Here is a 56,271-nt window from a genome sequence, read left to right as displayed (position 1 = left end):
AGCCTCGGCGCAATACCGAAGCGTGGCGCGATTTTCTTGCCGGGCGGCCGCTGCCGAAAACCACGAGGGCGCTTCTTGCCTTGGTAAAGGCCGAACGCCGGGCCATCGAGGCCGCCGGGCTGGACTGGCAAGGGCTGCCTTTGACGATCCGGCCGTGGATCCTGGCTCTGTGGCAAGGCGCCACCGACAAGGAGCGCCTGAAGTTCGCACGCCATCTGCGCGCTTTCTGGGACGTCACCGCGCATCGAGCGGCGCCGCCGAGCTTTGAGCGCGTCGCACTGGCGCAAAGCCAAGGCCGTTGGGCGGGCGGCGCCGGACGGGTGCTGGCACTGCATCCGCGAGCCGGCGGCATTGTCGCCGAGATCCGCTGGCGCGATAGCGGCGCGGTCGAACGGCTGCGTTTCGACGGTGTCGTCAACTGCCGGGGCCATCAGGAGCATGACTGGCGGCGGATCGCCGATCCGTTTGTCCAGAGCCTGCTGGAGAACGGCATCGTCAGGCCGCATGCGACCGGCTTCGGCATCGACGCCACGCATGACGGCCAGGTGATTTCCGGCAACGGCAGGACCCACGGCAATCTGTTTGCCATCGGCCATCCGCTGCGCGGCGTCGCCTGGGAATCGAGTTCCATCGGCGAACAGCTGGCGCAAGCCATGGCCCTTGCCGGCCTTCTGGTCGGCGCCAGCCCAAGGCTGCGTGCTCTGGCCTGACCGTTCTGCACCTCAGGACAATAGAAACGAAAAGGGCCGCGTCGAGACGCGGCCCCTTTTCTTGCTGATGTCCGCCGGGTTCAGGCGTTCGGATCGATATATGCGTCTGCGAAACTGGCCGACAGGCCTTCAGCACCCGGCGCGTAATTCTTGACGGTCTTGCGGGCAATGATGATGGTCGGCGGTGCGATCAGATTGATGATCGGCAACTCGTCGGCGATGATCTCCTGGAACCTGAAGAACAGCTGCTTGCGCTTGGCCTCGTCAAGCTCCACCGATGCGGCCTCCAGCAGCTGGTCGACCTCAGGGTTCTCGTAGTGCGCGCCGTTGGAGAATGGCAGTCCGATCTTGATGTTCTTCGACCAGTAGAGCCGTTGCGCGCCGGCGCTGGGGTCAAAGATGTTGCCGCAGGATTCCGTCGACAGGTCCCAGGTGCGATCGGTGTAGATGGTTTTGACATAGGTGCCGAAGTCGAACTTCTGGATCTCGGCGTCGATGCCGATCTTGGCTAGCGCCTGTTTGAGGAAGTCAGCATAGCCCCATGGGTTGTAGGGGTTGTTGGTGAGCCTGAGCTTGAAGCGGATACCGTCCGCGTCGCGCTTGAAACCGGCCTCGTCGAGCAGTTTTTCCGACAGCGCCGTATCGACGGTCGCCGCCTTCACATCGGGATCGAAATACTTCTTGTTGACGACGCTGATCGGTGTCGGCGACACTTGGCCATAGCCGTAGAACACGATGGCATTGATCGCATCAAGATCGATGGCATGCGCGATTGCCTGACGGACCTTCTTCTCCTTCAGGATCGGGTTTTCCAGGTTGATGATCAGCTGGTGCAGCGGGCCGCTATAGGCAAAGACGGTGCTATCGACGACGAATTGCGGCAGCGCCTTGAACCGCTCCAGATCGGCAAACGCCACCGGGTTCGGGCCGATGTCGACTTCACCCGTCTCGAGTGCCGCGGCGCGCGCGCCGGGATCGGTGATGAAGCGGAAGATGATCCGGTCGAGATAGGGTTTTGGCGCATCCCAATAGGTCGGGTTCTTCTCGACGATGATGTGGCTGCCCTTGACCCATTCCTTGAGCACGAACGGTCCGCTGCCGATGATCTGCTCAAAGGACGGATCGTCCGCCGGCTTCAGCTTCTCGTAGATGTGCTTGGGCACGACAGGCGACTCCGTCGCGGCCAGCCCCGAGATCAGCGCGGCGGACGGCTTAGACAGTTTGATCTTCACCACATGCGGATCCGACGTGTCGATGTCGGTGACGTTCTGGAAGGTGATGCGTCCACGCGGATGCGCTTCACGCAGTCGCGAGATCGAAAAGGCCACGTCTTGCGATGTCAAATCATGGCCGTCGCTGAATTTCACCCCCGGCCGCAGCTTGAAGACATATTCGAGCCCGTCATCGCTGATCGACCATTCGGTGGCCAGTTGCGGCCTTGGATTGAGGTCGTAGTCGTAGGCGAGCAGGCCGTCGAAAATCTTCGGCCCGATGGTGGCCGGTCCACCGGCGCTGGTGTTGATGGAAACGATCTGGTTGGGCTCGGGATAGTAGACGAAATTGAGCGTGCCGCCCGCCACCGGCTTGGCGTCTTCGGCAAAGGCCCCGGCAGGAAGGGCGGTACTCGCGCCGGCCAGCAGCAGGAACTGATTGAACAGGCGTCGGTTGATGGTCATGGTCGGTACTCCGCGTTTGCGCGATTTGTCTTTATGGGGAAAAGTCGGGATCGGTGGTTTCACGCACCGATCCAAGGCAAGGCAATCCGAGCGCCTATGCGTTTGGCGCGAGCCAGATCTGCGCGAAGCTGTTGTTGATGCCTTGCGCTCCGGGTGCGAAATCCCTGACCTTCTTGTTGGCAACAATCTGGGCACCGGCCGCAACGAGGTCGACCGACACCACGTCGTCATGGATGATGTGCTGGAACTTGTACCAGAGCTCGCGCCGTTTCGTTTCGTCGGGCTCGATTGCGGCGGCTTCGAGGATCTGGTCGACCTCGGGGTTCGCATAGTGGCTGGCGTTGGAGAAGACGAGGCCGATCTTGAAATTCTTCGACCAGTAGGCGCGCTGGACGCCGAGCGTCGGATCAAAGGTGTTCGACAGCGACTCAACCACCAGGTCCCAGGCGCGGTCGGTGTAGACGGTCTTCAGGAACGTCGACAGATCGAGCTTCAGGATCTCGGCGTCGATGCCGACCACTGCCAGCGACTGCCTGATGAAATCGGCATAGGACGCCGGCAGGAACGCGTTGTAGGCGAGCCGGAGCTTAAAGCGCGTGCCGTCGGCGCCGCGCGGATGGCCGGCATCGTCGAGCAGTTTCTCCGCCAGTTTGGGGTCGGGTTCGCGCGCCTTGATGCTGGGGTCATACCATTTGGGCAGTGCCGTGCTGATGGGACTTGGCGATACCTGCGCATAGCCATAGAGCGCAATGTCGACCAGCTTCTGCAGGTCGATCGCGTGGGCGATGGCCAGACGCACGTCGCGCTTGGTCAGGATTTCGTTCTCGTAGTTGAAGAACAATTGCTGCTGCGGGCCGGAATAGGCATAGGTGTTGGTGTCGACGACCAAAGCGGGGTTGGCCTTCAGCCGCTCGATATCGGCCAGCGGCACGGGATTGGCGCCGATATCGATCTCGCCGGTTTCAAGAGCCGCCGAGCGTGCCGCCGGGTCGAGAATGACATGCAGCACGACGCGGTCGAGGTAAGGCCTTGGCGCATCCCAATAGTTCGGATTGCGATCGAAGATCAGATGGCTGCCGGGCACCCATTCCTTGAGAACGAAGGGGCCGGTGCCGATCGTCTGTTCCAGCTTGGGCTGTTCTGCCGGCTTGAACGTTTCGTAGACATGCTTCGGCACGATCGGTGATTCCGAACTGCTCAGCGCCGTGATCAGATAGGGCGCCGGCTTCGAAAGCACGACAATGGCGGTGTGCGGATCGGGCGTCTCGACCGCTGTCACGTTCTGGTAGGTGATGCGGCCGCGCGGATGCGCCTCCTTCAGCCGGAAGATGGTGAAGGCAACATCTTCCGAGGTGAAGTCCTTGCTGTCATGCCACTTGACACCCTGGCGCAGCTTGAAGGTGTAGCGCAGGCCGTCATCGCTGATCGACCACTCCGTGGCCAGCAGCGGTTTCGGGGTGAGGTCGTAGGCGAAATCAAGCAGGCCTTCATTCACCTTGGGGCCGATCGCCTGGCCGGTGCCCGACGAGGTGTTGATGGCGATCAGCGACGTCGGATCGGGATAGTAGGCCCAGTTGAGCGTGCCGCCCTGAACGGGCGTGCCTTCGGCTGCAAAGGAAAGGCCGGGCAATGCGAAACTCGCACCCCCAAGCAGCAAGAGCTGGTTGAAATGACGACGATTGACAGACATGGTCTTGGGCTCCGGAAAACGGATTGCATCCGGCGGCCGAACGCACTCCGGCGCCTCGACGCAATGATCCCTGCCGTCGCGCAAAACCGGAAGAATGATTTTCTATCGTCGGCCGAAAGCGCCGCTTTGCACGACTGGTTCATTCCAGGCCTGCGAAGCAGACCGACACCCAAATCGGTGCTGCCCGTCTTATTTCTACAAGAATAGTAGACATTACAATTTTTTAGATTTCCGTTCCCGCTGGCGCGACGCTGCGGCAAACGAAATTTTCCGCCGCGCGCTTTGGCGCAAAGCCCGCCCTCGTCGCGCCGGGTCCGAACGTGTTGAATGCGCCTCATGGTTGATCTCATTCGCGCCAAACCGAGGAAGCTACGACCGACGCTGGCGAGACTTCCGCCGCTGACCTCGCTTCGCGCCTTTGTCGCAACCGCCCGCCACCTGAGCTTTACGCGAGCGGCGGAAGAACTCCATGTCACGCCCGCCGCCATCGGCCAGCAGATCCGCCTGCTGGAGGATCACCTGGGGCAACCGCTGTTCCAGCGCAACCGGGGCGAGCTTTTGCTGACCTCGGCCGGTCAGGCGCTGATGCCCGGGCTCACCGAGGCTTTCGACGTCGTTGTCGAATCGGTCGCGCGTATTTCCGGCGACGAGGAGGATGCGCCGATCAAGGTGTCGGTCGCGCCCTCCTTCGCCAGCAAATGGCTGATCCCGCGCCTCGACGCGCTGCGTGAGGCGGTGCCCGGACTCGAAGTACTGGTCGATGCATCGACAAGGCTTGCCGACTTTGCCAGCGAAGATATCGACTGTGTCATCCGCTACGGCTCGGGCGCCTATAGCGGCCTCATCACGGAACGGCTGTTCTCGGAAGCGGTGCTGCCTGTCTGCAGCCCCGAATTTGCCCGCACGCACGGCCTCTTCCGTGGACCGGAAGGGCTGCGTAACGCGCCGATCCTGCATGAGGACGGGCCGGAGCGCGATCCAAGTTGCCCCGACTGGAAGGGCTGGCTGCGATCCAACGGCCTGTCCGGCCGCCTTGTCGACGGCGGCATACGGCTTAGCCAGTCCTCGCTGGTACTCGACGCCGCGGTTGCCGGCAAGGGCATCGGTCTCGGCAAATTCCGACTGGCCGAGCCTGACCTTGCGGCAGGGCGGCTGGTCAGCCCTTTCGGCTCGCCGCAGCCGGTCGAGTTTTCCTATTACTTCGCGACGACGCCACACAAGGCGAAGCTCGCGACCGTCGAGCGCTTCCATGGCTGGCTGAAGGCTGAGGCGCGAAGGGTTGGCGCACTCGACTTCACACCGCCGGCAGCACTGCCGGCGCGCATCGCCATCGTTGCCGCCGAAAAGCCTTGGCTATTTAAGCTTGAAGCCCAGCGCCTTGAGCGCATCACCCAGGCGATCACGGCCTTTCAGCGCCGCAGTGCTGCCGATGCGGTTCGACATCAGTTCGGTCCAGTCGACAACGGGCATCGACTGCTCTTGCTGAAAGGTGCGAAGCGTCAGGTTGTACGCTGCGAGATCGTCCTGATCGAAGCCTGACTGATAGCGCTCGCGATGCAGCACAACACGCTGCGGCAGTCTGGGCTTGATGTCGGTCGCAGCCAGGAGATCGGGACAGCCAACGGTCAGGCCGAACACCGCCACGGCTTCCGGCGGCAGGCCGAGCTCTTGCGCCACGGCCTCAGGATGATTGCGCATGGCGCCGATGTAGCAGGAGCCGAGCCCGAGCGCATCGATTGCCACCACGGCATTCTGCGCGGCAAGTGCTGCGTCGATCACGGCCAGCAGAAAACTCTCCTGATAATCGAGCCCCTCGCCCGCCCGGCTGTTTGCCTCGGCAATGGCGCGCAGCCGTGACAGGTCGGCCAGCCAAACCAGCAGCAACGGCGCCTGCTCGATATGGCGATTGACCGCCGCCAGTCCGGCAAGCCGCGCCTTGCGCGCCGGATCCTCGACGGCGATGACGCTCCACGCCTGCAGATTGGACGAGGTCGGCGCCGACTGGGCGGCAGCGATGATCAGTTCGAGCGTCCCTTCGGGCAGAGGCCTGGCGAGATAGTTGCGGACCGAGCGATGTGAAAGGATCGCCTCGAGGGCTTCGTTCCAGTTTGCAGTGTTCGCCTCTTGCGGCGCCCGGTAACGCCGCCTTAGTGCTGCTTCACCGCGCAGGTCGGCGTCGGAAGGGCGGATGCTGAAAGCGGCCGGCTGTGGCATTGTCGTCCCTATTTGGCGATCTGGCTCGTTCGGTGTTCTGACAACCCCACGTCATTCAACAAACGCGGCTTGGACCCTATTGCGCAATAGCGGGAGCAACTGGTCGCCTTGCCGCTTGATCTCGGAAAGATACGGCGTGTCCGAGAGCACGAAATGCGTGATGCCCAGATCCCGGTACTTGCCGAGCGAACTGGCCACGTCGGCGGCCGAGCCGACCAGCCAGGTGGTGCCGGCGCCGCCGCCGCCATATTTGCCCGGCGCAGTGTAGAGATTGTCGTCCAGCACCTCGCCGCGCGTGTGCAGATCGAGCAGACGCTGCTGGCCTACCGCTACCGCCCGACCATGATCATTCCAGCCGGCGCCCTGGCCCTTTGCCATTTCGGCGACCTTCGCCTCGGCGTCCGTCCAGGCCTGCCCGGTGGTGTCGCGGACCAGCGTGGTGACCCGAAACCCGAATTGTAGAGGTGGGAGGTCCCGGTCAAGTTCCCGGCTCAAGGCCTTGAGCCGCTCGATCCGCTCCCGGACGCCGTCGAGCGGCTCGCCCCACAACAGCTGGACATCGGCCTCGCTGGCCGAGACGCGCTCGGCCGCCTCCGACGCGCCGCCGAAATAGAGCCTGGGATGGCGACGGTTTCCACGGACAGGGATGCGGGGCATGACGGTAGACCCGGTGACCTTGAAGTGCTCGCCGGCAAAGGTGACGTTCTCTTCGGTCCAAAGTCTGCGAACCAGCCGCATGAACTCTCTGGTGCGGGCATAGCGATGGTTCTGCTCGCCTTCGCTGTCGCCATAGGCAGCGAGGTTGTCCTTGCCCGACACTATGTTGATACGCACGCGACCGCGGGTCAGCTGGTCGAGCGTGGCGACCGCGGATGCGAAGTGCGCTGGCCGCCAGTAACCCGGGCGGATCGCGATGAGCGGCTCGAAGGAGGTGGTCCGCGCGGCGAGCGCGGCGGCGACGGTAAACGTGTCGGGCCGGCCCCAGCCGGTACCGATCAGCGCGCCCTTCCAGCCGTGTTCCTCAAGCGCCTTTGCGTGGCTGGTCAGCGTGTCCAGGCTGTTGTGGTCCTCGACGGCCGGCTCGCCGCGGTGACCGGGATCGACCTGGTTCGGGATGTACCAGAGAAATTCGGGATCAGCGCTCATTGTCGGGCCTGTATTTTTGTCGGGCGTGGAGGTCAATGGCGGTACCTTCCGCGCCGTTATCGTTTGATGATCGTTCAATGGGTGGCCCCGAGCAACCCTGACGCCTTGTGCGGCTGCGGCGCGAAACGGCTTTCAGGCCTGATAAGGCCGAGATGGTCGCGCAGCGTGCGCCCTTCATAGTCGCTGCGAAACAGGCCGCGCCGGCGCAGGATCGGCACGACCGTATCGACAAAGACTTCCAGCCCGGTCGGCAGCACGTCAGGCATCAGGTTGAAGCCATCGGCGGCGCCGGCGACAAACCATCTTTCGATATCGTCGGCGATCTGCTCCGGCGTGCCGACAACGGTGCGGTGGCCGGTACTGCCGTTGAGCGCCCGGATCAGTTGGCGAACGGTGAAATCGTTGTTGCGGGCAAGTGCCAGCGTGGCCTTGAAGAAGGTGTGGCCGCCGTTGGGCGGCAGCGGGATGACGTCAGGCAGCTTCTCGTCGAGCCTCAGCCGCTCGCGGTCGATGCCGAGCACGCCCGACAGCCGCGTCAGGCTGTAGTCGAGCGGGATGCGGTCCCACAGTTCTTCCTGCCGCCGCTCCGCTTCCGCCTCGGTGCTGCCGATGATGGTGGCCAGACCGGCGAGGTTGAGCGGCACGCCGCCGCTTCTGCCATAGGCGACAGCCCGGGCCTTCAGCTCCTTTGCGTAGGCGAGCGCCTCCTCGAACGATTGCGACGCGGAAAACACCGCTTCGGCGTGGCGCGCGGCGAGCTCCTTGCCGTCATCGGAACCGCCGGCCTGGATGACCACCGGATGCCCTTGCGGCGAGCGCGGCACATTGTGCGGCCCATGCACCGAAAAATGCGCGCCCTCGTGCTCGATGGCGTGAACCTTGGCGGCATCGACGAAGCGCCCACTGGCGACGTCGCCGATGAAGGCATCGTCCTCCCAGCTGTCCCACAGCGCCTTGACGATTTCGGTGAATTCGGCGGCCCGCTCGTAGCGCCGGCCATGATCTATCGCGCCGGTCAGGCCGAAATTGCGGGCCGAGGCGGGATCGGCCGTGGTCACGATGTTCCAGCCGATGCGCCCGCCGCTGACATGGTCGAGCGTCGCGAAACGACGGGCGATGTTGTAGGGCTCGTTGAAGCTGGTCGATGCCGTCGCAATCAGGCCGATGCGCTCGGTCGCGGCGGCTATCGTCGCCAGCACGATGGTCGGTTCCAGCGATGTAATCGGCCGATAGTCGATGCGATCCGAAATTGCCGCCTGATCGGCAAGGAATATAGCGTCGAGCTTGGCGCGCTCGGCGATCTTCGCCACCTGCACATAGTGGTCGACGGTGAAGGCGGCATAGGGGTCGACCCCGTCCATCCGCCATGCCGCCGGCGAGAAGCCGGCGTGCAGGATGTTGACATTGAGGTGGAGCTGCCGGCCGCTCATCGAAAGACGCCGGGCTCGGGATAGGCGCCGGTCAGATACCAGGTGCCGACGGTGCGGGCCTTGTATTCGGCGGGGTTGTGCAAGGTGTGGATGCGCGCATTGCGCCAGAAACGGTCGAAGCCGTATTTGCGCACCGCCGAGCGCGCGCCCATCACCTCGAAGATCTCGGTGGTGACTTCGAGCGCGACATTGCCGGCCAGCACGTTGGCCGCGGCAACTGCAACCGCCGCTTCCCCGCGCTCTTGCTCGGTCAATGCCTTGCCGCGCGCGATCGCATGATCGATCGCCGCCGCAGCGCGATCAGCCAGCACTGTTGCCGCGCGCGTTTTGACCAAAAGCTCGCCATACTGCCGCTTGATCCATGGATCGTCGATGTGGCGCTCGACGCCGGAATACATCCACGGTCGCGAGCTGTTGAGCGTGTAGTCGCGTGCCGCTAGCAGTGCGCCCTGGGCGGTGCCGATGAAGACATTGAGCAGCACGCTTTGCTGCTGCAGCGGGCCGATGGTGCGGATCGGCAGCGACGCGTCCACCCAGCCGCGCACCAGTTCGTTGTCATGGACCCTAACATCCTTGTAGGCGACCTTGCCACTGCCGGTCTGCGTCTGGCCGATGCCATCCCAGTCGTCGAGAATGGTGATGCCCTCACGATCCGCGGGGATGGCCGCGAACTTCCGCTCGCCGCTGACCTCGTCTTCCCAGGAGGTCGAAAGATAGTCGGCGACATGCGAGCCGGAGGCGAAGGGCTTGAAGCCGCTGACGATCGTCCACTCGCCATCCTTGCGGCCGAACAGCGTCTTGGAAAAGCTGTTGCCGGTGTTGCCCCAGAACCAGTCGCCCGCAGCCGAACGCCGCAGCAGATCGGCTGAGCGCGGTTCGTCCGAATTGAGCCTTGCGGCGATCAGCGCGCTGAAATGGTAGCCGTAGATGTGGCCGATCGAGCCGTCGACCTTGGCGAACTCGCGGCCGATCTTCAGCGCCGTCGAATAGGGTTCGCCGGCGCCGCCGAATTCCTTGGGAATGACGATACTGAGCAGGCCGCTCTCCTTGAGCAGGCGGATCTGTTCAACGGGCCTGCCGCCAAGCTGGTCGCGCTCGACCGCGTCGCGGGCAAAGATGTCGCGCAGCTCGACCGCCTTGGCGACCCATGGATTGGAGGTATCGGGATCGAAGCTCATCAGGTCACTCATGCAGATGCGGGAAGCCGTGGCGCTCGGCAAGCAGCGCAAGAATGCGCCTTGTGTCGTCGGCAAAGACCTTGCCCTTCGCGGTCGGTAGGTCGGCTGGCGGATCACCGCCGACGACCAGCACCGGCAGCGACTGGTGGCGTTCGCCGAGCGTATCGATCACCTTACCCCTCGGCCTTGCGAACGGCACGCGCTCGACGTCCAGCCTGGCGGCAAGATCGGGAAAGGCTGCGAGCAGCCCTTCGACCTTGTTGGAATAGGGGCAGACGAAGGTCTGGCCCGGATGCTTTGGGTCGGCGAAACCCGGCTGGATGAGAAAGAGCGTGTCTCGCGCCATCGGCTCATTCCTATTCCGCCGCCGCAGCGGCATGCCGCGAAAAACGGTTTGCCGGCCGCTTCAGGCCGAGATTGTCGCGCAAGGTCCTGCCCTCATACTCCCGACGGAACAGGCCACGGCGGCGCAGTTCCGGCACCACCAACTCGATGAAATCCTTCAAGCCGCCGGGCATGATCGGCGCCATGATGTTGAAGCCGTCGGCGCCGTAATTCTCAAAGCGCTCTTCGATCGTGTCGGCGATCTGTTGTGGCGTGCCGACCACCTGCCAGTGGCCGCGAGCGCCGGCGATGCGCAAATAGAGCTGCCGGATCGTCAGCTTCTCGCGCCGCGCCAGATCGATGACCAGCGCCTGCCGGCTCTTGCCCGCATTGGTCTCCGGCAGTTCCGGCACCGGCCCGTCGAGCGGATAGGCGGTCAGATCGAAGCCGCCGGCCAGCGCCGAGACCAGACCGAGGCCCACTTCCGGCTGGATGAGATCCTGCAGCTGTTCGAACTTTTCCTGCGCCTCGGCTTCGCTGCGGCCGACGACCGGAAAGATGCCTGGCAGGATTTTCAGATCATCCTCTGAACGGCCGTACTTACCGAGCCTGCCCTTGACGTCGGCATAGAAGGCGGTGGCTTCATCGAGCGTGATCTGCGCGGCGAAAATCGCTTCCGCGGTGCGCGCCGCCAGCTCCTTACCGGGGCCGGACGCGCCCGCCTGGACGACGACCGGATGGCCTTGCGGCGTGCGCGGCGTGTTCAGCGGACCGCGCACCCTGAAGTGCTGGCCCTTGTGGTTCAGCACATGCAGCTTGTCCCTGTCGAAATAGCGCCCGCTCACTTTGTCGCGCGGGAAGGCATCATCCTCCCAGCTGTCCCACAGGCCAAGCACGACATCGGCGAATTCCTCGGCGCGATCGTAGCGGTCGCCGTGCTGGATATGCGTATCGTGGCCGAAATTGAATGCCGCATCCGGATCGGACGAGGTGACGAGGTTCCAGCCGGCGCGCCCGCCGCTCAGATGGTCGAGCGACGCGAACTGGCGGGCCAGATTGTAGGGATCGGAATAGCTGGTCGAAGCCGTGGCGATCAGGCCGATGTTGGTGGTCACCGCCGACAGCGCCGACAGCAGCGTAATGGGCTCGAACGGATAGACGCCGCTATGCGCCTTGCGGCTGGCAGCCTCGAGATTGCTCAGCCGCGCCGCGACGCCATCGGCAAAGAAGATCGCATCGAATTTGGCCGCTTCCGCGAGCCTGGCCAGTTCGACATAGTCGCCGAGGCTGGTCCCCTCGGCCGCCTGTGGATGGCGCCATGCCGCCACATGGTGGCCGGTGAAGAGAAGAAACGCTCCAAGCTTGAGCTTGTCCTTGCGCCTGGCCATTTTCCGCGCCTCCTCAGCGATACAACCCGCCGACCGGGAATTCCCCGGTCAGCAACCAGGTGCCGATGGTGCGCTTCTTGTATTCGGCCGGGTTGTGCAGCGTGTGCGTGCGCACATTTCGCCAGAACCTGTCATAGCCATTGGCCTTGGTGGCCGAGCGGGCGCCCATCACCTCGAAGACCTCGCTCGATGCGTCGAGACCGATTTGCCCGGCATAGACATTGGCGGTGGCAAGGTCGATCGCCGTCTGTCCGCGCTGCTCCAGGGTCAAGGCCTCGCCCTTGCCATAGGCGGCATCGAGGCTGCGCGCCGCCACATCGGCGAGTTCGGCGGCAGCCAGCGTGCGGATATAGAGATCGCCATATTTGCGCTGAACGAACGGATCGTCGGTGTGGTTCTCATAGCCGGAATAGACCCAGGGTCGCGATTGCGAGACCGTATAGTCGCGGCCTTCGCTCAGCGCTCCTTGCGCGCTGCCGACGAAGAGGTTGAGCAGGACCGCCTGCTGGAAGAGTGAAATCAGCGTCTGGAACGGCGTCAGCGGCACGGCGGGCGAGCCGATCAGTTCGTCATCACCGATATGCACATCCTTGAACGTGACTTTACCGGAACCCGTCTGCCGCTGGCCGACGCCATCCCAGTCATCCTCGATGACGATACCTTCACGATCGGCCGGGATCGCAGCTGCCAGGCGGTCCTGGCCGTCTTCCCATGCCACCTGGATATAGTCGGCGATGTGCGAGCCGGAAGAGAACGGCCGGAAGCCGTTCAGGATCCAGCCCGAGCCGTTGCGCCTGGCCGTAGAGGTCTTCGACATGGCGTTGCCGGAATTGCCCCAGACCCAGTTCTCGCGGGCCGAGCGTGTCAGCAGTTGGTCCTTCTGCGCGTCCGTACCGCGAAACAACACGCCGTTGAGCGGCAGATGATGGTAGCCGTAGAGATGGGCTAGCGAACCATCGGTGCGGGCAAATTCGCGCACGACGCGCAGCACCGACAGCCAGGGCGCGCCCTTGCCGCCATAGTTTTTGGGAATCTGCGCCGACGGCAGTCCACTTTCCTTGAGCAGGCGGATCTGCTCGACCGGTCGTCCACCGGCCTTGTCGCGCGCCACCGCATCGCGATCGAAGATGGTGCGCAGCTCGACCGCCGTGGCGACGAACGGGTCGGAAAGGTCAGGGCTGAAGGTCATGCGTTTGTCCATGGAATGCGTCTATTCCGCCGCAATGGTCTGTGCCGGCCGCCAGACGGCAGAGGCGTAGGCCTCCTCCCCGAACTCGGCCGGATGGCTGCCGGTGATGCGGCTCTCATGGCTGTCGAGATCGGCAAGGAAGAGATCGCGGCTGATGCGGGCGACGACAGCCGGCACGTCGCGCCTGATCGACGGAACATCGCCTATCGGCAGGCCGAAACTGACGAAGCCGCCTGGATTGAAGACGTGGATGTTCCTCAGGAACGGCGCCTCCCCCAGCGCTTTCTCGAGGAATTCATGGCCGAGGCCGAGATAGGGATGGGCGCCGAAAAATTCATCCAGTTCGCCTTCCGCCGGCGCGTATTGGTCACGCCACAGCCGGATCGAGGCGGCGAAATCGCTAAATTCCGGCTTGCGCGTCGGGTCGGCGAAATAGCCGGTGCCGGCGATGACGAAGTCGAAAGCGAACGTCTCGGCGCCGATGTCGGTGACGACCTTGCCGCCGTCGATATCCGCATTCGTCCAGGGGGCACCGAGATGCAGGTGGAAATTCTTGTGCCGCACCACCCGCTCCACGGCATGGGGCGGTGGCGTCGAACCGGCCTCGCGGAAGCGCAGTGCCTGGCGCCAGCGCACCGGATCGGGCAAGCGCGGATAGTTGTCATAGGCGCCGGGATAACCCCGCACGCGGTTGATCGGCACGCTGGCGATACTGGTGCGCCGCGCGAACAGGCGCACCGATTGCGCGCCGGCCTCAAGGGCTGTTCCCGCCGCATCGAATGCCGAAGCCGCCGACCCGACGACAGCGACCGCTTTGCCCTTGAGCGAGGCAAAATCGATTGCCGCAGAACTGTGTGCGACAAAGACCTGGGGCAGAGCAGCGAGCACCGCCGGTATCATTGGACCGCCGCTGCCGCCAAAGCCATTGGCCAGAATGATCTTCCGCGCCGTTTCGATCAATGGCGTGCCGCCGGCATCGAGGTGGAGGCGAAGATACCCGTCAGCCGGCTCGATGCGAAGGAGACGCGTGCCGTAGCGAATGCCAATGCCGAGAAAGTCGCGATACCATTTCAGGTAATTCGCCCAATCCGTCCGCGCGATGCGGTCGAAGCCGGCATAGGCTTCGGCACCATGGCGCGCTTCGTACCAGGACTGAAAGCTCAGGCCCGGCAGGCCGAGTTCCGGTCCCGGCAGGCCCTTTGGTGTTCGCAGCCGGTTCATCCGCGCATGCGTGAGCCAGATGCCGGCCTTGCCCTCATCCGGCGCCGCATCGATGACCGTGACCTTGCCGATGCCGGCCCGCCTCAACGCGAAGGCGAAGGTCGCGCCCGTCTGCCCGCCGCCAACGACAAAGACATTGTGGTCGATGCCCTCCCGATCCGGCACCCAATTTTGCGGATCGGGACCGATCAGTCGAAGTGTTTCGCGGGCGTCGTGATCTGGATCGGACGGTAAGGCCATTTCGGTCCTGGCTGAAGTTCAAGCGTTACACCAAACTCCGCCCCGGTCGGCAAACAGTCCAGAAATGTCTGCTTTGATTGCCCGGTAGTTTTTTTCACTTGCATCCAACGGCACAATCGGAGCGTCACCGGGCTGCTGCCGGATATTCGGCACCACCTGCAATCCGTGATGACAAGCGAACAATTGGCGCGCAGGGCTGACATAATCTGAACGCTCGGTTGCCCGCGTCGATTCCGCTGCAATTCTTGCCCGTTGAAAGGAGTACGCTGCGTTTCCGACACTTCACCCAAGTAGGGGTCGAGCCCACGTGTGTAAAAACGCGTCATGCACCCGAAAGGAGACCTCGAGGACTTCGATTGGTGGCGGCTCTCACCACGCCTTGAGCTGCACCGGCGTCAAGTACACGGCGCCGTCGCGGTCGCGATTGAGATCTATTTCAAAGCACGACCGATGGAAAACGATGCGGTTGGGGACATTACCGATTACCATTCTCATGATTTCCTCAGCCTTTACCTGTCCGGGCTGGGTAAGAGAATTCTGTCGGAATTGGCTGCCAGATCCGCACAGATCAACCGAACTGGCAAGCGCATTTTGAGACTGCGGCCGAGTTCAGAACCCGCCTAATTGCACGTCGTTGCCGCCGATTGCCGCAGGCATCCTTGCAGGGTATTTCGAACCCAGGGGGCTTGAGCTAGGTGTGACAGTGCCATCAACGAGATGGAGAAAATTGACGAACGGGCCCCAAAACCATTTTGCCCAGAAGCCATAGATTTACCCGATAACGCTCAACTCAAACTCAAATAATTAGGCGTAAGGTATTGATATATAATAAACTGGTGGGCCCGGAGGGACTCGAACCCCCAACCAAGCGGTTATGAGCCGCCGGCTCTAACCATTGAGCTACAGGCCCCACGCGCGCTGGATTAGTGTTTTTCCTTGCGCGGCACAAGGCTTTCCGGACGGGCTGGCCGAGATCGCCCAAATCAGCCCATATTCGCGCCCTAGTCGACAGGCGCGACTGGATCGCACACCGAGGAGATTTTCATGACCAGACATATTTTGCCGCTCGCACTTGCCGCCGCGATCGCTTTTCCGGCGATGGCAAGCGCTGCCGATTCGCTGCCCCCGCCCCGCATCATCGTGTCGGGTGAAGGCCAGTCGACCGTGGCGCCTGACCTGGCGCTGCTGACGCTCAGCGTCATGCGCGAGGCCAAGACCGCACGCGCGGCACTCGACGCCAACAACGACGCCATGGCCGCCGTGATCGCGGCAATGAAGTCGGCAGGGATCAAGGACCGCGACCTGCAGACCGCCGGCATCCAGATCAACCCGCGTTACAACTACACCAACAAACCGGACGGCAGCCAGGAAGCCGAGCTTGTCGCCTACCAGGTGACCAACACACTCTCGGTGCGCATCCGCGACATCGACAAAACAGGTGAGATTCTCGACAAGGCTGTGTCGCTCGGCGTCAATCAGGGCGGAGGCATTTCGTTCTCCAACGAGGATCCGAAAGCTGCCGTCACCGAAGCCCGCAAGAAGGCGGTCGCCGATGCCATGGCCAAGGCCAAGACGCTGGCCGAAGCCGCCGGCGTCAGCATAGGCCGGGTGCTGGAAATCACCGACCAGAACGTTGCGCCGGCGCCGATGCCGATCAATGCAAAGGCCTTCGATGCGGCAGGCGCCGCGGTTCCCGTGCAGGCCGGCGAGAATGCCTACGCCGTGCAGGTAACAGTGACATTCGAGCTTAAGTAGCAGGCCGCCGGGCTGGGCGCGGTTCTGCTGAACCCGTCGGCCGGAACCGCAGATTTCCGACATGAAAAACCCCGGAGGACTGGCCTCCGGGGTTTTTTCGAGCCGCACCTTTCCGCGGAGGGAAAGGGGCTCCTGGCTGACCCTAGAAGGGTCATGCCGCTACTCCAGGTACTCCAGGCTGATCCTGGCAGAGGAACATGCCTCCGGATCGACCTTCGCAGAAGGTCGTATCCCAGACTGATCTTCGCAGAAGATCAGTCTGGTTCTCTTAGCGATAGATAACCGGGCAGCCGCGCTCATTGGCGAACACGACCACTACGCGATCGCCATACTGGCGGCCGGCGACCTTCACCACGCGGCGATTGACATCGACGATGCGGACGCGGTGCAGGCCCATGCGCTCGGCCTTGTCGAGGGCGCGGTCCGGCGAGCAGCGGCGCCAATTGCGGTCACGGCGAAAGCCGTCCTCATCGTCGCCGGTGTAGACGCCGACGCGGCGGTCATGGTTGTTGCCGAAGCCGAGATAGATCGAGTCCGCCTGGGCGGGCACTGCGGCAAGGGTGCCGAGAGCTACGAGACCCGAAAGGGCTGCCGTCTTGAATGAGTTGAACATTGTCTTCTCTCCTTGTTGAGGGCTTGCGCCCGTCTTGGTCGAACCGATGGGGGGAGAATGCTCCTTGCAATCTGAACTCTTCGCGAACCGGCCGTTCATTTTCGGTTAATCTGCCCGACAGGTCAAAAGCAACCGCCCCTTCCACCGCTGCAAACGATCCTGACCGTCAAAAACGTCCAATGGCGCGGAACGCCCTATGGCAACGTCCGTTCCAGAATGCTCAGGGCTCGTCGTCGAGCATATAGTCGAAATAATCGTCCGGCTCGGCCAGATCGGTCTCACTGGCGCGGACGCGGCCGCGCATGGAGATGCCGGCATCATGAACGGTCTCGGCACTTCCCGACACCAGCCTGTGCCACCAATAGAGGTCGTGCCCCTCGGCAACCAGCCGGTAGGCACAGGTTTTCGGCAGCCACGTGATGGTGCGCACATTCTGCGGCGTCAGCCCGACACAGTCCGGCACGCGCGCCAGCCGGTTGGCATAGTCCGAACAGCGGCAGCTTTGCCCATCGAACAGCCGGCAGCCGACTGATGTCCAGTAGATCTCGCCGGTATCCTCGTCCTCGAGTTTAGACAGGCAGCATTTTCCGCAGCCGTCGCACAGCGATTCCCACTCGGTGGGCGTCATCGCTTCCAGCGTCTTGGTCTTCCAGAACGGCGTTTCCATTATGGGTCGAGATGTGGCCTCCGCATGCGGCAAGGTCAAGCTGTTGTGTGACTTCAAGTTCCGGCCGCACCATAGGAAAAACATGAAGTTGCCTTCAAAACGCCGGTCAATCGTCCTTGGGTGCGGGTAATGCCTGCAAACCGGAACCAATCCGGTCAAGGACAGTTTGGGCAGGGATGGGACCCCACAAGGAGAATTTAAGATGAAACGCCAACCACGGGTACTGGCAGGTACGGCACTTGGCCTGCTTATGGCATCCGCGCCGTTGGGCGCATCCCCGTTGCAGGGCAACGCCGTTTTCGGCCCCTTGCAGCACACGGCCGCGCCACTGATCCTGGTCCAGGACGACCCTGCTGCAGATGGTCAGCAGACCGACCAGGAACTGCCGCGCAAAAAGAAACGCCAGCAGGCCGAACAGGCAGCGCCGGCCGCCGAGCAGCCTGCACCGGCTGCAGAGCAACCCGCCCCTGCCGCCGAGGAACAACAGCCGCGCAGGAAGAAGCGGGATCAGCAGCAGACCGAGCAGGCCCCGGCCGAACAGGCCGCACCTGCCGCCGAGGAACAGCAGCCGCGCAAAAAGAAGCGCAATCAACAGCAGCAGATCGAGGCGGCGCCTGCGGATGAGGGCGGCGCCCAGGCAGCGCCGGCGACCGATGAGCAGCCGCTCAAGCCACGCAAGAAGAAGCGTGACCAGCAGCAGATCGAGGCAGCACCGGCTGAACAACCGGCCGAACAGGTAGCTCCGGCAAATGAAGAACAGCCGCTAAAGCCACGCAAGAAGAAGCGCGACCAACAGCAGATCGAAGCGGCGCCCGCTGAACAGCCGGCCCAGCAGCCTGCCGAGCAGGCAGCGCCCACCGAACAGGTGGCGCCGGCAAACGACAACAAGTCGGGCAAGAAAAAGCGCAAGCAGGATCAGCAGATTGAGGCCGCGCCTGCCGACAAAGCGCCAGACGTCAAAGTTGCGCCTGCCGGAGAGCCCGCGCCGCAGGCCGAGCCGATTCAGCCCCCGGCCGATCAGCAAGCGGCTCCCGCCGAAGGTGAACAGCCGAAGGATCAGGCGAAAAAGCACGGCAAAAAAACTGTCGGCGAACAGCCGGTGACGGGCGAACAGCAGCCTGCGACCGGTGAACCACAGCCTGCGGAGCAACCGGCCAATGCCGAGCAGCCCGCGCAACGTGAGACGCCGGCGCAAGGCGAAGCCACGGCCAACCCCGACGAAGCACCCATCCTGGACAGCCAGAAGGATGCCAGGCGCAAGCACCGCAAGGACCAGGGCGGCAACAGCCAGAATGGCGACGGCCAAAATGGGAACGGCCAGAATGCTGGCGGCCAGACGGGCGAGCAGCCCGCGCAGGGCGGCACCGAGGCGCAAGCCCCGAAGCCGGCTCCGGTCGACCAGGGACCGCCGCCCACCGACGACAAGTCAGCTCAGCAGGCAATTCAGCCAGAAAAGATCGCCCCGGTGACGGAGGAAAAAGGCAAACGCGTCGAGCGTGCACCCGATGAGAACGTCCGCGACCGCCGGCGTCCGAAAGGCGTCGACGTCGTCAAGGAACTCGGCGACCGCGTCATCCTGCAGTTCAACAACCAGACGATCGTGGAAAGCAATGACGCTCCGCGCATGCACCGCGGCGCCAGGAATGTTTACTATGAGGAACTGTCGGGCGATCGCTCTCGGGAAATCGTCGAGCGCGACAATGGCATCCAGATCGTCACCATCCGCAACCGCAATGGCGACGTCATCAGGCGATCGCGCATCACGCCGGATGGGCACGAATATGTGCTGAGCTATGTCGACGAGCGCAGCTATGACGACGACAATGACTGGCGCGATCCCGGTGACGACCTGCCGCCGATGCGGCTCACCATCCCGCGCCGCGAGTACATCCTCGATTCGGAAGATGTCGAAAGCCCGGACGATTATTACGAGTTCCTCGAACAACCGCCGGTGGAGAAGGTCCAGCGCCTCTATTCCATCGACGAAGTGAAGCGTTCGGCGCGCGTGCGCGACATTGCCCGTCGCGTCGACCTCGATACATTGAACTTCGAGTTCGGCTCGGCCTCGATATCCGACACCGAAGTGCAGAAACTGGAAGGCGTCGCCACGGCCATGGAGAAACTGTTGAAGAAGAACCCGGCCGAAACCTTCCTGATCGAAGGCCACACCGATGCGGTTGGCACGCCGGAAGCAAACCTTGCTCTGTCCGACCGGCGCGCTGAGTCTGTCGCCGAAGCGCTGACCAATGCCTTCGGGATCCCGCCGGAAAACCTGACCACTCAGGGCTATGGCGAGGAATACCTGAAGGTCAACACCACGGCGCCCAACCGCGAGAACCGCCGTGTCGGCATCCGTCGCATCACCTCGCTGGTGGCACCGGTGGCGAGTAACAATTGATCTGCTTTCCAATAGCTTGAGCAGCTTTCTGGAATCAGATCGACAACAAGGACCCATCCCGGCAGATCGGGATGGGTCGAGCTGCGGACAGCAATCCCGGTTCAGCAAGAATTGTACTGGTATTAGAACCGGCTCATTGAATAGAGCGGCCGCCCTCCCCAGATTCAAGCCTGGGCGTTCCCTGCCCCGTCCCGACTCCAGCGGGATGCATTGAACCCCGCCGGCCCTCCCGGCGGGGTTTTTTTGCGTCGCAATTTGCCTTGCAAACTGCGGCAAGCTGATCGAAATACCCCAGTCGACCTCAGAAAGCTGACCGGAACCGCTGCATGAAACGTCTCGAACTCGCCATCGAATCGATCATCCTCGCCTCACGCTGGCTGCTGGTGGTTTTCTACATCGGGCTGGCCCTGGCGCTCGCCGTCTATGCGCTGTCCTTCGGCAAAAAACTCTACGAGTTCGTCATGGTCGCCTTCACACTCGACGACACCGACACCATCCTGAAGATGCTCGGCCTCATCGACGCCGCACTTGTCGCCTCGCTGGTGGTGATGGTGATCATCTCCGGCTACGAGAATTTCGTCAGCCGCTTCGACGACCAGGATGGCGGTGTGCACTGGCTGGGTACGATCGATGTCGGTTCGCTGAAGGTCAAGGTCGCCTCGACCATCGTCGCTATTTCCTCGATCCACCTGTTGCAGGTGTTCCTGAATTCGTCTTCCTATACGATCGACCAGCTGATGTGGCTGACCATCATCCACCTCGCCTTCGTCGTTTCGGCGCTGATGCTGGCCTATATCGACCGGCTGATGGGACTGAGCAAAGGCAAGAAGGGCGAGGAGTGATGAGCCCCTTTCTCCCCGTTCATGGGGAGGTGAGGCTGGTCCGCACAGCGGGCGAAAAGCCAATTGCTTGGTTTTTCGAACAACGCCGGCAGGTGGATGAGGAAGCAGCGCCGTCGGCCCGTGATTTCCGTCAGTAGATGCTTTTGACGTTCGTCGGCGAATTGGCAAATACCGCGTCCGGCACGAAAAAGTCTCCGGCCAGCGGCCCGGTCGCGCCTGGCGCGTAGGCCGCGAAATCGGTCACGCCCTCGGCCCGCAGCACCTCTTCATCGATGTAGAAATTGCCTGATGTCTCGCGCGATGGCCGCAGGAAGATGGCGTGTGCGGCATCGGCCATGATGTCGGGCAAGCGGCTCATCGCCGCGACCGTCGCGCCACCGAGCAGATTGCGCACCGCCGCCGTGTCGATGGTCGAGATCGGCCACAGCGAATTGACCGCGATGCCGTCCTTGGCAAACTCGGCGCTCATCCCCAGCGTGCACATCGACATGCCGAACTTGGCCATGGTGTAGGCGACGTGGTTCTTGAACCATTTGGCCTTCATATCGAGCGGCGGTGCCAGATTCAGAATGTGAGGATTCTCAGCCAACTTCAGGTGCGGAATGCACATTTTCGACACCAGGAAAGTGCCGCGCGTGTTGATCTGGTGCATCAGATCGTAGCGCTTCATGTCGGTCTCCAGCGTGCTGGCGAGCTGGATGGCGCTGGCATTGTTGACGCAAATATCGATGCCGCCGAACTTTTCGACGGTCTTGGCAACCGCCTCGGCCACCTGCGCCTCCTCGCGGATGTCGCACAAAACAGGCAGCGCCTTGCCGCCGGCCTGCTCGATCTCCTCAGCTGCCGAGTAGATCGTGCCCGGCAGCTTCGGGTGCGGCTCGGCGGTCTTGGCCGCGATCGTCACATTGGCGCCGTCGCGCGCAGCGCGCAGCGCGATCGAAAGACCGATGCCGCGCGACCCGCCGGAGATGAACAGCGTCTTTCCCTTGAGCGACATGTCTTGGCACCTCCCTTGCTACATCACTGACGCGAACCATTGCGCGGCGGCAATGCACTGCGCAAGGCCTCGGCAGCCTGCAACGGGTTACGCAACGTAGGCTCAAACGGAAAAGGGGGTTAGACCAGCACCAGGCCCTGCCGCATCGCGATCGCGATGGCATCCGTGCGGTTCGCAGCACCCAGCTTGATCAGGATCGCGGCGACGTGGAACTTTGCCGTATGCACGGAGATGTTCAGCCGCCGCGCGATCACCTTGTTGGGCGCGCCTTCGGCGAGCAGCGCCAGCACTTCCGTCTCGCGCGGTGACAGCGCTGGTCGGAGGGCGGCGCCGTCGTCAAAAGATTCCTCGCCAAACAGCCCGCTATCGGTTTCAGTTCCGCTCGCTATGTGATCGAAACCGCCATGACGATCCGGCGTCGAACGCCCATCCCTTGACACCCGGTAGCCGGCCGCCGCCAGTCTGACGGCAGCCGCGATCAGATTCGCATCCGACGCCAAAGGCAGCACGGCAAGCACCCGGTTTTCCGGCCGGCCAGCGCTCGCGGATAGCAGCACCCGTGGGATTGCGCTGTTGCCACCATCGGCCCGATCGAGCCAGGCCGCACTGTTCGCAACAGCGTCATCGACGACAGCGACGTCGACAATCCCGCTGCCGGCCACGACCGGAAGCAGATCGTCCGCCATCGCAAGCGAAGCCGACAGGCGCTCGGCACGCGCGGCATCGTGCAGCGCGATCAGCACCACGAGCTGGCGTCCGCCGCCCGCCACCTCCGGCCCACCCGCCTCCGATCCACTCGCCTCCGGCCTTGTCAGCGTCTCGCTTTCCATCGGCCCTCTCAGCTCAGCGGCTTTTCACCGACGGTCAGCGCGACATCGCGCTGCTCGCCGCCGCGCACCACGCCGAGCGTCACCGCGGCACCCGCGCTATCCGGCCCGAGCTTTCGGATCAGTTCGCGCGGGCCGTGCACGGCCTCGCCATTCCACGCCACGATGATGTCGCCCAGCGCAAGGCCGGCGGCCTTGGCCGGACCATTGTCGTCGAGGCTCATGACCATGGCGCCGCGCGCCGCGCCGTCACGGATCGGGTGCAGGCCGGCGCCGAGATAGCCGCGCGCGACATGGCCCTTTTCACGCAGCGTCGCCACGGCCCGCTCGACCGTCTCATAAGGCATGACCAGCGCACGACCACGCGGCCCGAACAGCAGCATGCCGATCAGCGCGCCCTTGGCGTCAAGCACCGGCCCGCCCTCGAAACGGCCGCCGGCATTGACGGCGAGATTGATGCGCCGATCGATGGTGCCGCCGCGCATCGAGCGCCAGGCGGGGCCGACCTCGCCGACCGAACCCGAGACGGCCAGCGCCGAACCCTGACTGCTGCCGATGGCGATGGCAAGATTGCCGGGCCGTACCGCGTCAGCCTTGGCGAGCGCAGGCGCCGCGACCGCGCCGGCCGGCTTCAGAAGCGCTACGCCGGTCGACGGATCGCGACCGACCAGTTCGGCCTTCACCGCTTCGCCCGAAGCCAATGTCAATTCGATCTCCTCACCGGCCTCGACAGCTTCCTCGGCGGTGACGAAATAGCCGTCACGCCAGTGGAAGGCGCTGGCGGTGCGATGGTGATGGGTGGTGAAACTTGCCGTTGCCGGCGCAGCCTTGGCGGCGAGATCGGCGATGGCCTCGGAAAATGCATTAAGGTTGAAGTCACTCATGATGATCTCCTGGGTTTTCTCATGCCCCAGATATCGCTCGGCAGTGCGCCCGGAGGTACTCGTCTGACGGCTAGTTACTGGTTTGACTGGCCATCTGGTCAGGTCGCGGCAGTTCGAGCCGCTCCGCACATATAGTCATCATCGCGCCTGAAAACACGGAGCCCCGCCAATGGCCCTCGCCGCCCACAAATTCGAGACCGACGACACACTGCTCGACGCCTATTCGACGACAGTCGCCGACGCCGTCGACCGCATCGGCCCAGCCGTCTGCCGCATCGAGCGCGTCGGTGGCCAAGGTGGCCATGGCTCCGGCTTCGTCATCACCCCGGACGGGCTGGTCGTTACGAATTTCCATGTCGTTGGCGATGCCAAAACGGTGCGCGTCTCTATGCCCGACGGCGCCTCCAGCGAAGGCCGCGTGCTAGGCCGCGACCCTGACACCGACATCGCGCTGGTGCGCGCCGATGGCAGCTTCACCGAAGTCGCGCCGCTCGGCGATTCCAAGCGGCTGCGGCGCGGCCAGATCGCCATTGCCATCGGCAATCCGCTCGGCTTCGAATGGACCGTAACGTCAGGCGTGGTCTCCGCACTTGGCCGTTCGATGCGCGCCTCGACCGGGCGGCTGATCGACGATGTCGTCCAGACCGATGCCGCGCTCAATCCCGGCAATTCCGGCGGACCGCTGGTGTCGTCGGCAGGCGAAGTCATCGGCGTCAACACCGCCATGATCCACGGCGCGCAAGGCATCGCCTTCGCGGTCGCTTCCAACACCGCCAACTTCGTCATTTCGGAGATCATCCGCTTCGGCCGCGTGCGGCGCGCCTTCATCGGCATCTCGGCCGACACCACCAGTTTGCCGCGCCGCGCAGCGCTCCTGTCGCAGGTGACCACCAGTACTGCGGTGCGGCTGCGCAGCGTCGAGAAAGACGGACCCGCGGCGAAGGCCGGCCTCAGGGAAGGCGACATCATCGCGGCGATAGACGGTCGCCCGGTCACCGGCGTCGACGACCTCGTGCGCATGCTCGACGCCGAACGCATCGGCCGCGAGACGCTATGCACAGTGGTGCGCCGCACCGGCGTCAGCCAGGTGACGGTGACGCCGGTAGCAAGGGCGAGCTGAGCCTTTATCGAGGCTTGAGCACCCGCCCGAGCAGCGACACCAGCAGTCGCGCAAGGTCACCGGTCGGGTCGAGGTCGGGATCGTAGATCGTCATGTCCAAGCCGGTGCAGCGCTGGTCCGCTGCCAGCGCCGACAGAATGGCAACGAGTTCATCGGGGTCGATGCCGGGGCTGCCGGGCGAATCCACCGCCGGCATCACCGTCTGGTCGAGCACATCGACATCGAGATGCAGCCAGTAGGGACAGCCGGCGCGCGCCAGCGTCGCTCTTGTCTTTTGCAACACTCCAGCCGCGCCGAGTTCCTGCGCGGCAAAGACGTCGATGCGCGTCACGGCGGTCGCATTGATGTCGGGCCAGGCAAAATCGGCATCGCGGCTCTCGCGTTCGCCGATCTGAACCACCGCATCGTCGGTGACGAGCGGACCGACAACACCTGGCCATTGCGCCAGCAAAGCCTCGCCGCGTCCGGTGGCAAGTGCCAGATCCATGCCGGCAACCGAGCCGAGTGAGGCATTGACATCGTAGTTGCCGGGATGGCGGAAATCGCTGTGGCCATCGAAATGGATCAGGGCGACTGCGCCCGAGCGCCGCGCGGCGACCAGTGCGCCAAGCAGGATCGAGCAGTCGCCGCCGATGATCAGCGGGAACTCGCCTTGCCCAAGCGCACCGGTGACGATCTCGGCAAGATCGAGGTTGAAGCAGCGGATCGCCGGACCATTACGCAGCCTAGTGCCCGGTTGCGGTTCGGTACTGTAGGCGGGTCTGTCGAGATCGACCACCCGCCCCGGCGCCAGCGACTCGATCAAACCAGCTTCGCTCAGCGCCTGCGGCGCACGCCAGGTGCCGGGCACATGGCCCGGCTCCAAGGGCCGAAGGCCGAGATTGGATGGCGCACGAACAAGGCAGATGTCACGCATGCGGCAGGCCCAGCTTCAACGTCACCAACATAGACCGCATGGTGCGGGTCCGGCCACAGCGGCCGGAGCCGCTGCCGACATTTGCTGCCATTGTTCAGGCGCCCGCCGCGCCCGCCGCGAATTGCGCCTGAAATTCCGGGCTGAGCGGGATCGGCTTGATGACGTCGATCAGCACGCCATTGGGATCCCTGGTGATGAAATGGCGCTGGCCGAAGGGTTCGTCGCGCAGCGGGCACAGGATCGGCAGGCCGGCCGCAACGATCCGTTCATAGACAGCATCAGGATCCCTCACCTCGAAATTGATCAGCAGCCCCGATGTGCGGCCGCGCCCCCCCTCGGGGATCGTCTCGTGGTCGCCCTGGACGATACCGAGATTGACCCGGCGATCCTCGGCAGACTGCAGATGCACATACCAGTCGCTCGCAAACAGCGGCTTGAAGCGGAAGTGATTGATATAGAAGGCTTTCGTGCCGGCTACGTCGCCCGTCATCAGCACCGGATAATAGCTCGTCGTCTTCATCTTTCTTTCTCCCGTCAGCCAACATACAGTTTGCATGTAATTCGAAATAACATACAGGCTGCATGTATGCAACGAGAAACCCCGCGCCGCTCCAACCGCGACCGCACCGAAGCGACGCGCGCCGACCTGATCGCTGCGGCGCGCAAACTGTTCATCGAAAAGTCCTATGCCGAGACCGGCACGCCGGAGATCGTTGCGGCCGCCGGCGTCACCCGCGGCGCGCTCTATCACCACTTTGCCGACAAGCAGGCGCTGTTTGCCGCCGTGGTCGAGCAGGAGGCGGCGGCGGTGGCGCAAGAGATCGAGCGCGCCTCGCCGCCTTCTTTGTTTGCCCGCAATGCGCTGATTGCCGGCTCGGACGCCTATCTCGCCGCCATGCGCGCGCCCGGCCGCACGCGGCTTTTGCTGCTCGACGGGCCGGCCGTGCTTGGCCGCGCCGCCATGGATGCGATCGACAATCACCACGGCAACCGGTCGCTGCGCGAAGGCCTGGTTGCGGCGATGCGCGAACAGTCGATGACCAGACTGCCTGCCGATGCGCTGACCGCTTTGCTCGCCGCCGCCTTCGACCGCGCAGCACTTGCCGTCGAGGCCGGCGCCTCGGCCGAAGACTATCGCGCCGTGCTCATGGCTCTGATCGATGGGCTGTCTCCGGCTCGCCCTCAGGCAGGTCGTCCGGGTCGAACTCGTTGAAGCAGCCGAGCTGGCGTTTGAACTGGTCGATCAGCCAGGCCGCCGCCGGTTTCGGGCTGCGGTCGGCGCGGTGCATGGCGTAGAGCGATGAGCGCACCTCGCTAAAAGGTTCAAGGTCGAGTTCGACCAGCCTGCCGCTGGCCAAATCGTCCGCGATCAGCCAGCGCGGCAACCCGCCCCAGCCCAGCCCCTCGCGCATCAACGTATGCTTGATACGCACATCTGTCAGCCGCCATGTACGATAGGCAAAGACGCCGAAGTCGCGTCCCTTGGTGCGTTCCGACTGGTCGCTGACAACCAGCTGGGTGTGCTCTCGCGCATCCTCGAGCGCCACCGGTTTCGGCAGCAGTGCCAGAGGGTGGGTGGGGGCGGCAGCCAGCACGATCGACATGAAGCCGATGCGCACGAGATGCACGTCGACCTCGCCCAGCAAGCCACCGATGCCAAGATCCGACTGTCCGCTGACGACATGGTCGGGGATCAGACCGAGCGTGCCGATATGCAGTCGCATCATCACGGTCGGGAACTGCGCCTCGAACGCCTTCAGCACCCGCACCAGCACCGGCGAGGGCAGCGCCGCGTCAACCGATAGCGCAACTTCAGCCTCCAGCCCCTGATGGTGACCGTCGGCACGCGAACGGATGCGCTGCAGCACGCCGACCATGCGCCGGGCGTCCTCCAGCATCGCCCGGCCGATTTCGGTCAGCTGCGGCTCGCGCGTGCCCTCGCGCTCGAACAGTTTCAGGCCAAGCTGCGCTTCAAGATTGGCGATGCCGTAGCTGATGACGGACTGCGCGCGGTTAAGCTTGCGGCCGGCGGCTGAGAAGCTGCCGGTGTCGGCGACCGCAACCAGGATCTGCAATTGGTCGAGCGTCGGATTGGGCTGCACGGCATACCTACTTTATGGATGGATCGTATAGAAAATATACCAGTTTTTTGAATGGGTCGGTAGGCCCATATCAGGCGGGAGAAATCAATTCCCACTGGAGAGAACCGCTATGTCTATCCTGCTTGTAACCTCGAGCCCGCGCGGCGCTGCCTCGCACTCGACCCGTATCGCTACCGAATTCGCTGAAAAGCTCGTCGCCGCCGACCCGTCGAATACGCTCGTCGTACGCGACCTCGTGGCCAACCCGCTGCCGCATATCGACACCGATTATGCGACCGGCATCTACACCCCCGTTGAAGCCCGCACGCCGCGCCAGGCCGAAGTCGTCGGCGTCTCCGACATCGTGCTTGACGAACTGTTCGCAGCCGACACCGTGATCCTGGCCACCGGCTTCATCAACTTCAACATCTCCTCGACCCTGAAGTCCTGGGTCGATCACATCTCCCGCTCCGGCAAGAGCTTCTCTTATGGCGAGGGTGGTCCCAAGGGCCTCGTCACCGGCAAGAAGGTCTATATCGTACTCGCCTCGGGCGGCATCTATTCCGAAGGTGCGGCCGTGCAGTTCGATCACGCCATCCCCTATCTGCGCGGCGTGCTCGGCTTTCTCGGCATGACCGATGTCGACGTCATCCGCATCGAAGGCGTCGGCATGGGCCCTGATGCCGTCACCGCCGCGCTCGCCAATGCGACGGCCAAGGTCGATGCCGTGGTGGCCAAGACCGCGAGCGCGCAAATCGCCGCGTAAGCACACCCCGTCATTCGCATTGAAAAGGCAGGCGCTTCGGCGCCTGCCTTTTTCCTTGTCAGGCGGCGCGATAGGTTGCGTGTCGAAAACGGATCTATCGCGTTACTAGATTGCCGCGCAACGCCATTGGTTATTCGGCCTGTCTGCGTTATCGGTCGCTGATGTTCCTTTCCGTCGCGACAACCCATCATCCAGCCACAGATCTCGGCTTCTTGCTGCACAAGCATCCCGAACGTCTGCACGAGACTGACCTATCCTTCGGCAAGGCCTGGCTGTTCTATCCGGAGGCGACCGATGAGCGTTGTGAGGCTGTGCTTCTGCTCGATGTCGATCCGATAGGGCTCGTTCGGGGCAAAGGCCAGGCAGAGGGCTTGCTGGATCAATATGTAAACGACCGACCTTATACGGCATCGTCATTTCTGTCTGTGGCTTTGAACAAGGTACTGCGGACAGCGATGACCGGCATCTCGAAGGAGCGCCAGCAACTGGCCGATAGCGACCTCCCGCTCGAAGCTGTGGTGACCCCGCTGCCGATGCGTGGCGGCGAGGCCCTGGTTCGAGATCTATTCGAACCGCTGGGATGGACCGTCAACCTGGCGCCGGTCGAAACTGTCGGATCTGGCGCGGGTGGACCACGATACGGTCATCTGAGGCTGACTGGCACCGGCCGCCTAAGCAGCCTGCTCAACCACCTTTATGTCCTGATCCCGGTGATGGACGACACCAAGCACTACTGGGTGGGCGAGGCCGAGATTGACAAGCTGCTGTCCAAGGGCGAGGGCTGGCTGGAAAACCACCCAGCCAAAGACCTGATCGTGCGCCGTTATCTGCGCAACCGAGGTGCGTTGGCCCGCATCGCCCTGGAGCGGCTGGCTCCGGAGACGGCCAATGAGGTCCTACCCCCCGAGGCCTGGGCTGCACCTGAGCAAGCGCTGGAGGCGCCCATCCGGCTGAACGACCTGCGCATGGACGCCGTGGTGCAAGCCATTCGGGCGACCGGAGGGACCAGTGTTGCAGATTTGGGGTGTGGCGAAGGCAAGCTGCTCTATCGGCTCGTGCGCGAAAAATGGGTCCACAAGCTGTTCGGGCTCGACCCCGCTATTCGTGAACTGGAATGGGCCGCCAAGCGTCTCAAACTGAACGAGTTCGGGGGACCGCCTGAAGACCGGGTCACGCTGCTGCACGGATCGCTGACATATCGCGACAGCCGATGGGCGGAAGCCGACGTCGCGGTGCTGGTCGAGGTCATCGAACATCTCGACGAAGACCGGCTGCCAATGATCGAGCGTATTATCTTCGGCGAGACAGCGCCAAAATTCGTGATCGTGACTACGCCGAACGCTGACTACAACCCCTTGTTCCCCAGTCTGGCCGCCGGCGCTTTTCGCCATCCGGATCACCGTTTCGAATGGGGCCGGGTTCGGTTTGAAGCCTGGGCGGCCAGGATCGGCGAGATCTATGGCTATAGCGCCGCCTTAAGTGGCATCGGAGCCGTGGACCCCGTGCTCGGCGCGCCGACGCAGATGGCGGTGTTCACCCGATGAGAGAGCCAGACAAGACCGACCTCACCATCCCTGACTTCGCCCTCGTCGTGCTGATCGGCTCGACGGGATCGGGCAAGTCGACCTTCGCCGCCAGGCACTTCCTGCCGACCGAAATCATCTCGTCGGATCGCTGCCGCGCGTTCGTCAGCGACAACGAGACTGATCAGGATGTCTCGGCCGACGCTTTTGATTTGGTGCGCGAAATCGCCGGCAAACGGCTCAAGCATCGAAAGCTGGCCGTCATCGACGCGACCAATGTGCGACCCGCTGATCGCAAGGCGTGGGTCGAGCTGGCGCGCAAATGGCACGCTTTGCCGGTCGCCGTGGTCATCGATCCGGGTGTTGATGTTTGCGTCGCCCGCAACGCGCTACGAGCCGATCGTCCCTTCGGCGCCGGCGTTGCCCAGCGCATGACGAACGAAATTCGCAAGGGCCTCGGCGGCCTGCAACGCGAAGGTTTCCGTCAGGTCTGGAAGCTCACCGGCGAGGCCAGTATCGACGCGGCCAAGGTCTCGCGTCAGCCATTATGGACCGACAAGCGCGACGATTGCGGTCCTTTCGACGTCATAGGTGATGTCCATGGTTGCGCCGACGAACTTCAGACCTTGTTCTGTCAGCTCGGTTACAGCATCGCCTGGTCCGACGGCCATGGTGATCGGACCGTCACTGTAACGCCGCCAGAAGGCCGCAAGATCGTCTTTGTCGGCGACCTCGTCGATCGTGGTCCCAACGTGCCCGACGTCTTGCGCATCGCCATGAGCATGGTCGCGGCGGGAACCGCCTACTGTGTCCAGGGCAATCACGAACGCAAACTCAGCCGCTGGCTGGAAGGCCGCAAGGTCACGATCGCCCACGGCCTGCAGCAAACCATCGACCAGTTGGACGCTCAGGATCGCGGCCTGCGAGAGGCTTTGCCGGCCTTCCTCGACAGCCTGCGCAGCCACGTCTGGCTGGACGGCGGACGCCTCGCCGTGGCACATGCCGGACTCAAGGAAGAGATGATCGGGCGCGGTTCCGGCGCGGTGCGCGAGTTCGCCCTCTATGGCGAAACCACGGGCGAAATCGACGAATTTGGCCTGCCCGTCCGTGCCGACTGGGCAGCCGCCTATCGGGGCAAAACCAGCGTAGTATACGGGCACACGCCGGTGCTGTTGGCGGAGTGGGTCAACAACACGCTTTGCATCGACACCGGCTGCGTGTTCGGCGGCAAGCTGACTGCCTTGCGCTGGCCGGAACGCGAACTGGTCGACGTGCCGGCAGTCGAGACCTGGTCCGAACCCGTGCGTCCCCTCGGCGGACCGGGCCTTGGCAAATCGGCACAGGCCGATGCCGACGGCGTGCTCGACTATCAGGATGTCTCTGGGCGACGCTGGATCGAGACCGAACTGAAAGGCAGGGTTGTCGTGGCCGAGGAGAACGCGTCGGCGGCACTTGAGGTGATGAGCCGCTTCGCGCTGTCGCCGCAGTGGCTGGTATATCTGCCGCCGACAATGTCGCCATCCGAGACCAGCAGCCAAGCCGGCTGGCTGGAACGCCCCGAGGAAGCTCTCAGTCATTTCCGCGAGCGTGGCGTCACCCAAATCCTGTGCGAAGAGAAGCACATGGGTTCGCGGGCAGTCATCGCTCTGTGCCGAAACGCGCAGACGGCGCGCGACCGGTTCGGGGTATCTGGCGACGAGACAGGCGCGATCTGGACCCGGACCGGACGCTCCTTTTTCAGCGACAGCGGCATGACGGAGCGCCTGCTCAATCGCCTGCGCGCCAGCGTCGACGCTGCGGATCTATGGCAGGAATTGAACAGCGACTGGTTGCTGCTGGACACCGAGATCATGCCATGGTCGGCCAAGGCAAGCAGCCTGATTGAAAGCCAGTACGCCCCAGTGGCAACGTCTGCGGCCGCTGGGCTCCAGGCCAGCCGCGAAGCGCTGGCCCGTGCGATGGCACGCGGCGTGGATACGGCCGCGCTCAAGGCTCGCATTGAGGACCGCGCCGCGCGTGCCGCCAGATACGCCACTGCCTGGGCGCCTTACGTGTGGCCGGTCTCGGGCGTCGACGACCTGAAGGTCGCGCCGTTCCACCTGCTGGCAAGTGAGGGATGCGTCTGGTACGACCAGAACCACGTTTGGCACATGACGCTTGCGGACCGTCTGGCTGCCGGGGGCGGCGTGGTAACGCGAACGCAATGGCGGATGGTTGACCTGGCCGATGCCGGTTCTTGTGCGGAGGCCGTCGCCTGGTGGGAGACGCTGACCGACTCAGGCGGCGAAGGGATGGTAGTGAAGCCGCACGACTTCGTCAGCCGAAACAAGAAGGGGCTCATGCAACCGGCGCTGAAAGTGCGCGGCCAGGAGTATCTTCGCATTATCTATGGCCCCGAATACGATGCGCCGGACAATCTCGTGCGCCTGCGCGAACGAGGCTTGGGTGGCAAGCGCAGCCTGGCGCTCAGAGAGTTCGCGCTCGGTCACGAGGCACTGAAGCGGTTTGTCGCCAAGGAACCGCTGCGACGTGTTCACGAGTGTGTTTTCGGCGTCCTGGCGCTGGAGAGCGAGCCAATCGATCCGAGGCTGTAGGCTACCCGAACATCCTCTCGCCTTGCTCGTCGACCAGTTGCATGCCCTTCTTGATCGAGATGTCGACGGCGTCGCCCAGTCCGGCAAAGCGATCGGCGCGGATGAATTTGTGTTCCTTCATCACGCCGTCGACTTCCTTCGAAACCACGCCGCAGGTCTGGTATTGGCCCCCCTCCGCCTTGTAGGGCGTGGCACTGATCAAAAATCCCTTGTGCTCAACCTGCTTTGCCGGTGCTGCGCTCTTGGGCTCGCCCCCCTCACCGCCACCACCGAAAAGACGCTTCAGAAAAGACATGGGGCTTCCTCCAACGGCAATCATCCTGCACCACGTCTCGCGGTGCAGGATGATTTTCAGTACCGTTCCTCAGTCGAACGGGCAAGCGTTCTCGCCAGGGGTCAACCGCGCGATAGCGCTTCCAGGGCTTCAGCGGCGGCTTCCAGGACTGCAATCGCCTCGGCCTGCTTTTCAGCCGACGCGTCGACGAGATCGCCGAGCGCGGCACGCAGCCGGTGACGCACGGCGCGGAACTCCTCGCGGGCTTCCGAGCGACCCCGTCCACCACGCCGTCCGCCTTCCTCGCCGTCGTCGTTCCAGCCGAACCAGTCCCGCGCTTTCGCCATCTTGCGGCCGAAGCGCTCGAGATGCTCCAGCACGCCGTCGATCATCTCGCGGTTCTCGGCGAGATGCGCCTGGCCCGCCTCGGTGATCGAAAACACCTTCTTGTTGCCGTCGGCGGCTGAAGCCGCATAGCCGGCCTCTTCCAGGAAGGTCAGCGTCGGATAGACGACGCCCGGGCTCGGGCTGTAGATGCCGCTGGTGCGCTCTTCCAGCGCCTTGATGATGTCGTAGCCGTGGCGAGGCGCCTCGGCCAGCAGCGACAGCGTGATCAGCTTGAGATCGCCGTCGGCCAGCATGCGCCCGGCGCGAAACATGTCGCCCGGGCCGCCGCGTCCACCGCCACGTCCGCCATGGCCGAACGGACCAAAGCCGCTGCCCCCTCTTCCACCAAATTTGCCTGCCATGTGCAGGAATGCGCGCTCGGCGCGCTCGCCAAAGGGATGATGTCTATGCATGAATTGCTCCTTGAGTTATATCTTACGATACATCTTAATTAGGCTTGCCCCGCCGACGAGTCAAGATATATCTTACGATGTATCTAAAGGCGGCGCCAGAAGGTTGATTTCGCCGCCGCCGGCAGCTAGAAAGCGCGTGAGGGCCAAAACCTCTCCGTAAGCGTCTGACGTCAAGCAACGCATCCACCCCGGTCTTTCCGGGCAGTTCCGCCGGAAACCCGGCGCAATGGATGCCAAATGCGACGGACCGGATGTTTCAGGAAAATCCAAAAATGACCACGACCCGTAAGCGCGGCAAGCTGCCGGCGCGCTATGCCGCGATCGTCAGTCCGCTGGTGCTGTCGCTGCTGATGACCTTCATCGTCTCGTTCATATCGACGCTGAAAAGCCTTGGACTGCAACCTGATTTGCCGGCTGTCTGGCTCACTGCCTGGGGCCTGTCCTGGCTGGTAGCGTTCCCAACGTTGCTCATGGTGCTGCCGGCGGTGCGCCGCATTGTCGGCTGGCTTTGCGAGCCGGCGTCCCGGTAACGCCCATGACGGTAAGGCCCGCAGATATCTTCGGGCCTTGCCTCGCTACCAGCGGCCCTTGCGCCGGTTCCAGGCATAGAGAAGATCGGCGAAACGATCATAGGCCAAGCGCGTCAGCGGCAGCGCGACCGGATTGCCGAAGAGCGTCGCCAGCCAGCCCTCGCCCGGCGTCGCCCGCCAGACGGCAACCGCGACATCGGCGCCGACCAGCAGCCTGCCTTCGGCATCGGTGGCATGCAGCCGGCGGCGTATGTCCTCCAGCGAGGCGCTGTAGCCAGAGAGCGCCGCCGGTTCGAGGTTGATGTCGCGGAATTCGATCCGCCCGGCCTTGATCGCCTCGATCAGCCGCCGTTTCTGCCGGGTGATGCCGCCATCGCAAACCGGGCAGCGTGTGTTGTACCAGACGGTCAGCGCAGGCTTGGACATGGCGCGACTATCACCCTGACGGCACGGCCCCGCAATAAGACGCCGAGCCGCACGGACCCGCGCCCAGCGCTATCCAAGCGAAGTGACGATCTCGCGATAGGCAAATTCCGGGAAAGCCTTGAGCGTTCGCGTCTTGACGCTGCCACCCGTTGCCAGCATCAGGGCGAAACGAGCAAGCACAGCATCGTCGGGCGCCTCGATAATCGCCACCATGTCATATTCGCCCATAGTCAGGTAAAACGCCTTGAACGAGCCGCCCATGTCGGCCAGTTGCTTCTTGGCGGCATCGAGCCGCTTCGGCGACTCTCGGATGTTTCTGGCGCCCTGTTCCGTCCAGTTCATCAGCAGGATGTAGGTTGTCATCACACACCTCCCTCCGGCGCCACGGAGCACGGCTGAGGACATCAGCCGGGGCGGACATCCGGTTTTTTCGCCCAGAACATGCATCCGACCAGGCAAGTATCCTCCCGACGGAGATGGGCGACAAGAGCCTTCACCCGGCAACAAAAAGGGCGCCATCGGCGCCCTTTTCGAATGCTGGTCTGTTGCCGCTATCAGCTGTCGAGGAAGCTCCTCAGCTTGCGGCTCCGGCTCGGGTGCTTGAGCTTGCGCAGCGCCTTGGCCTCGATCTGGCGGATACGTTCGCGCGTCACCGAGAACTGCTGGCCGACTTCTTCCAGCGTGTGGTCGGTGTTCATGCCGATGCCGAAGCGCATGCGCAGCACCCGCTCCTCGCGCGGCGTCAGCGAGGCGAGCACCCGCGTGGTGGTCTCGCGCAGATTGGCTTGGATCGCCGCATCGATCGGCAGGATCGCCATCTTGTCCTCGATGAAATCGCCCAGATGCGAATCCTCTTCGTCACCCACAGGGGTTTCGAGCGAGATCGGCTCCTTGGCGATCTTCAAGACCTTGCGCACTTTTTCGAGCGGCATTGCGAGCTTTTCTGCCAGTTCCTCCGGCGTCGGCTCGCGGCCGATTTCATGCAGCATCTGGCGCGACGTGCGCACGATCTTGTTGATCGTTTCGATCATGTGCACCGGGATGCGGATGGTGCGCGCCTGGTCGGCAATCGAACGCGTGATCGCCTGCCGGATCCACCATGTCGCATAGGTCGAGAACTTGTAGCCGCGGCGGTATTCGAATTTGTCGACCGCCTTCATCAAGCCGATATTGCCTTCCTGGATCAGGTCAAGGAACTGCAGGCCGCGATTGGTGTATTTCTTGGCGATGGAAATGACGAGGCGCAGGTTGGCCTCGACCATTTCCTTCTTGGCGATAGCGGCTTCGCGCTCGCCCTTCTGCACCTGGTTGACGATCTTGCGGAATTCCAGGATCGAGATCGCCGTCTCGGTGGCGAGGTTCTGGATTTCCGAACGCAGATCCTTGATCGCGTCCTTCTCGTTCTTGGTGAATTCCTTCCAGCCGCGCGAGGTCAGGTTGCCGATCGAGCGCGTCCAGTTCGGGTCGAGCTCGGAGCCCTGATATTCCTTCAGGAACTCCTCGCGGCGCACGCCATAGCTTTCGGCTAGGCGCAGCAGCTTGCCTTCGTTCTGCACCAGGCGCTTGTTGATGTCGTAAAGCTGCTCGACCAGCGCCTCGATGCGCGCCGTGTTGAGCGACAGCGACTTCACCGCCTTGATCAGCTGGTCCTTCAGCTCCTTCAGGCGGCGGTCCTGGCTGGGCGACAGCGTGCCGGTCGCGGCCAGACGGTTCTCGACCTGCTGGTCCTGCAGCTTGCGCAGCTTCTTGTAGGTGTCGGCGATGACGTCGAGCGTCTCCATCACCTGCGGGCGCAGTTCCGCTTCCATCGCGGCCAGCGACAGGCTCGCCTCGTCCTCGTCTTCCTCGTCGTCGTCGACCAGGCCGCGCGTGTCGGCGCCGACATTGGTGATGTCGTCTTCCTCGTCGCGTCCACGCCTCGGCTTGTCCTCGGCCTTGGGCGCCTCCTCGATGCGCTCGACCACCGGCGCCTGCTTGGCTTCGGGGCCCGCATAGGTGGCTTCGAGGTCGATGATCTCGCGCAGCAGGATCTTGGATTCGTTGAGCTCGTCACGCCAGATGATGATGGCCTGGAAGGTCAGCGGGCTTTCGCAGAGGCCCGCGATCATCGTCTCGCGGCCGGCCTCGATGCGCTTGGCGATCGCGATTTCGCCCTCGCGCGACAGGAGCTCGACCGAGCCCATCTCGCGCAGATACATGCGCACCGGGTCATCGGTGCGGTCGGTCGGCTCTTTCTTGGTGGTCGTAGCGGCGACGGCGGTGCCGGTCTGCTCGGCCAGCTCGTTGGCGTCTTCCTCGGCGTCGGCATTGCTGTCGGCGGCCTCGGGCTCCTCGCTCTGATCGTCGTCCTCGACCACGTTGATGCCCATGTCGGACAGCATCGCATTGATGTCTTCGATGCGATCCGGATCGGTCTCTTCCGACGGCAAAACCGCGTTCAGTTCGTCGAGAGTCACATAGCCTCGCTTCTTGGCGGCCTTGATCATCTTCTTGACAGCATCATCGGAAAGGTCGAGCAGAGGCCCATCGGTGGCGCCTTCACGTTCGGTCTCGACCTCTTCCTTTTCCTTTGTCGCCATAGTCTTTATCTTCTCCTAGCGGCCGAGCATCGAAGCCGCGTAGCTGCCGCACCGGTCAAACTACATGCGCTGGTGGCGCTTAACCGGGCCGGTAACCGAATCAACTCTTTTGTTTGTTCATATCGTGCCCCCAAAACCGGTTTTCACTTTTGGGCGATATGCATTAAGTCCAGATTAACCCTGATATCTGTGGCAGGCTGACAGCCTGTCCAGTGATCAGCACCTCGCGTCAGTGCATTTCCATCGACGCCGGCACGGGTTAAGGTTTCGAATCGTCCTGATTCCGTCATTCTGCCAGAAGGTCAAGCGCCTCTCGCATGATTCGCATCAAAAAAGCGAATCAATTACCCGACTTAGAGGCGTCGATTCGACGCGCAGCACGTACATCATCCATTCTTGCGCAGGTTTCGACCTACACGCGCCCACCCCTGCCCGAGGACACACCGAAGCCTTCGATCAGCGCTTCCGTTGCTTGTACATCACGGAACTGCGCCTGAATCTCGATGAGGTGCCGGTAGTTTTCGTCAGTGGGATCGCTGGCGAGCGCTGCTTCCGCCTGTTTCAACTCCTTATGTAAGGTGCGCGCGCTGCGCTGCAAGTGCAGCGCCTGGTTGAAGGCGTCGCGGGCATCGTCAAGCGCTGCGGTTTCCAGCGCGGGCCATTGCCTGGCCCGTTGGATGAGCGCCACGGCGCGCGCCCAGATATCGCTGCAGCCGGCACGTTCGATGGTGGCGATCACCGCGCTACGGTCATTGGCCATGTCGTGCGCCATCGCATCGAGGATGGCGGCGTGCAGCCGCTGCAGATCGGTGTTGGCGAGATCGAGGAACTCGACATGGGCGAAGTTCTCGTCGATCAGCGCCGGATGGTTGACGAGGGCTACGATGATCGTCGCCTCGCGCACCGACATCATCTCGCCACCGCGTTTGACCATGGCGGAGCGGCCGAGGCTTTCGGTGATCGCGGCGCGCGCGCCTGCCCCGCTGCCTTTGGCGAACTGTCCGCCGGGTGCGGGCGTTTTGCCCTGCCCCGGTTTCCAGTCCTGGCGACCTTGCCGCACTTCGCGCTGGGCGCTGAAGAAGGTCAGCTCCCGCTCGCGCATCCACTGCTGGTAGTGGTAGCGCTGGCTCTCATCGCGGATGCGGCTGGTCAGTTCGCGCAGCGTCTTTGTCAGCCCCGCCCGCCGCTCCGGCGTGTCGAAGACGCCACCGGATGTCTCACGCATCCACAACAAATCAGCGAGAGGCCGCGCTTCCGCCAGCACGGCACGAAACGCGTCCGGCCCTTCTGCCTTGACCAGATCGTCGGGATCCTTGCCCTCCGGCAACAGTGCAAAGCGCACCGACCGCCCGGCCTGCACCGACGGCAGCGCGAGATCCGCGGCCCGCCACGCCGCCTTCAGCCCGGCCTGGTCGCCGTCGAAGCACAGCATCGGCTCAGGCGCCATGCGCCACAGAAGTTCGAGCTGGTTTTCGGTGAGCGCGGTGCCGAGCGGCGCCACGGCATTCTCGAAGCCGGCCTGCGCCAGCGCAATCACGTCCATATAGCCTTCGACGGCAATCACCGTGCCGCCTTTCGCCAGCGCTTTGCGGGCTCGGGCGAAATTGTAGAGCACGTTGCCCTTGTGGAAGAGCTCCGTGTCGGGCGAATTCATGTATTTGGCCAGCGCATCGGGCGCCAGTGCGCGGCCGCCAAAGGCGATGATCTTGCCGCGCGAATCCGGGATCGGGAACATGATGCGATCGCGGAACCAGTCATAGGAGACCGGGATATCGTCGCCATGACGCACCAGCCCGCAGGCCTCGATGTCGGCCTTGGGCACACCCTTGGCGGCAAGATGTTCCTTCAGCGCATTGCGGCTGTCGGGCGCAAAGCCCAGCCGGAACGATTGCTGCGTCGCCGGCGTCAGCCCGCGATCCCTGAGATAGGCGCGGGCTTTTGCACCCTCCGGTCCTTGCAGCCGCTCCTGGAAGAAGGCAGTCGCCATCTCCATGACGTCGGTCAGACTGGCGCGTTCCTTCTCACGCTGTTCTTCCCGCTCGTCGCGCACCGGCATCGGCACGCCGGCCATGTCGGCGATCTTCTCGACCGCTTCGGGAAAGCTTAATCCGTCGAGCTCGGTCAGGAACTTGAAATGATCGCCCGACACCGAACAGCCGAAACAGTGATAGCGGCCCTTCTTGTCCTCGCAGTGGAAGGAGGGGCTCTTTTCGCCATGGAACGGACAACAGGCCCAATAGTCGCCGCGCGAGGCGTTGGTCTTCTTCCTGTCCCATGCGACGCGCTGGCCGATGACCGATGAAATCGGCACACGGTCGCGTATCTCATCGAGAAAGGCGGGCGGAAAGCGCATTGGGGAACTCGTTTGTCCCTCATATAATCATGCTCGCGGAATCCGACGACCCTTATTGCGGACCATACCCGGTTTCCACAGCCAAAAAGCCCGGTTTCTACAGCCAAAAGAAAGGCGGCCGTTTCGGGCCGCCTCCTTTCAAGTCTCGGCATTGCGCCGGCGAGGCCGGGCTTAATGCGCGGCAATGGCGCCGAAGATGATGCCGGACAGGACACTGACCAGCACATAGTCGTTGCCGACGCGGATCCATTCCTGGCCGCGGCCGGGGCGATGCAGGCCATAGCGGCCATAATCGCGGATCGGCTGGTGCCGCTTCCAGCTGGAATATTTCTGGCCATTGCGCCAATAGCTGCGCTTGACGACCACCGTCTTCTTCACGACGCGCTTCCTGACATCGACATGCTTGCCGGGCCTCTGCCAGTCGACCTGCGTGTAATTCGACTGCGGTGCGACCGGTGCGTTCACCGGTGCGGCCTGGCCGGTAAGCGAAGTGGCGGCCAGCATCGAGAAAGCGAGGGCGGAAAGAACAATACGTTTCATAGCGGGGCTCCTTGGTTGTCGATGCCTAGGGAATAGCCCCCGAAGGATGAACCGAAACTGAACACTAGCATTACATTTACGTAATGAAATCCAGTGCTTACCCTGGATATTTGAACATCATCGCAAAGGCGATTGCCGGGAGTCCGGCAAACCGGGACGATCCGCTGCCATCACCAGGGATCCGCCATGCAACCATTTGCGCATCCGTCCATTTTCCGACACGCCCTGTCGCGCCGCGACGGCTCTTGAAATCGACAAGATTTTATTACCCGGCTAAAATATTCCGGATATTGTTCAAGACTGTCATGACCATGATTCGCAGCCCCGTTTTCCTTCCTGCACTGCGCGCCCTCCGCGTCGCGGTCCCTGTCTGCGTGCGGGTTTCGAAATGAGTGGCTCCGTCGTCCTGCTGCATCTGGCGGGCGCGGTGGCGCTGATGCTGTTTGCCACCCGCATGGTCAAGACAGGCGTCGAGCGCGCCTATGGCGACGTGCTGCGTCACCGGCTGCGCTCCACCATGCGCAATCCGATCATGGCGGTGCTGGCCGGCTGCGGCCTGTCCATCGCGCTGCAGAGCTCGACCGCCGTCACGCTTCTCGTCGGCTCCTTCGCCGGCGCCGGCATTGTCTCGGGCATGTCGGGCCAATTGGCGGTGCGCGGCGCCGAGATCGGCTCGGCGCTGGTGGTCAAGCTCTTGACCTTCGATCTGACGCTGCTGGTGCCGATCTGCCTCGTCGCCGGCACGGTCATGTTCATGGCCACCGAGCGGCGCGATTGGCGCCAGTTCGGCCGTATCCTGGTCGGCATCGGCCTTTTGGTGCTGTCGCTGGAAATGATCGGCCAGGCCTCGGAGCCGCTGCGGCAGAGCACGCTGATGCCGCTCATCATCGAATATTTCTCCAGCGACTACGTCACCGCCTATCTGCTCGCCGCGCTCGTTACCTGGCTCTTCCACTCCTCGATCGCCGCCGTGCTTTTGATGGTGACGCTGGCCGGCCGCGGCTTCATCCCGCCCGAACTCGGCATCGTGCTTGTGCTCGGCGTCAATCTCGGCTCGTCGATCATTGCGCCGCTGCTCACCCGAAGTGCCGAACCTGGCGTGCGCGTCGTGCCGATCGGCAATCTGTTGATGCGCGGCATGGGCTCGCTGGTGATGCTGATCCTGTTCATGACGCTGAAGCCACCGGTCGCCTTCCTCGGCGCCACCGTGCCCGACCAGATCGTCAACGCCCACATCCTATTCAATGTGCTGATCCTGCTCGCCGGCCTGCCGCTTGCCAGCCTGATCTATCGTGCCTCTGAGAAGATCGTCGCAATGGGCACCAAGCCAGCGCCGGCTACAGAGCTCGATGTGGTCGAACTCTCCGCCCTCAACGACGGCGCGCTCGACGTTCCGAGCCAGGCGCTGGCCAACGCCACCCGCGAGGTGGTGCGCGTCTGCGAGACGGTCGAGATCATGCTCAAGCGCATCATCGAGCTGTATGAAAGCGCCGACGGCGACAAGATCAAGGCGCTGGCCGCCCTTGACGACCGCGTCGACAGGAAGCACGCGGCGATCAAGCTCTATCTGGCCAAATTGACCAGGAACTCGCTCACAGAGGACGAGGCGCTGCGCTGCCAGGAGCTGATAGGCGCCTGCGTCAAGCTCGAGCAGGTCGGCGACATCATCGTGCGCAACATGCTGGTGCATGTGAAGAAGAAGTTCGAGCGCGGGCTGGAGTTCACGCCCGAGGGCTGGAGCGAGCTGCTCGCCTTTCACACCTCGGTGCTGGCCAATGCCAGGCTTGCCTTCAACGTGCTGGTGTCGCGCGATCCTGAGACCGCCCGCCAGCTGGTGCTGGAAAAGGACCGGCTGCGCGACCGCGAAAAGGAAACCAGCGCCAGCCATTTCGTGCGCCTGCGCGACGGCACCGCCAAGAGCGTCGAGACAAGTTCCATCCATCTCGACACCATCCGCGACCTGAAGCAGATCAACTCGCTGCTGGCGTCGATGGCCTACCCGGTGCTGGAAGAGCGCGGCCTGCTCGGCGGCTCCAGGTTGAAGGCTAGCTGATCAAGAAAACCTAAACCGGCCGCAAAAATTTCTGCATTGCCGGCAAGCGCCATCCATGATTTGAGGCCAACTCATTCAAGGATCGCTTCCGCGCCATGCTTCCGCTCATTGCCCTGTTCATCGCCGCCTTCGCTTTCGGCACCACCGAATTCGTCATTGCCGGCGTGCTGCCGCAAGTGGCCGACGGCCTTGGCGCGTCGATCCCGACCTCCGGCTACCTCGTCTCCGGCTATGCCGGCGGGATCGCGGTTGGCGGCCCATTGCTGGCGCTCGCCACCAAGGGCATTTCCCGCAAGACGCTGCTGCTTTGCCTGACCGTCGCCTTCACCATCGGCCAGGCCGCTTGCGCGCTGGCGCCCGATTTTACCTCGATGCTGCTCTTGCGCATTGCGGTCGCCGTCGCACACGGCGCCTATTTCGGCGTCGCCATGGTGGTGGCGGTCGGCCTCGTGCCCGAGGACAAGCGCGGCATGGCCGTGGCTGTGATCCTCTCCGGCCTCACAGTATCCAATGTCATCGGCGTGCCGGCCGGCACCGCAATCGGCAATCTCTGGGGCTGGCGCGCCACCTTCTGGGTGATGTGCGCGCTGGGCGTGGTGGCGTTTGCCGCCATGGCCGCCCTCCTGCCGCGCAAAACGGGCGCATCGAGCCCATCCACCAGCCTTGGCAGCGAGGTTCGCGTGCTGGCGCGCCAGCAAGTCTGGACCTCGCTGATCCTGATGCTGACGTTGATGATCGGCCAGTTCGGCCTGTTCACCTACATCACCCCGACACTGCTTGAGGTGACCCATCTCGACGAGAGCCTGATCCCCTGGGTGCTGCTGCTCAACGGCGTCGGCGCCACCGTCGGCGTCTTTCTCGGCGGCAAGCTTTCCGACTGGAAGCTGATGCCGTCGCTGATCACCATGCTTGCGCTGCACGCGGTGATGTTGGGCGTGATCTATGCCGTCAGCCCCTACCCCGTGCCGATGGTCATCGCCATCGTCGTCTGGGGTGGCCTCAACTTCGCCATCGGCACGCCGATCCAGACCCGCATCCTGGCCTGGACGGCGGACGCCTCCAACCTCGCCTCCTCGCTCATCCCCTCCGGCTTCAATGTCGGCATCGCGCTCGCCGCGTCGGTGGGCGCTGCCATGCTCAATGCCGGCTACGGCTATCGCAGCCTGCCGGTTGTGGGCGCTGCCGCCATGCTGGTGGCGGTGGTGGTGGCACTTGCCTCCTACATCTGGGAGGGGCGCAGCCGGGCAGCGCCGCCGCTGCCGGCACCGGCCGAATAGCGTCGGACTACAAATCGATCCGGAACAACAAACTCTCGGCGCCGCCATACGCGGCGTCCTTGATGAACGGACCGACCACACGGCCACCATTGGCCAGCACCACCTTCTGCGAGGCCGGATTGTCGAGGTCAGTGGTGAGCTCGACATATGGCAAACCAACAGCCCTCGCCTCGTCCAGCATCAGCCGCAGCGCCTCGGTCGCATAGCCTCGTCCGCGCTTCCACGGCGCCACGGCATAGCCGATATGGCCGAGCACATGCGACGGCAGTGCGGCCGTACCGGGCTGCCAGCGAAAGCCGATCGAGCCGGCGGCCTCGCGTCCCAGATCCAGCGCCGGAAGCCGGGCAGCCGCGGCACTGTCGTGCCATTAGGCAAGGTAATCGGGCCTCCTTTGGCCTCGGGATCGTCGAGGCTGGCAAGGAACGCCGCAGGATCCTCGTCGATCGCCGCAAGTTGCTCGCGCGTCGCTTCCATCAGCCGGACATTGTCCGGCGACCAGCCACGCTCGAGCGCCGCCTTGTAGGAGGGCAGATGTTCGAGCGTGGGTTTGACGATTTCGATCATGGTGGGTCTCTCCGGCAGGTCAAGGCTTGCTCGCTTAAGCCGGTGCGGACCGTTTCTTGCCCAGAGGTAATGCCCCTGCTCTCCTTCGCCATTGAAGTGGTGTCGGCTCCTACTGCAGCAGGCCTTTGACGATGCCGCTGGCCTTGCCGAAATCCATCTGGCCGGCATATTTCTGCTTCAGCACAGCGATCACCTTGCCCATGTCCTTCTGGCTGGTCGCACCGGTAGCAGTGATCGCTTCGCGCGCCGCTGCAGTCACCGCCGCCTCGTCCAACTGCGTCGGCAGGAAGCCGCGGATGATCTCCATCTCGCCACGCTCCTGCGCCGCCAGTTCCGGGCGCTTGCCGTCCTCGAACGCCTTGGCCGATTCCTCGCGCTGCTTCACCATTTTGGCCAGGATCTGCAGGATCTCCTCGTCGCTGGCGGGGTCCTTGGCCGAGCCGCGATTGGCTATGTCGCGGTCGTGAATGGCGGCCTGGATGAGCCGCAGTGTCGGCAGCCGGTGCTTGTCCTGCGCCTTCATCGCGCTCTTCAGGGATTCGGCGATTTTTGCGCGCATGATGCTTTCTCCTTCGAACGGTGCGGACAATAACGGTGGCGAACTCGTAAAGCAAACACGCCAAGCCTCTGATATTGTTCGACGAAACAAATGCCCGCCGTTTTGGCCCGGCATCATTGACCGCTCTGGCGCCTTCCCCTATGTACTCGGCCTTGCATAAGAATCGAATTGAAGCGCGCAGGCTCGAGAGATCGGCTGCGCCGTTTGCTGCGCAGATGGCCCGCCATCGAAGCGCGCAGCGTGACAGGAGCGTCGCCATGGCCGAGATGACCCCCGGACTGACCCCGCCTTGGGCAACCGAAAAGCCGACCGCCCTTCTGGTGCTGGCCGACGGCACCGTCATCGAGGGCCGCGGTCTGGGCGCCACCGGTTCCGCCGTTGCCGAAGTTTGCTTCAACACCGCACTTACCGGCTACCAGGAAATTCTCACCGACCCGTCCTATGCCGGCCAGATCGTCACTTTCACCTTCCCGCATATCGGCAATATCGGCACCAATGACGAGGACATCGAGGACTTGAACCCGGTCGCCCGTGCAGGCGCCGTTGGCGCGGTGTTCAAGGCCGATGTCACCAACCCGTCCAACTACCGCGCCGGCACCGGGCTGGACCAGTGGCTGAAGAAGCGCGGCATCGTCGCACTGTCGGGCATCGACACCCGGGCGCTGACCGCGCTGATCCGCGAAAAGGGCATGCCCAATGCCGTCATTGCGCACGTGCCCGACGGCATCTTCGACATCGACGATTTGAAGCGGCGCGCCGCCGCCTGGTCGGGCCTGATCGGGCTTGACCTCGCCAAGGAAGTCACCTCGGGCCAGTCCTCGGTCTGGAGTGAAACGCCCTGGGTGTGGAACGAAGGCTTTGGCGAACAGGCCGAGCCGTCGATGCACGTCGTCGCCATCGACTACGGCGTCAAGCGTAACATCCTTCGCCTGCTTTCCGGCCTCGGCGCCAAGGTCACCGTGGTTCCGGCCGGCACCGGCTCGGAAGAGATCCTGGCCATGCAGCCCGACGGCATCTTCCTCTCCAACGGGCCCGGCGACCCGGAAGCCACCGGCGACTACGCCGTGCCGGTCATCCAGAACCTGCTGAAGGCCGACATCCCGGTATTCGGCATCTGCCTCGGCCACCAGATGCTGGCCCTGGCGCTCGGCGGCAAGACCGCCAAGATGCACCAGGGCCATCACGGCGCCAACCACCCGGTCAAGGATCACACCACCGGCAAGGTCGAGATCGTCTCGATGAACCACGGCTTTGCCGTCGATGCCGACTCGCTGCCAGATGGCGTCGAGGAAACCCATGTCTCGCTGTTCGATGGCTCGAACTGCGGCATCGCGCTGACCGGCCGTCCGGTGTTCTCGGTCCAGCATCACCCCGAGGCTTCGCCCGGTCCGCAGGACTCGCATTATCTGTTCCGCCGTTTCGTCAATCTGATCCGCGAAAAGCGCGGCGAGGAACTGCTGGCCGAACGGGCCTGAGCCCTCTATCAGTGATAATATCGCTTAACCTCGAGCGATAAATCTGCGATATTGCGCGAGTGAAGACGATCATCCTCTCGGTGTCGGCAGCTCGCGATCTCGACAACCTGCCGGCCGATGTCCGCGAGCAGGTCTCTGAAGGTTTGAACACTTATGCCATCAGCGGGCGTGGCGATGTAAAACGTCTTGCCGGCCGAGACGGTTACAGACTTCGGATCGGTCGCTACCGCGTTATATTTGATGAAGATCGCACGACAATCCTAGCGATCTACATCGGCAAGCGCGAAACGACGACCTACAGCCGGCCATAGGACAGCACATCATGAACGCTCCGCAAATCATAAGGACTTCAACCGGGGAAGAACTGGTCGTCATCCCGAAGGCTGACTACGAGGCATTGCTGCATGCCGCCGAAGAAGCCAGAGAAGACGCTGCGGATGTGGCGATCTACGATGAGCGGAAGGCCGAGTTCAAAACTGAAAAGCCCCTGCCCGCCGAGGTGACCATGGATATTTTGCGAGGTTCCAGCCGGCTCAAGGCGCTGCGCAACTGGCGCAAGCTGACGCAGGCCGAGTTGGCTGATGCCATCGGAGTCAGCCAGGGCTTCCTGTCGGACCTTGAATCCAATCGCCGCAAGCCATCGGCGCAAACCGGCACCATGCTGTCGAAGGCATTGGACGTGCCCAGCGAATGGATCGAAGCCTAGTATCTGACCTTACGCCACCGGCCGGCCTTCGCTGGCCTCCAGTATGGCGAACCATTGCTGGCGGTCGAGGCTGATCTCCAGCGCCTTGACCATGGCGGCCAGCCGCTCGGGCTTCATCGTGCCCAGCACCGGCGCCAGCCGCGCCGGATGACGCAGCAGCCAGGCGATGGCGACGGCGGCGAGGTCGCCGGCGCCGATCTCGGCAGCCACCGCCGCGATTGCCGCCCTGACCCGCGCCTCGCGCCCTTCCTTGCCGGTGAACAGCAAGCCGCCGCCGAGCGGTGACCAGACCATCGGCGCATAACCATGCCTATGCGCGTGATCGAGGCTGCCATCCACCAGCGCATTGGTTTTCAGCACCGACATCTCGATCTGGTTGGTGGCCAAGGCAAACGGCAGCCGTGAAGCCAGAAGGTCGAACTGCGACGGCGTGAAGTTGGAGACCCCGACCGCCCTCACCTTGCCCGACTTGACCAGCCCGGCAAGGGCCGCCGCCGTCTCGTCGGCATCCATCAGCGGATCCGGCCGGTGCAGCAGCAACAGGTCGAGATAGTCAGTGCCGAGATTGGCGAGCGAACGGTCGACCGAGGCCGCAATATGGGCCGCACTGGTGTCGTAATGCTTCAGCCGGTTCTGAGGCCGGTTGGCCGATGCCAGAATGATGTCGCATTTCGAGATCAGCTCGATGCTGTCGCGCTTGCCCTTCCAGCGCGACAAGCCGGCGCCAAAGGCAGCTTCCACCTGGTAATGCCCGTAAATATCGGCATGGTCGAAGCTGGTAAGGCCGAGATCGACCGCAGTGCCGATCAGCCGCGCGACCTGATCGGCGTCCGGGCGCGCGGCGCTGTCGAGCAGGCGCCAGGCGCCGAACACCAGCCGCGACAGCGACAAACCGTCCTTGGTCAGCTTTATGCGGCTGTCATGGCTCATATCTGGGCTCCATCTTCCGCAGCGCCGGTGGCAACGCTTTTCACCGCCGTCGGCCTCGCAACTTTCGTTACAAAGACAATGACGGCAAGCGTCAGGAAGCACGCGCCAACCAGATAGGGCGCGCCGCCGAACACCACGGGCGCATTCGGCCCGGTGAACCAGGAAAAGATCGCGGTGTACAGCAGCGGCGTGATGATCGAGGTGATCGAGAAGATCGACGTCATCGCGCCCTGCAATTCGCCTTGCGCCGATGGCGGCACCTTGGCGGCGGCGAGGCTTCTCAGCGGCGGATCGGCCAGTGCTTCCAGGCAGCCGACGACGATCACCGCATAGATCATCCAGCCTTGCGAGGCGAAGGCATAGCCGAAGGCGCTGGCCGCCGTGAAGGTCAGGCCGATCACCGCCGTCTTCCACTCGCCAAGTTTGGGGATCACGCGCGGCAGCACCGTCGCCATGACGATCGCCCCACACAGGCCGAAGGTGCCGAGCGAGAAGCCGATCTGCTGCTCGCTCCAGCCATAGCGGTAGTTGGACACGAACGACCACACCGCCGGATACATCATGTGGCCGAGCGTCATCAGGAAGAAGGCGAGCCCGATCCAACCGATGCCCTGATATTGGCGCATCTGCAGCAGCGTGCCGACCGGGTTGGCGCGTTTCCACTCGAAGCGGCGGCGGTGCTTTTCATCGAGCGTTTCAGGCAGGAAGAACATGGCGATGAGGAAGTTCACGAAGGCAAGCCCGGCGGCAAAGTAAAACGGCACCCGCGGCCCGAACGTGCCGAGCAGCCCGCCCAGCACCGGCCCAATGACGAAGCCGACGCCGAAGGCGATGCCGAGCAGACCGAAATTCTTCGCCCGATTGTCGTCGTTCGAGATGTCGGCAATGAAGGCCGACGTCGTCGAATAGCTGGCGCCCGAAATGCCGGCCAGCACGCGGCCGATGAACAGCATCGGATAGGACCAGGCGATGGCGCAGATCAGATTGTCGATCGAGAATGTTAGCACCGAGGCAAGCAGGATCGGCCGCCGCCCGAAGCGGTCGCTCAACCCGCCCATGATCGGCGCGAAGAAGAACTGCATCGCGGCATAGACGAAGAACAGCCAGCCGCCCTCGATCGCCGCTTCGCTGATGCCGACGCCAGAAAGCTCCCTGAGAAAGGCCGGCAGCACCGGCATGATCATGCCGAAGCCGATAATGTCGAGCAGCAGCGTGGTGAAGACGAGCGCAAGGCCCCGCCTGGCGGTTTTGGGGTCGATCATGATGGCGTCTGCTCCCTGGGACCGCCCTTGGGCGGGCGCCCGTTATAGGCGAGGCGTCACTTTGGAACAATAGGAGAACGCCTCAGGCGTTCTCCTCCTGACATCTGTTGCCGGTGGTGAATCGGCCCGCCGACGGATGCGCTTTGAACCGCGGTCGGCTGGAACTTGCGAGCGCCTCAAACCGGACCGGTCAGCGTGTTGCAATCCGACAGCTTGCCGCTCTTGTAGCCGCGCGCCAGCCAGGTCTGCCTTTGCTGCGACGTCCCGTGGTTGAAGCTTTCCGGAACGACATAGCCCTGCATCTTCTTCTGCAGCGTATCGTCGCCGATCTGCTTGGCGGCGTTGAGCGCCTCTTCGATGTCGCCCTGTTCCAGAATGCCCTTCTGCGCGGTGAAATGCGCCCAAACGCCGGCGAAGCAGTCGGCCTGCAGCTCGATGCGCACCGACATCTGGTTGGCTTCCGCCTCACCCATCGACTGCCGCATCTGGTTGAACTTGGGCAGGATGCCGGTGAGGTTCTGCACATGGTGACCGACTTCATGCGCGATCACATAGGCCTGGGCGAAATCGCCCGAGGCGCCGAACTGCTGGTCGAGCTGCTGGAAGAAGGTGGTGTCGAGGTAGACCTTGTGGTCGCCGGGACAATAGAACGGTCCGGCTGCCGTCGAGGCGGAGCCGCAGGCCGAGCGGATCTGGCCGCTGAACAGCACAAGCTTCGGGTCCTCGTATTTCAGGCCCTGCGACTGGAAGATGCCGGTCCAGGTCTCTTCGGTCTCGGCCAGCACGGTCGCCACGAACTGCTTCATCTCGTCGGAAGCAGGCGTGCCAGCGCCGTCGTCCTGGCCGCCGCTGTTGTCGGTAATCTGGCCACCACCACCCGGCAGCACGCCGCCGCCCTCGCCGGTGCCCAGGATCTGCGACGGATCGAAGCCGAAATACCATCCGGCCAGCACCACGAGGACAACCAGCAGGATGCTGCCGCCGCCGCCGGTGCGGCCGCCGATCGGGATGCGGAACTGGCCAGGGCTGCCGCCGCGGAAACCACCACCGCCGCCGCTGTCGCTGCGCTCGTCCTCGACATTGTCACTCTGACGGCGGCCCTTCCAGAGCATGGCAACTCCCCGTATGCAAATTTTCGGCTGGCCTGGCCGATTGTCGTGGCCCAGTCCGACCCAACAGACAATTATCGCAATGGTTGCGCCAAGTCACAGTATTTTTCGTGGCGGCGGCATCGCGTTCGCACTCTGGTCGAGGCGGCATGCGCGCTGTAGCATCCGGTTCGAACGGGGGTGTCGGGGACTTGCGGACGATCGGTCGATTTCTGCTGCTGGCCGTGGTGCTATGCCTCGGCCCGTCGCCGGCGCGCGCCGTGACGCTCGATTCCAGCGTCGCCGTGACCGACCCCGAGACATTGCAGGCGCTTGAGCGTGGCGGCCTGTCGATCAGCCGCCTGCTCGGCCCGGCGCTGGGTCTCACGCGCGAGGTCGACAATCGCGGCCTGTTTTCGGTGCGCGCGCTGACCCCTGTCCGCAACGCCGTAAAGCAGGAGATCGCCGACGAGCCTGCCAATAGCCCCGATCCTTACGTCGCGGCCATGGCCAAGTCGAAGGACACCAGCCAGAAATTCAACCCGAAATACATCGACGATGACGGCTCGACGCTCGACCTGACCGGGGTCGTCAACCGCATGGACCGCGGCTATCTCGGCCACACCGAATGCGGCGAGATCAGGCTGATCTACCGCTTCCACTATTCGGTGGCGGAGAAGCCCACGAAGGGAAAGACAGCGCAACGCATCTCGTCGCGGCTGCCGCTGACCATGAGTCTAGTCTTCAACGCCAGGCCCGGCGAGGCTCGCCCCCGCGCTTCGAGAGACCGTCCAAGCGCCACCGCCGTTTCCTGTGCCGAAATCGCCAAGCGCTGGCTCGCCGCCGGCCAGAAGAACCTTGCGCCCGAGCAACTGGCAGCCTGGCTGCGCTCCGACGAAGGGCCGCTCTCCAACGCCATGCTGAATTCGTCGCAGATCATGCGGCTTGAGCTGAACATTCAGGTTCTCCGGCTGTCGGCCTCGAGCCGCCGCGACTTCGGTGGCCACGCCGAATATCTCCTCAAGATTTTCAAATGGGACCCAACGACGTCCACCTTCCAGGAATCGAAGATGGAGAACCAGATCGACCGGAAAGTGGTTCTGGCCGACCGGCCGGCCTTCGCCAAATGGCTGCTCACCGACCGCAACATCTACGATCTCGACCGCGGCCGGCTGGTCATCGACGACAAATTCCTGGCGACCAGCGCCGTCTCGGTCGCACCCGGCGGCATGGCCAGATCGCAAAACAACATCGCCTATGGGCTGCTCGATGATGCTGACATCGACAGGGCGTTGCAGGATTATGTCGCCAGGGGCAACACGCTGCGCAGCGTGAAATCGGTGGCCGGGTTCAATCTGCGTCTCAACGAAATGACCTGCACCGGCTGCCACCAGACGCACGGCATTGCCGGCTTCCACTATACAGGCGCCGATCCGGCCAACGAGCCGCGCCGCAACGCCGTCTTCGTCCCCGGCTCGGCGGTGTTCTTCGCCGACCTGCCGCGCCGCCGCGCGATCGTCGAGGACTTCGCCACAGGCGGCCATCCGGATTTCTCACGCGGCTTCGCCGCCCGTCCGCACGCCAAACTCGCCGAAGCGCTGAAAGGCACCGATCTCTACAATGGCTGGGGGTCGATCTGCTACAGTGGCGAGGATACGAGCTTCAAGGACTGGAACTGCGGCGAAAGCCTGCGCTGCGCCGGCGTCCATGAAAGCGACATCCATCCGGGCTTCGGCACCTGCGTCAGCGAGGCGGCCACCGCAGTCGGCGACCCCGTCGAGTTCGGCGAGATCAAGATGTCGAGCTGGGGCAGCGACAAATATTGCCGCCTGTCGCCGGCCACCGCAAAAGCCTGCGCCATCGATCCGGCGCGCGACAAGAAACCGGTAATCAAGCTCGCCGGCTATGGCGCGGCGCGCCAACGCTATGACAACCCCGAGCAGAAGACCGGTGGCTTTCCCGGGGGCATGCTGCGCAAGGCAAGCTGCGACAAGCTTCCCGACGAGGCGACTTGCGGCCGCCTGGCCAAGACCGGTTTCAACGACTGCATCGCGTCGGGCAAGGACCACAAATTCTGCACCAAGGAATTCACCAAGACCGCCGGCCTGCGCGCCTGCGACAAGGCGCATCCCTGCCGAGAGGACTATATCTGCACCGCTGGCTACGACGATCTGGCCGCAGCCAAGCCTGGCAAGGGCTCCTGCATTCCGCCCTATTTCATCTTCCAGTTCCGCGTCGACGGCCATCCGAGCAGCTGGGCGCAGGACACGGAGGAATAAACCGTAGTCTCAACCGGTTCAGATCTTCTGCTTGGTGCCGGCGCTCCTGCCATCCGAGCTTTTGGAGCGTTCCTCGAAACGCGCGGCGCCCTTTTTCAGCGCATGGCCGGTTTCGACCTCGGTCTTGCGTTCGTCCTTTGCCGCTGCCTGCCTCAAACCCTCGGCCGCCTGCTTGCCCTTCGCGGTCGGTGCCTGTTCGACGCCCATGTTTTCCTCCTTGGCGCGCGACAACCACGCGCAACGTCAGGAGCAACGAGCCTGACGTGCGGAGGTTCCAGTGGTGCGGCCCCGGCACCCCTCAGCGCGGCGCGATCATCGCCTTGCGAAAGGCTTCCAGCGTCTCGGCGCTGACATGATGCTCGATGCCCTCGGCATCGATGCGCGCCGTCTCGGCGCTGACACCGAGCGAACGCAAAAACGCTTCTACCGTCTGGTGGCGGATGCGGCTCTCTTCCGCCACCTTGCGCCCGGCGTCGGTCAGGAACACACCGCGATAGGGTTTTCTGGAAACGAGCCCGTCGGCGCACAGCCTGGTCAGCATCTTGGCCACCGTCGGCTGGGCGACACCCAGCCGCGCAGCAATATCGACCTGACGCGCCTCATTGCCGTCCTCGATCAGGTCGGCGATCAGCTCGACATAATCCTCGACCAGCGCGCCGCGGCGCGCTTCGCGCTGCTGCCGGAACCCTTTCGAATGAATCTCGGCGTCAGGCAGCGGCTCCTCGCGTCCAACCGGTCTGTGCTTCAGCGCCAACACGCGCTCCTTCCTATCTTTTGACAAGAATCGGCTTTGGGCAAAGCAATCGCCCTTTGCCATTCATAGCACGGGCTTAACTGTTCCAGCCGTTTATTTCCATTCCATGGTAGGCGCAACCGGCGTTTGCGATCCCCTGCCGGCCTGCCGGTCGGCGAACAGGAAGCACATACAATGAAATATAGCCTATTGCATAATGTTGAGCCCTGGCATAGATAGGATGACGTCAACCGATCCATCCAGTGGAAAGCCCTCCATGTCCGAAGCTGACGCTACCTTGGGATCATCCTGGCGATTTGACAGACCGGAGGACAATCCTCCCAGCCTGCGCGAGGTGAACTCCACGATCGCGGTGCCGCAGTCCGGCGTCTGGTTCCGTCGCCTGTTCGCCTTCATGGGACCGGGCTACATGGTCTCGGTCGGCTATATGGATCCGGGCAACTGGGCCACCGACCTCGCCGGCGGCGCCCAGTTCGGCTACACGCTATTGTTCATCATCATGCTGTCCAACCTGATGGCGATCCTGCTGCAGGCGCTTGCCGCCCGGCTTGGCATCGCCACCGGCCGCGACCTCGCCCAGGCCTGCCGCGCCTATTATCCGCGTCCCGTCAGTTTCGTGCTGTGGATCGCCTGCGAACTCGCCATCATCGCCTGCGACCTCGCCGAGGTGATCGGCACGGCGATCGCGCTGCAGCTTCTGTTCGGCATTCCGCTGATCGGCGGCGCGTTGCTGACGGCGCTCGACGCCTTCATCGTGCTGCTCTTGATGAACAAGGGTTTCCGCTATCTCGAAGCCTTCGTCATCGCGCTTCTGATCATCATCTTCGGCTGTTTCGCCATCCAGATCTTTGCCGCTGCCCCTCCGGTCGGCTCGATCCTGCATTCGATGTTCGTGCCGTCGACGGAGATCGTCACCAATCCGGCGATGCTCTACATCGCCATCGGCATCATCGGCGCCACGGTGATGCCGCACAATCTCTACCTGCACTCCTCGATCGTACAGACACGCGCCTATGAACGGACCGAAAAAGGCAAGCGCGACGCCATTAAATGGGCGACGACGGACTCGACCATCGCGCTCGTCCTGGCGCTGTTCGTCAACGCCTCGATCCTGATCGTCTCGGCGGTGGCCTTCCATGGCACCGGCCATCAGGATGTCGCCGAGATCGGCCAAGCCTTCGAGCTCTTGTCGCCACTGCTCGGCCTCGGCATCGCCTCCATCCTGTTTGCGGTGGCGCTGCTGGCCTCCGGCCTCAACTCGACCGTTACGGCAACGCTTGCCGGCCAGATCGTCATGGAAGGCTTTTTGCGCCTGCGCATTCCGCAATGGGCGCGCCGGCTGCTGACGCGCGGCATCGCCATCGTCCCGGTGGTGGTCGTCACCGCGCTCTATGGCGAAAAGGGCACCGGCCAGTTGCTGGTCTTCAGCCAGGTGGTGCTGTCGATGCAGCTGCCCTTCGCGGTCATCCCGCTGGTGCAGTTCGTCTCCGACAAGAAGAAGATGGGCGACCTTGCCATTCCCCGTGGCGTGGCGGCCCTCGCCTGGGTGGTCGCGGCGGTCATCCTGGTGCTCAACTTCAAGCTGCTCTACGACACCGTCTTCGGCGTTGGCTGATTCTCATTCCCGACCGCGACAAAACGGCGGCTTGCGCTATCTTACCGGCCATCATGACAAGTGTCGAAGACGCCAGGAAATTTTACGCGCAGCTGATGGCGGGCAATGCCGGCTCGGCCGATCCGCGCCTCGAAGAGGCGTTCGCCACCGTGCCGCGCGAGGCCTTTCTCGGTCCCGGACCCTGGGCGGTCGTCGCCGGCAGGGCGCTCACCGCCGGCAACGGCAAGATCATGACGCCGAGCGCCGATCCTGTTCACATCTATCAGGACGTGCTGGTGGCGCTCGATGCCGACAAGGGCATCAACAATGGCGAACCCTCCCTGCACGCCATGTGGATCGGCAGGATCGCCCCCAGACCGGACGAGGCCGTCAGCCATATCGGCGCCGGCACCGGCTACTACACCGCCTTGCTGGCCCGGCTGGTTGCGCCCGGCCCGGTGACCGCCTTCGAACTGGAGGCCGATCTTGCTGCCAGAGCGACAAAGAATCTCGAGACCTACGGCAATGTAAGCGTCATCCACGGCGATGCCGTCACCGGCGATCTGCCGCCGTCCGACATCATCTATGTCAATGCCGGTGTCGTCGCACCGCCGGCTGCCTGGCTGCGGGCGCTGAAAGCGGGCGGCCGCATGATCTTTCCCTGGCGCCCGTCCCAGGGCGTCGGCCTGGCCGTAATGGTGACCCGCACCAAACAAGGTTTTGCCTGCGACCCCTTCATGCGCTCGTGGTTCATCCCCTGCGTCGGCGCCTCGGTCGCCGGTTCGGCGGCCAAAATCCCCGACCTCCAGAAGGCCGCGCGCAGCCGTTCGATCTGGCTGACATCAGACAGGGCGCCGGACCGGACCGCCACCGCCATCATCGGCGATGTCTGGTTTTCGTCGCAGGCGCTTGGCGGCGGGCGACGGCGGTAGGTACTCTTGTCGGCCGCAGCGTTTTTTTGCCAACGCCTGTCGGGCGGCCGCCGGCCTGTCCGTCCTTAGATCGAAATCCGGCCCTGACGGCGCGGATCCTGGAAAAGGAAAATCCAATGCGAAAGATCATCGCCGCTACCTTCGTCAGCCTCGACGGCGTCATGCAGGCGCCGGGCGGCCCGGAAGAAGACCCGGTTGGCGGCTTCGAGTTCGGCGGCTGGACGTTCCACTACTTCGACGAGGTGGCGGGCGTGGCCATGGAGGAATTGTTCTCTAAGCCCTTCGCCCTGCTGCTCGGCCGCAGAACCTACGACATCTTCGCCGCTTACTGGCCGTATCAGAAAGATGCCATCGGAGACGTCTTCAACCCTGCCACTAAATATGTGGCGACGCATCGGCCGGATTCGCTCACCTGGGAAAATACGCAATGGCTTGGAGAAGATATCGTCGCGGCGTTGCGCCGCCTCAAGAAGGAAGATGGGCCTGACCTGCTCATCCAGGGTTCGAGCGAGCTGATCCAGACTTTGCTCGCCAACGGGCTGATCGACGAGATCCGGTTGATGATCTTCCCGCTGCTGCTGGGCAAGGGCAAGCGGCTGTTCGATGGTGGTGCGATGCCCGCCGCTTTCAAGCTGGTCAAGTCGCAGGCCACTACCACAGGCGTCATCATGGCGACCTACGAACGCGGGGGTGAGGTCAAGGTCGGGTCGTTCGCTACGCAGAAGCCGTCAGAGGCCGAGCTCGAGCGGCGTAAGAACTGGAAGTAACAGGGACAGGCTTGGCACCTTTCCTCTCCCCCGATCCACGGGGGAGAGGAAATGCTGTCCGAACCGGATAGATAGGTAACAGAATGGACCGATAGCATGGGTGACAGTTTTCTTGTCCGCCGGAGGACCGGCGATGGTTT

The 56,271-nt window shown here is 63.4% G+C and carries 50 protein-coding genes, 1 tRNA gene and 2 pseudogenes (1 of these 53 only partly in view); 20 read left to right on the top strand and 33 right to left on the bottom strand.

The features are described 5' to 3' along the window. On the top strand, positions 1–710 hold the final stretch of the coding sequence (locus tag NKJ77_RS28730) for an FAD/NAD(P)-binding protein (RefSeq protein WP_352536148.1). 730 nt of this gene lie to the left of the window's left edge; 710 of the gene's 1,440 nt are visible here — the last part of the coding sequence; its start codon lies beyond the left edge, outside the window; it ends in the stop codon at positions 708–710. Between the two features lie 80 nt (positions 711–790). Here the strand turns inward: NKJ77_RS28730 and NKJ77_RS28725 are convergent, their stop codons facing one another. Further along, entirely contained in the window at positions 791–2,386 is a 1,596-nt protein-coding gene (locus tag NKJ77_RS28725) for an ABC transporter substrate-binding protein (RefSeq protein WP_023830923.1), read from the bottom strand. 94 nt (positions 2,387–2,480) lie between these two features. Then, complete coding sequence (locus tag NKJ77_RS28720; RefSeq protein ID WP_023824720.1) at positions 2,481–4,076, bottom strand: ABC transporter substrate-binding protein; 1,596 nt, start codon at positions 4,074–4,076, stop codon at positions 2,481–2,483. Between the two features lie 327 nt (positions 4,077–4,403). Here NKJ77_RS28720 and gcvA point away from each other — a divergent pair. Beyond that, positions 4,404–5,342 (top strand): annotated as a pseudogene (gcvA, locus tag NKJ77_RS28715) (transcriptional regulator GcvA); the annotation flags it as partial. An 87-nt stretch (positions 5,343–5,429) separates the two neighbouring features. Here the strand turns inward: gcvA and NKJ77_RS28710 are convergent. The 9 genes from NKJ77_RS28710 to NKJ77_RS28670 all read right to left on the bottom strand — a co-directional run bounded on the left by NKJ77_RS28710 (position 5,430) and on the right by NKJ77_RS28670 (position 15,316). Next, positions 5,430–6,290, bottom strand: coding sequence for an NADPH-dependent oxidoreductase (locus tag NKJ77_RS28710; RefSeq protein ID WP_023701135.1), 861 nt, complete (start codon positions 6,288–6,290; stop codon positions 5,430–5,432). 51 nt (positions 6,291–6,341) lie between these two features. Next, positions 6,342–7,436, bottom strand: a complete 1,095-nt coding sequence (locus tag NKJ77_RS28705; protein ID WP_023830924.1) for an LLM class flavin-dependent oxidoreductase — start codon at positions 7,434–7,436, stop codon at positions 6,342–6,344. A gap of 74 nt (positions 7,437–7,510) precedes the next feature. After that, positions 7,511–8,866: an LLM class flavin-dependent oxidoreductase gene (locus NKJ77_RS28700; protein WP_023830925.1), complete on the bottom strand. Its 1,356-nt coding sequence runs from the start codon at positions 8,864–8,866 to the stop codon at positions 7,511–7,513. Beyond that, positions 8,863–10,044 carry an acyl-CoA dehydrogenase family protein gene (locus NKJ77_RS28695; RefSeq protein WP_023830926.1) on the bottom strand — a complete coding sequence of 394 codons (1,182 nt, stop codon included), beginning with the start codon at positions 10,042–10,044 and terminating at the stop codon, positions 8,863–8,865. The genes NKJ77_RS28700 and NKJ77_RS28695 overlap by 4 nt, the downstream gene beginning before the upstream one ends. 4 nt (positions 10,045–10,048) lie before the next feature. Further along, positions 10,049–10,390 carry a DUF3088 domain-containing protein gene (locus NKJ77_RS28690; RefSeq protein WP_023727409.1) on the bottom strand — a complete coding sequence of 114 codons (342 nt, stop codon included), beginning with the start codon at positions 10,388–10,390 and terminating at the stop codon, positions 10,049–10,051. A 10-nt stretch (positions 10,391–10,400) separates the two neighbouring features. Further along, positions 10,401–11,756: an LLM class flavin-dependent oxidoreductase gene (locus NKJ77_RS28685; RefSeq protein WP_023830927.1), complete on the bottom strand. Its 1,356-nt coding sequence runs from the start codon at positions 11,754–11,756 to the stop codon at positions 10,401–10,403. A gap of 13 nt (positions 11,757–11,769) precedes the next feature. Beyond that, positions 11,770–12,945: an acyl-CoA dehydrogenase family protein gene (locus tag NKJ77_RS28680; protein WP_023670851.1), complete on the bottom strand. Its 1,176-nt coding sequence runs from the start codon at positions 12,943–12,945 to the stop codon at positions 11,770–11,772. Between the two features lie 21 nt (positions 12,946–12,966). Beyond that, on the bottom strand, positions 12,967–14,406 hold the full coding sequence (locus NKJ77_RS28675; protein WP_023830928.1) for an NAD(P)-binding domain-containing protein: 1,440 nt from the start codon (positions 14,404–14,406) through the stop codon (positions 12,967–12,969). An 834-nt stretch (positions 14,407–15,240) separates the two neighbouring features. Continuing rightward, positions 15,241–15,316 (bottom strand) — tRNA-Ile (locus NKJ77_RS28670). Between the two features lie 134 nt (positions 15,317–15,450). On the opposite strand from NKJ77_RS28670, the gene NKJ77_RS28665 reads away from it, so the two are divergent. After that, on the top strand, positions 15,451–16,161 hold the full coding sequence (locus NKJ77_RS28665; RefSeq protein ID WP_023672467.1) for an SIMPL domain-containing protein: 711 nt from the start codon (positions 15,451–15,453) through the stop codon (positions 16,159–16,161). Positions 16,162–16,429: 268 nt separating this feature from the next. Here the strand turns inward: NKJ77_RS28665 and NKJ77_RS28660 are convergent, their stop codons facing one another. Together NKJ77_RS28660 and NKJ77_RS28655 are read right to left on the bottom strand one after the other, a co-directional pair. Beyond that, positions 16,430–16,774 (bottom strand): hypothetical protein, encoded by a 345-nt coding sequence (locus NKJ77_RS28660; protein WP_023672466.1) that lies wholly within the window; start codon positions 16,772–16,774, stop codon positions 16,430–16,432. 220 nt (positions 16,775–16,994) lie between these two features. Then, positions 16,995–17,441 (bottom strand): YcgN family cysteine cluster protein, encoded by a 447-nt coding sequence (locus NKJ77_RS28655; RefSeq protein WP_023672465.1) that lies wholly within the window; start codon positions 17,439–17,441, stop codon positions 16,995–16,997. Positions 17,442–17,643: 202 nt separating this feature from the next. Here NKJ77_RS28655 and NKJ77_RS28650 point away from each other — a divergent pair, with 202 nt between their 5' ends. Then, entirely contained in the window at positions 17,644–19,839 is a 2,196-nt protein-coding gene (locus NKJ77_RS28650) for an OmpA family protein (protein ID WP_023691506.1), read from the top strand. 326 nt (positions 19,840–20,165) lie between these two features. After that, positions 20,166–20,681 (top strand): TIGR00645 family protein, encoded by a 516-nt coding sequence (locus tag NKJ77_RS28645; protein WP_023672463.1) that lies wholly within the window; start codon positions 20,166–20,168, stop codon positions 20,679–20,681. Positions 20,682–20,811: 130 nt separating this feature from the next. Here the strand turns inward: NKJ77_RS28645 and NKJ77_RS28640 are convergent, their stop codons facing one another. The 3 genes from NKJ77_RS28640 to NKJ77_RS28630 form a co-directional block, all read right to left on the bottom strand. Further along, complete coding sequence (locus NKJ77_RS28640) at positions 20,812–21,678, bottom strand: SDR family oxidoreductase (protein WP_023705827.1); 867 nt, start codon at positions 21,676–21,678, stop codon at positions 20,812–20,814. 119 nt (positions 21,679–21,797) lie between these two features. After that, positions 21,798–22,508, bottom strand: coding sequence for a helix-turn-helix transcriptional regulator (locus NKJ77_RS28635; protein WP_198020319.1), 711 nt, complete (start codon positions 22,506–22,508; stop codon positions 21,798–21,800). An 8-nt stretch (positions 22,509–22,516) separates the two neighbouring features. Further along, on the bottom strand, positions 22,517–23,389 hold the full coding sequence (locus NKJ77_RS28630; RefSeq protein WP_023705828.1) for a S1C family serine protease: 873 nt from the start codon (positions 23,387–23,389) through the stop codon (positions 22,517–22,519). A 169-nt stretch (positions 23,390–23,558) separates the two neighbouring features. On the opposite strand from NKJ77_RS28630, the gene NKJ77_RS28625 reads away from it, so the two are divergent. Continuing rightward, a complete protein-coding gene (locus NKJ77_RS28625; protein ID WP_023705829.1) occupies positions 23,559–24,509 on the top strand; it encodes a S1C family serine protease in 951 nt (316 codons plus the stop codon). Positions 24,510–24,513: 4 nt separating this feature from the next. Here NKJ77_RS28625 and NKJ77_RS28620 read toward each other — a convergent pair whose 3' ends face one another. After that, on the bottom strand, positions 24,514–25,425 hold the full coding sequence (locus NKJ77_RS28620) for an arginase family protein (RefSeq protein ID WP_352536147.1): 912 nt from the start codon (positions 25,423–25,425) through the stop codon (positions 24,514–24,516). A gap of 94 nt (positions 25,426–25,519) precedes the next feature. Next, the gene (locus tag NKJ77_RS28615; protein WP_023705831.1) at positions 25,520–25,945 is read right to left on the bottom strand and encodes a VOC family protein; all 426 of its coding nucleotides are present in this window, start codon (positions 25,943–25,945) and stop codon (positions 25,520–25,522) included. A gap of 66 nt (positions 25,946–26,011) precedes the next feature. Between NKJ77_RS28615 and NKJ77_RS28610 the strand changes: the two genes are divergently transcribed. Beyond that, positions 26,012–26,638, top strand: a complete 627-nt coding sequence (locus NKJ77_RS28610; protein ID WP_023748199.1) for a TetR/AcrR family transcriptional regulator — start codon at positions 26,012–26,014, stop codon at positions 26,636–26,638. On the opposite strand, the gene NKJ77_RS28605 is transcribed toward NKJ77_RS28610, so the two are convergent. Next, positions 26,571–27,527, bottom strand: coding sequence for a LysR family transcriptional regulator (locus NKJ77_RS28605; RefSeq protein WP_023805957.1), 957 nt, complete (start codon positions 27,525–27,527; stop codon positions 26,571–26,573). The two genes, NKJ77_RS28610 and NKJ77_RS28605, sit on opposite strands and share 68 nt — an antisense overlap. Positions 27,528–27,636: 109 nt before the next feature. On the opposite strand from NKJ77_RS28605, the gene NKJ77_RS28600 reads away from it, so the two are divergent. The 3 genes from NKJ77_RS28600 (at position 27,637) to NKJ77_RS28590 (ending at position 32,389) form a co-directional block, all read left to right on the top strand. Beyond that, positions 27,637–28,272 carry an FMN-dependent NADH-azoreductase gene (locus tag NKJ77_RS28600; protein ID WP_023672454.1) on the top strand — a complete coding sequence of 212 codons (636 nt, stop codon included), beginning with the start codon at positions 27,637–27,639 and terminating at the stop codon, positions 28,270–28,272. A 110-nt stretch (positions 28,273–28,382) separates the two neighbouring features. Further along, positions 28,383–29,816 carry a 3' terminal RNA ribose 2'-O-methyltransferase Hen1 gene (locus NKJ77_RS28595; protein ID WP_245260775.1) on the top strand — a complete coding sequence of 478 codons (1,434 nt, stop codon included), beginning with the start codon at positions 28,383–28,385 and terminating at the stop codon, positions 29,814–29,816. Then, positions 29,813–32,389, top strand: a complete 2,577-nt coding sequence (locus tag NKJ77_RS28590; RefSeq protein ID WP_023733291.1) for a polynucleotide kinase-phosphatase — start codon at positions 29,813–29,815, stop codon at positions 32,387–32,389. The genes NKJ77_RS28595 and NKJ77_RS28590 overlap by 4 nt, the downstream gene beginning before the upstream one ends. Before the next feature lies 1 nt (position 32,390). Here NKJ77_RS28590 and NKJ77_RS28585 read toward each other — a convergent pair whose 3' ends face one another. Continuing rightward, a complete protein-coding gene (locus NKJ77_RS28585; RefSeq protein WP_023701148.1) occupies positions 32,391–32,684 on the bottom strand; it encodes an HlyU family transcriptional regulator in 294 nt (97 codons plus the stop codon). A gap of 101 nt (positions 32,685–32,785) precedes the next feature. Beyond that, positions 32,786–33,463 carry a PadR family transcriptional regulator gene (locus tag NKJ77_RS28580; RefSeq protein WP_023733292.1) on the bottom strand — a complete coding sequence of 226 codons (678 nt, stop codon included), beginning with the start codon at positions 33,461–33,463 and terminating at the stop codon, positions 32,786–32,788. Positions 33,464–33,735: 272 nt separating this feature from the next. On the opposite strand from NKJ77_RS28580, the gene NKJ77_RS28575 reads away from it, so the two are divergent. After that, positions 33,736–33,993, top strand: coding sequence for a DUF2798 domain-containing protein (locus tag NKJ77_RS28575; RefSeq protein ID WP_023672449.1), 258 nt, complete (start codon positions 33,736–33,738; stop codon positions 33,991–33,993). 45 nt (positions 33,994–34,038) lie between these two features. Here the strand turns inward: NKJ77_RS28575 and NKJ77_RS28570 are convergent, their stop codons facing one another. The 5 genes from NKJ77_RS28570 to NKJ77_RS28550 form a co-directional block, all read right to left on the bottom strand. Then, the gene (locus tag NKJ77_RS28570) at positions 34,039–34,419 is read right to left on the bottom strand and encodes a thiol-disulfide oxidoreductase DCC family protein (RefSeq protein ID WP_023697082.1); all 381 of its coding nucleotides are present in this window, start codon (positions 34,417–34,419) and stop codon (positions 34,039–34,041) included. A gap of 69 nt (positions 34,420–34,488) precedes the next feature. After that, on the bottom strand, positions 34,489–34,782 hold the full coding sequence (locus NKJ77_RS28565) for a GYD domain-containing protein (protein WP_023672447.1): 294 nt from the start codon (positions 34,780–34,782) through the stop codon (positions 34,489–34,491). A 191-nt stretch (positions 34,783–34,973) separates the two neighbouring features. Beyond that, positions 34,974–36,998 (bottom strand): RNA polymerase sigma factor RpoD, encoded by a 2,025-nt coding sequence (rpoD, locus tag NKJ77_RS28560; RefSeq protein ID WP_023672446.1) that lies wholly within the window; start codon positions 36,996–36,998, stop codon positions 34,974–34,976. A gap of 412 nt (positions 36,999–37,410) precedes the next feature. Beyond that, on the bottom strand, positions 37,411–39,351 hold the full coding sequence (gene dnaG / locus NKJ77_RS28555) for a DNA primase (RefSeq protein ID WP_352536146.1): 1,941 nt from the start codon (positions 39,349–39,351) through the stop codon (positions 37,411–37,413). A gap of 171 nt (positions 39,352–39,522) precedes the next feature. Further along, the gene (locus tag NKJ77_RS28550; RefSeq protein ID WP_023831369.1) at positions 39,523–39,891 is read right to left on the bottom strand and encodes an RcnB family protein; all 369 of its coding nucleotides are present in this window, start codon (positions 39,889–39,891) and stop codon (positions 39,523–39,525) included. Positions 39,892–40,279: 388 nt separating this feature from the next. Between NKJ77_RS28550 and NKJ77_RS28545 the strand changes: the two genes are divergently transcribed. Then, on the top strand, positions 40,280–41,944 hold the full coding sequence (locus NKJ77_RS28545) for a Na/Pi cotransporter family protein (RefSeq protein ID WP_023672443.1): 1,665 nt from the start codon (positions 40,280–40,282) through the stop codon (positions 41,942–41,944). 95 nt (positions 41,945–42,039) lie between these two features. Continuing rightward, positions 42,040–43,221: an MFS transporter gene (locus NKJ77_RS28540; RefSeq protein WP_352536145.1), complete on the top strand. Its 1,182-nt coding sequence runs from the start codon at positions 42,040–42,042 to the stop codon at positions 43,219–43,221. 7 nt (positions 43,222–43,228) lie between these two features. On the opposite strand, the pseudogene NKJ77_RS28535 reads toward NKJ77_RS28540, so the two are convergent. After that, positions 43,229–43,785, bottom strand: a pseudogene (locus NKJ77_RS28535) (GNAT family N-acetyltransferase). A 109-nt stretch (positions 43,786–43,894) separates the two neighbouring features. Beyond that, positions 43,895–44,344 (bottom strand): GatB/YqeY domain-containing protein, encoded by a 450-nt coding sequence (locus tag NKJ77_RS28530; RefSeq protein WP_031197556.1) that lies wholly within the window; start codon positions 44,342–44,344, stop codon positions 43,895–43,897. Between the two features lie 257 nt (positions 44,345–44,601). On the opposite strand from NKJ77_RS28530, the gene carA reads away from it, so the two are divergent. From carA to NKJ77_RS28515, 3 genes are read left to right on the top strand one after another with little or no spacing between them, the layout of a single operon-like run. Next, positions 44,602–45,819, top strand: a complete 1,218-nt coding sequence (carA, locus tag NKJ77_RS28525; protein WP_031195351.1) for a glutamine-hydrolyzing carbamoyl-phosphate synthase small subunit — start codon at positions 44,602–44,604, stop codon at positions 45,817–45,819. 59 nt (positions 45,820–45,878) lie between these two features. Then, positions 45,879–46,130, top strand: a complete 252-nt coding sequence (locus NKJ77_RS28520) for a type II toxin-antitoxin system RelE family toxin (protein ID WP_023748196.1) — start codon at positions 45,879–45,881, stop codon at positions 46,128–46,130. Positions 46,131–46,141: 11 nt separating this feature from the next. Further along, positions 46,142–46,525 (top strand): helix-turn-helix transcriptional regulator, encoded by a 384-nt coding sequence (locus NKJ77_RS28515; RefSeq protein WP_023831373.1) that lies wholly within the window; start codon positions 46,142–46,144, stop codon positions 46,523–46,525. A 9-nt stretch (positions 46,526–46,534) separates the two neighbouring features. On the opposite strand, the gene NKJ77_RS28510 is transcribed toward NKJ77_RS28515, so the two are convergent. The 3 genes from NKJ77_RS28510 to ypfJ form a co-directional block, all read right to left on the bottom strand. Continuing rightward, positions 46,535–47,455, bottom strand: coding sequence for an aldo/keto reductase (locus NKJ77_RS28510; RefSeq protein WP_023831374.1), 921 nt, complete (start codon positions 47,453–47,455; stop codon positions 46,535–46,537). Further along, positions 47,452–48,717 carry a TCR/Tet family MFS transporter gene (locus NKJ77_RS28505; RefSeq protein WP_023831375.1) on the bottom strand — a complete coding sequence of 422 codons (1,266 nt, stop codon included), beginning with the start codon at positions 48,715–48,717 and terminating at the stop codon, positions 47,452–47,454. Before NKJ77_RS28505 ends, NKJ77_RS28510 begins: the two co-directional genes overlap by 4 nt. A 176-nt stretch (positions 48,718–48,893) precedes the next feature. Beyond that, positions 48,894–49,829, bottom strand: coding sequence for a KPN_02809 family neutral zinc metallopeptidase (gene ypfJ, locus NKJ77_RS28500; RefSeq protein ID WP_352536144.1), 936 nt, complete (start codon positions 49,827–49,829; stop codon positions 48,894–48,896). Positions 49,830–50,017: 188 nt separating this feature from the next. On the opposite strand from ypfJ, the gene NKJ77_RS28495 reads away from it, so the two are divergent. Continuing rightward, positions 50,018–52,084, top strand: coding sequence for a hypothetical protein (locus NKJ77_RS28495; RefSeq protein WP_031195352.1), 2,067 nt, complete (start codon positions 50,018–50,020; stop codon positions 52,082–52,084). 18 nt (positions 52,085–52,102) lie between these two features. On the opposite strand, the gene NKJ77_RS28490 is transcribed toward NKJ77_RS28495, so the two are convergent. Then, the gene (locus NKJ77_RS28490) at positions 52,103–52,291 is read right to left on the bottom strand and encodes a hypothetical protein (protein WP_352536143.1); all 189 of its coding nucleotides are present in this window, start codon (positions 52,289–52,291) and stop codon (positions 52,103–52,105) included. Positions 52,292–52,382: 91 nt separating this feature from the next. After that, a complete protein-coding gene (gene mntR / locus NKJ77_RS28485; protein WP_023672433.1) occupies positions 52,383–52,838 on the bottom strand; it encodes a manganese-binding transcriptional regulator MntR in 456 nt (151 codons plus the stop codon). Positions 52,839–53,094: 256 nt separating this feature from the next. Here mntR and NKJ77_RS28480 point away from each other — a divergent pair, with 256 nt between their 5' ends. The 3 genes from NKJ77_RS28480 (at position 53,095) to NKJ77_RS28470 (ending at position 56,131) form a co-directional block, all read left to right on the top strand. Continuing rightward, a complete protein-coding gene (locus NKJ77_RS28480) occupies positions 53,095–54,453 on the top strand; it encodes an Nramp family divalent metal transporter (RefSeq protein WP_023691522.1) in 1,359 nt (452 codons plus the stop codon). Between the two features lie 53 nt (positions 54,454–54,506). Next, positions 54,507–55,364: a protein-L-isoaspartate O-methyltransferase family protein gene (locus NKJ77_RS28475; protein WP_352536142.1), complete on the top strand. Its 858-nt coding sequence runs from the start codon at positions 54,507–54,509 to the stop codon at positions 55,362–55,364. A 116-nt stretch (positions 55,365–55,480) separates the two neighbouring features. Next, a complete protein-coding gene (locus tag NKJ77_RS28470; protein WP_352536141.1) occupies positions 55,481–56,131 on the top strand; it encodes a dihydrofolate reductase family protein in 651 nt (216 codons plus the stop codon). Positions 56,132–56,271: the final 140 nt, after the last annotated feature.

It is taken from the genome of Mesorhizobium sp. M0052 (genome assembly GCF_040323255.1).
Taxonomy (GTDB): Bacteria; Pseudomonadota; Alphaproteobacteria; order Rhizobiales; family Rhizobiaceae; genus Mesorhizobium.
Note: the sequence above shows the minus strand (reverse complement) of the source record. Positions and strands in the feature narration are given on the sequence as shown.

Coding starts and splice junctions, on each gene's coding strand:
- NKJ77_RS28725 (WP_023830923.1), bottom strand. CDS start 2,386: ATGACCATCAACCGACGCCTGTTCAATCAGTTCCTGCTGCTGGCCGGC.
- NKJ77_RS28720 (WP_023824720.1), bottom strand. CDS start 4,076: ATGTCTGTCAATCGTCGTCATTTCAACCAGCTCTTGCTGCTTGGGGGT.
- NKJ77_RS28710 (WP_023701135.1), bottom strand. CDS start 6,290: ATGCCACAGCCGGCCGCTTTCAGCATCCGCCCTTCCGACGCCGACCTG.
- NKJ77_RS28705 (WP_023830924.1), bottom strand. CDS start 7,436: ATGAGCGCTGATCCCGAATTTCTCTGGTACATCCCGAACCAGGTCGAT.
- NKJ77_RS28700 (WP_023830925.1), bottom strand. CDS start 8,866: ATGAGCGGCCGGCAGCTCCACCTCAATGTCAACATCCTGCACGCCGGC.
- NKJ77_RS28695 (WP_023830926.1), bottom strand. CDS start 10,044: ATGAGCTTCGATCCCGATACCTCCAATCCATGGGTCGCCAAGGCGGTC.
- NKJ77_RS28690 (WP_023727409.1), bottom strand. CDS start 10,390: ATGGCGCGAGACACGCTCTTTCTCATCCAGCCGGGTTTCGCCGACCCA.
- NKJ77_RS28685 (WP_023830927.1), bottom strand. CDS start 11,756: ATGGCCAGGCGCAAGGACAAGCTCAAGCTTGGAGCGTTTCTTCTCTTC.
- NKJ77_RS28680 (WP_023670851.1), bottom strand. CDS start 12,945: ATGACCTTCAGCCCTGACCTTTCCGACCCGTTCGTCGCCACGGCGGTC.
- NKJ77_RS28675 (WP_023830928.1), bottom strand. CDS start 14,406: ATGGCCTTACCGTCCGATCCAGATCACGACGCCCGCGAAACACTTCGA.
- NKJ77_RS28665 (WP_023672467.1), top strand. CDS start 15,451: ATGACCAGACATATTTTGCCGCTCGCACTTGCCGCCGCGATCGCTTTT.
- NKJ77_RS28660 (WP_023672466.1), bottom strand. CDS start 16,774: ATGTTCAACTCATTCAAGACGGCAGCCCTTTCGGGTCTCGTAGCTCTC.
- NKJ77_RS28655 (WP_023672465.1), bottom strand. CDS start 17,441: ATGGAAACGCCGTTCTGGAAGACCAAGACGCTGGAAGCGATGACGCCC.
- NKJ77_RS28650 (WP_023691506.1), top strand. CDS start 17,644: ATGAAACGCCAACCACGGGTACTGGCAGGTACGGCACTTGGCCTGCTT.
- NKJ77_RS28645 (WP_023672463.1), top strand. CDS start 20,166: ATGAAACGTCTCGAACTCGCCATCGAATCGATCATCCTCGCCTCACGC.
- NKJ77_RS28640 (WP_023705827.1), bottom strand. CDS start 21,678: ATGTCGCTCAAGGGAAAGACGCTGTTCATCTCCGGCGGGTCGCGCGGC.
- NKJ77_RS28635 (WP_198020319.1), bottom strand. CDS start 22,508: ATGGAAAGCGAGACGCTGACAAGGCCGGAGGCGAGTGGATCGGAGGCG.
- NKJ77_RS28630 (WP_023705828.1), bottom strand. CDS start 23,389: ATGAGTGACTTCAACCTTAATGCATTTTCCGAGGCCATCGCCGATCTC.
- NKJ77_RS28625 (WP_023705829.1), top strand. CDS start 23,559: ATGGCCCTCGCCGCCCACAAATTCGAGACCGACGACACACTGCTCGAC.
- NKJ77_RS28620 (WP_352536147.1), bottom strand. CDS start 25,425: ATGCGTGACATCTGCCTTGTTCGTGCGCCATCCAATCTCGGCCTTCGG.
- NKJ77_RS28615 (WP_023705831.1), bottom strand. CDS start 25,945: ATGAAGACGACGAGCTATTATCCGGTGCTGATGACGGGCGACGTAGCC.
- NKJ77_RS28610 (WP_023748199.1), top strand. CDS start 26,012: ATGCAACGAGAAACCCCGCGCCGCTCCAACCGCGACCGCACCGAAGCG.
- NKJ77_RS28600 (WP_023672454.1), top strand. CDS start 27,637: ATGTCTATCCTGCTTGTAACCTCGAGCCCGCGCGGCGCTGCCTCGCAC.
- NKJ77_RS28590 (WP_023733291.1), top strand. CDS start 29,813: ATGAGAGAGCCAGACAAGACCGACCTCACCATCCCTGACTTCGCCCTC.
- NKJ77_RS28585 (WP_023701148.1), bottom strand. CDS start 32,684: ATGTCTTTTCTGAAGCGTCTTTTCGGTGGTGGCGGTGAGGGGGGCGAG.
- NKJ77_RS28580 (WP_023733292.1), bottom strand. CDS start 33,463: ATGCATAGACATCATCCCTTTGGCGAGCGCGCCGAGCGCGCATTCCTG.
- NKJ77_RS28575 (WP_023672449.1), top strand. CDS start 33,736: ATGACCACGACCCGTAAGCGCGGCAAGCTGCCGGCGCGCTATGCCGCG.
- NKJ77_RS28570 (WP_023697082.1), bottom strand. CDS start 34,419: ATGTCCAAGCCTGCGCTGACCGTCTGGTACAACACACGCTGCCCGGTT.
- NKJ77_RS28565 (WP_023672447.1), bottom strand. CDS start 34,782: ATGACAACCTACATCCTGCTGATGAACTGGACGGAACAGGGCGCCAGA.
- rpoD (WP_023672446.1), bottom strand. CDS start 36,998: ATGGCGACAAAGGAAAAGGAAGAGGTCGAGACCGAACGTGAAGGCGCC.
- dnaG (WP_352536146.1), bottom strand. CDS start 39,351: ATGCGCTTTCCGCCCGCCTTTCTCGATGAGATACGCGACCGTGTGCCG.
- NKJ77_RS28550 (WP_023831369.1), bottom strand. CDS start 39,891: ATGAAACGTATTGTTCTTTCCGCCCTCGCTTTCTCGATGCTGGCCGCC.
- NKJ77_RS28545 (WP_023672443.1), top strand. CDS start 40,280: ATGAGTGGCTCCGTCGTCCTGCTGCATCTGGCGGGCGCGGTGGCGCTG.
- NKJ77_RS28540 (WP_352536145.1), top strand. CDS start 42,040: ATGCTTCCGCTCATTGCCCTGTTCATCGCCGCCTTCGCTTTCGGCACC.
- NKJ77_RS28530 (WP_031197556.1), bottom strand. CDS start 44,344: ATGCGCGCAAAAATCGCCGAATCCCTGAAGAGCGCGATGAAGGCGCAG.
- carA (WP_031195351.1), top strand. CDS start 44,602: ATGGCCGAGATGACCCCCGGACTGACCCCGCCTTGGGCAACCGAAAAG.
- NKJ77_RS28515 (WP_023831373.1), top strand. CDS start 46,142: ATGAACGCTCCGCAAATCATAAGGACTTCAACCGGGGAAGAACTGGTC.
- NKJ77_RS28510 (WP_023831374.1), bottom strand. CDS start 47,455: ATGAGCCATGACAGCCGCATAAAGCTGACCAAGGACGGTTTGTCGCTG.
- NKJ77_RS28505 (WP_023831375.1), bottom strand. CDS start 48,717: ATGATCGACCCCAAAACCGCCAGGCGGGGCCTTGCGCTCGTCTTCACC.
- ypfJ (WP_352536144.1), bottom strand. CDS start 49,829: ATGCTCTGGAAGGGCCGCCGTCAGAGTGACAATGTCGAGGACGAGCGC.
- NKJ77_RS28490 (WP_352536143.1), bottom strand. CDS start 52,291: ATGGGCGTCGAACAGGCACCGACCGCGAAGGGCAAGCAGGCGGCCGAG.
- NKJ77_RS28480 (WP_023691522.1), top strand. CDS start 53,095: ATGTCCGAAGCTGACGCTACCTTGGGATCATCCTGGCGATTTGACAGA.
- NKJ77_RS28475 (WP_352536142.1), top strand. CDS start 54,507: ATGACAAGTGTCGAAGACGCCAGGAAATTTTACGCGCAGCTGATGGCG.
- NKJ77_RS28470 (WP_352536141.1), top strand. CDS start 55,481: ATGCGAAAGATCATCGCCGCTACCTTCGTCAGCCTCGACGGCGTCATG.